Raw genomic sequence first — 57,368 nt, forward strand, 5'->3', positions numbered from 1 at the left:
CATCGGTTACACTGAACGGACCATCCAAGGTCACATTTCCAGTGTTGGTGATCACATATCGGTATTCAACAACGTCACCTACCGCTGCATATGGATCTCCAGATACAACCTGCTTGTCCAAACTCAACGTTCTGGTCTGGGTCGCATCCACCGTCTCGGTGTCTGTATTCGAGGTCACTCCGTTGCCACTTGCGCTTGCAACGTTGGTAACAAAGCCTGCATCCAAGTCAGCCTGGCTAATAACATAGCTGCCTGTCGCCGTCACACTCGCCTGTGGAGCCAATGGACCGTTCACGTCGGCAATGCTCGCAATCTTATCATCGGTTACACTGAACGGACCATCCAAGGTCACATTTCCAGTGTTGGTGATCACATATCGGTATTCAACAACGTCACCTACCGCTGCATATGGATCTCCAGATACAACCTGCTTGTCCAAACTCAACTCATAATTCTGACAAATAGGAACAACTGTAGGGTCATCATTATCACTAGCTGTTCCTGAATCATCGCTTACCTGGAATCCATTAAACTGACCAGAAGCTGATGCTTGATTTACAACTTGACCATTTTCAATATCAGTGGCCGTTATAGTATAAGTAGCTGTATAAATCCAAGTTTCTCCAACACCCAAAACATCATCATCACCGGCATCTCCACTTTGATAGGTAATTGTAGAAAGTCCAACAAGAGGATCTGAAATTTGAATAGTTGTCAGATCATAAGCTCCATTATTAGTAACAGTAAAGCTGTAATTAATGGTAGGGTTTAAGGTAGGATCCAAACAATCTTCGGCATCTGGACCGTTTGTAGCTTCTTTTACTAATGTAAGGCTACAAGCTGCAACATTAATTGTAACAGTTACTTGGTCACTCTCACATTCCCCATCTTTAATTTGACTGACTTTATAAGTATAAATACCCGGAGTGTCAGTATTAAATGTAGGGGTTGAACCAAGTGTGGTAATACCATCAGCAGCATACCAAATTAAAGTATAACCATTGTCTGGGGAAACTGGAATTGCTTGTTCTCCTGATAAGGATCCAACACAATAATCAAATTCCTGCTCAGTCAATATTGGAGCCTGTGGTGGTATAACAATGTCTAAATAAGCGAATTTTTCACACTGATTTCCTCCAACGGAGAAATATTGATATCCAATTTTATAGGTATCTCCAGGACCTGCTAAAGATAAATCAATCTCTCCAGTATTATTATTTATTGAAATAGTTCCTGTATTTGATGGCCCTGTCTCATCAATAAAAAATTCGCCACCTTGAATACCTGTAACGCTAACGTCGATACTAGGACTACACAAATCTTCTCCCTCGATTGACAATTCAGCATTTCCTAAAATAATACGAACTGGAACAGGAGAAATAAAATCGTCCAATGTTGAAGTGCTACTAGATCCAGAAGCTCTGGATTTGATAAAAATATTACCAATTGAAACACCATCACAAGTGTTACCAAGAATATCTAATAAAGCTGTAAAATTAACTGCAGCTTCAACAAATTGATCAGCTCCATATAGTCCAGTCCCGTATGTATTGAGAACATCAATATTAGTCCCAACACTACTTTCTGCTAAAGCATTTGGACCGGGAGTTGCTAAAACCCATGTAAACCCACCATTGCCATCAGATTCCCATTGGTAAAATTGAACATTGGTTGTACTTTCAAAATCAACAGAAATTAAGAAATCACCAACAGTTCTTCCACCATCAGGTCCAGTTGCATTAAAAGTTCCGTTACCCCCACCAACTGGAGCAACAGGAATAATGTTATTTTGTAAAAATTCAAAATCAATATTTGAATTTCCAGAATTACTTAATCTATCAGCTCCAACAAAAATCCACTGATCGCCATCTTCCTGTGGATCATTACTTTCAACTTCTGCTATATGGACAAATACATTCCCTATATCATTTTTTTGGGATGCATCTCCTGTGCCCCATTCCCAATCTGAAGGATTGTCAAAAAATTTATTTGAGCCCGCAAAAGCATTGTTAGGCAACGCATCACCTTTTAATTCATCCCTGAAATAAAAAGACGTGCTTAAATTTACAGCTTTTGGAACTCCTCCGACAATCGTAAATACATGCCCCCCGCTTCCAGAAAGCCCTGGAAACCAGTCACCGACACCAGAAGGAGCAGGGAAATTTGATCTTAAATCACCATCAATTCCAAATCCTCCTGATGGATTGACAACATTTATTGTTGTCTGTGCAATTGCAAGATTCGAGACTAGAAAAAATAAAATCATTAAAAACTTGAAAGTCTTTAAGGAATCTATTTCCTTTTTTACCCTTTCGAAAAATCCACTTGATTGTGGTCGGGGGTTGAATTGACAATTGGATAAAGTGTCCATATCGTTATTATTTAAAATTTTTCGAGTTCGTAAAGCTTTTTTCAATAATTTACTTTTACCTATTTCTTGTTGAATTATTCTAATTTTTAAAAGTCAAAACCATAAATAATTCAACATTTTACACCAAAAGGATTTCATTTTCTCTTCTTATTTCTCACCTGAAATACGAATGTCAATCCTAATTTGCGTTAAAAATACATTTTTTTGCTTTTCATATCCAAACAAATCGAGAAAAATTTTTTTATGTAATGCAATTTTTTTGGTATGAAATTAATTTTCGAGTATTCGAAACTCGTTTTTTTGACTAAAGATTGACAAAAAATAGCCTTTAAGGCTTTTAAACACTTACTCCCAAATCGTTAAAGAATTTGAGGCAGGATTTTTTTTATTTTAACCTTTGATAAAAAAAAATTCGTCAAATAGGGATCTATTCTAAATCTGCAGCTTTTCAATCATAAATTGTCCATTTACCCAAAAGCTCTAAAAAACACCAAACCCAATATGAATCAAGAATTTGCCAATTCTTTCAAAGCGCAAAAAAACACCTCTATCAAATGGAGAAGCTCTACTGTTGATGAAAGAATTTCTAGAATAAAACTTATCGAAAAATGGATCAAAACAAATCAGCAAAAAATCAGAGAGGCAGTTTATCTAGATTTTAAAAAACCATTTGCTGAAACAGATCTTAGTGAAATATACCCAGTTACCTCAGAAATTAACCACGCAGTTAAGAATCTAAAAAATTGGATGAAACCGACCAAAGTGTCTTCGACACTATCAATGGCTGGTACTAAAGGGAGGATTATTTATGAGCCAAAAGGTACTTCACTAATTATCAGCCCTTGGAATTACCCATTCAATTTGGCTGTTGGCCCCTTGATTTCAGCTCTTGCTGCCGGCTGTACTGCTATTATAAAACCTTCTGAATTGACTCCGCATACTTCCCTTTTACTTCAGGAAATGGTTCAGCAACTTTTTAAAGACTCAGAAGTTGCAGTCTTTACTGGAGATGCAGAAGTCTCTCAGGAACTATTAAAGCTACCTTTTGACCATATCTTTTTTACTGGAAGTCCGAGAGTTGGAAAACTGATCATGAAAGCTGCTTCGGAGCATCTAAGCTCGGTAACTTTAGAATTGGGAGGAAAATCACCAGCTATAGTCCATCAATCAGCAGACCTAAAAGACACAGCAGAAAAGATCATTTCTGGTAAATTCTTAAACTGTGGCCAGACTTGCATCGCACCGGATTACCTTGTAGTTCATGAATCTGCAAAAGATCATCTTCTGATGGAACTCAAAATTGCGATTCAAAAAATGTATGATTCTGACTACAAGGGTATCGAAAATTCAAAAGATTTAGCAAGAATCATTAATGTCAAGAATTTTGAAAGATTGAATCACTTGATCCAAGATGCACTCGATAAAGGTGCTAAAATCGAATTTGGAGCTTCGGTCAATCCTGACTCCTTATATATAGAACCAACCATACTATCCAATCTTAATGAACAAATGCATATAATGGAGGAAGAAATATTTGGTCCGATCCTTCCTGTACTCACATTTAAAGACATTTCTGAAGTGATTGAACAAGTCAATTCCAAACCTAAACCCTTGGCTCTCTATTATTTTGGACAAAAGGATGAAGATCAAGAAAAGGTATTGAATGAAACCAGTTCTGGAAATGCAGTCATCAACGACTGTGTGCTTCATTACCTCCACCCCAACCTACCTTTTGGAGGCGTAAATAATAGTGGTCTGGGAAAAGCCCATGGTTATTTTGGCTATCTTTCTTTTTCCAATGAAAAGGGGATTTTAAAACAAAGAGTGGGGTTTAACAATTCTACTATGGTAAAGCCTCCTTATGATGGGAAAACAAAAAAAATTATTTCAACTCTGATCAAATGGTTATGAACAAACTGATTTTTAAACTTCGCTTTTTAATAGTGCTATCTTTTTCGATTGTTCTATTCTCTTGTAATAATGATTCTGAAAACCCAGCTGCTGAACTTGAAGCGATAGACATTCTTAATGAATCCTATGGCTCAACTGCTGAAAATTCTATGGATGTCTATTTACCAGCAGGAAGATCCACTTCAGAAACACCTTTATTTATATACATTCATGGAGGGGCTTGGGTGAGTGGGGACAAAAGTGAAATCCAGACTTTCCGATCTCTAGTAGAAACCTCTTTCCCGGACTATGCGATTATTTCTTTGAATTACACCTTATTAAATCTTGGGACAGGGGCCGGCCAATTCCCTGATCAGGAAAATGATATCATAGACGCCATCAATTATATCCTTTCAAAAACAAATGAATGGAATATTTCCAAAAATATAATCTTAGCTGGAGCAAGTGCCGGAGGACATTTGGCTTTGCTTCATGCCTATAAGCATCAAGAAATCGGAAATATCCAAGCTGTATTGGCTTTATTCCCACCGACTGATTTAGTGTCATTATATGACTTTAATTCTTTGACTCAGCAGGGTTTACAAATCTTGGTAAATGGAACTCCAGATAGTAATCCAACTGGATATGCTCAATCAAGTCCCATTACCTTTGTCAATTCGAACAGTATTCCTACGGTTTTCTTCCATGGTACAGCGGATATAGTTGTTCCAGTAACGCAAAGCGAAATTCTAGCAGAGAAATTAGAGGAAAACAATGTTCCTTATTATTTCGAAGCCTATCCAGGAGAAGGGCATGGGTTTGATTTCGGCCCGTATGCAGAGGTGATCCAAAAAGCAGCTGACTTTATAGAAGGGGAATTATAGAAATAAAAAAACCCCGACTTAGCGGGGTTACCAATTTTTCAGACTCTTTGAAGTCCCGTAGACTGCGCTCTAGATTTTATAGCGTTTACTACTTTTTCCGAAGGATGAAGCTGGATTTGATCTAATTGCTCTAACGTGCTCAGCATTTCTACATATTCTTGCATCAACGACTCGTCATTGTGCAAGGCTTGCACTAAAAGCTCTTGCTCTTCCTCCGTCATTTCCTGATAGATATATCGTACCAGGTCATTTGGGGTAAATAGTTTTATCATAGGCAACATTAAGGTGTTTCATTTTCTTTCTTAAATGGATTAGAGCATATCGCATTCTTCCCAAAGCAGTATTAATACTCACTCCGGTCTGGTCTGCAATCTCCTGAAAACTCAGGTCTAAATAATGCCTCATAATCAGCACTTCTTTCTGGGCTTCAGGTAGCTCATCTATTAGCTTCTTCACAAGTTCGATTGTCTCATCTCGCATTTGCCTATCTTCGATCGTTTCTTCAGCAAATCTCAGAGAGTTAAAGATATTTGAACCATCTTCCATTTGGATCATGGGATATCTTTTCGCTTTCCTAAAATGATCAATCGCCAAGTTATGCGCGATTCGCATAACCCATGGTTGAAATTTTCCCTCCTCATTGTATTTATCTGAGTGCAGTGTCTGCACCACTTTGACAAATACCTCCTGCAGCAGGTCTTCAGCAATAGCCTGATCCTTCACGATCAGGAAAATTGTGGTATACAATTTACTTTGGTATCGATCTACCAAGAGATCAAAAGCAGCGTCGTTTCCATTTCTATACTGAGCTATCAACTCGCTGTCTTGAGGACCTTTTCTCTTACTCATCTTCAGTTGGTTTATGAACAACGTAGAAGTCTATACCATAGTATTATTTAAGTGTGAAACAAAATGAAACAGTTTTAAAAATATGATTTCAAATACTTCTCTGCAAAGAATTATCAAGATTTAAATTTATTAGTCGAATAAATTTTTGGCATCAAAATTTCCTTTCGCCAAACCTCAAATTGACACACTTTTATAGAGATCTCCCTGAAAATCGGAATTACGATGACCCAATGACCATGCCAAAAAATGTTAAAATTCACTGTGAGGCAAAAGGAATTTAAGTAATACTTGGCGGGAGTTTTACAGTCCTTTCATTACCTTCGTGCTTATAGAATTTAAATTAAAGAAGATGGAATTAAGCGGAAAAATTATCCAGATTTTACCTGAAGTAAGTGGTAATTCCAGAAGTGGAAACGCATGGAGAAAGCAAGAATATATTTTAGAAACCGGCGGAAATTATCCTAAGAAAGTTTGTCTTTCTATTTGGAGTGATAAAATTGACCAGTTTGCAATGCAAGTAGGCGAGCAGGTCACCTTGGGGGTAGATTTGGAAAGCCGCGAATACAATGGCAGATGGTATACCGAGGTAAAGGCTTATAAGGTTGATAGAACTGGAGCCGCAAATCATTCTTCCCCTTCTTCCAACAGCATGCCTGAAGTAAGCAGTTTCCATTCAGACAGCGAAGAAGATACCCTTCCATTTTAATTAAAGCTTTTAAACATGTGGGATGATTTTGATGAAAATTCGGAATGGGATGATGAAGACAAAGAAAACTTCGAAAACCAGCAAAATCGGATTTACAAACATCCTTTGATGAAAAAAGCGAAGGAAATCGTCGGGCTTACCCATGCTTTGGTGGGAAGCCTTGACGAGGCACGAAAGGAATTATATGGTGGTCTGATGATGGAGGACGCCACTGTCATGAGCGCTAAATTTGCCGGAGCAGAAGCAATTGATGATTTTGTCGCAAAAATGGAAAATGCAGTCATTATGAAAGTTCATGCAAAAAATCTCAGAGCAATGACTTTTCAGCTGGCTGTGGAATCCACCCATGCCGAGGAGCATTTACAATTACTTCGTGATGCAATCGAGGAATACAGAATCTTATTTAAAGAATGGATCAATGGATTTGATTCTTCTGAAAAATACGATGATGGCTGGGGAATATTTACAGACTAAATACTTCCTCCACCAAAACTAAAGCCCATCCAGGCCCCAAAAGCCATTAATCCGAGCGTAATGCCAATCATTAATAGGAGAACATTCAATGGGATTTCCCACTTTTCTCCTCCCACAGTAAACCGAATAGGCTTTTTCCAATCCATAGGATAAAATTAATGCGGCATAAGCCGCATTTTTTATTTATTTAAGATCTTTCTCCAACCCTTTTCTTCAATCTGAAGGGCTGAGTCCTCAACTTTTTCTCTTAGCGTGGTTTTAAATTGATCCATTTTACTCCCAACTTCCGAATTAAATGCTCCGACAATAGATGCTGCCAAAATCCCTGCATTTTTACCTCCATTTAATGCAACAGTGGCAACGGGAATACCGGAAGGCATCTGCAAGATCGACAAGATACTATCCCATCCATCTATTGAATTTGAGCTTTTTATAGGAACTCCAATCACAGGTAAACTAGTCAGGGAAGCAACCATTCCAGGCAAATGCGCTGCACCTCCAGCTCCGGCAACAATTACTTTTATTCCTCTTTCCCTAGCTGATTCTGCATAGTCGATCATCCTTCTGGGTGTTCTATGGGCAGAAACTACCGTCAGTTCATAGCCTACTCCTAGTTCTTCTAAAAATTGTGCAGCTTCTGCCATGATTGGCAAATCAGACTGGCTTCCCATGATAATTCCTACTGATGGCTTCATTAGACAGATTTGATTTTAATAATTCCTTTAATTTTCATTGCTTTTGTTTTCAGTTTGGAAACATCCTCATCCAAAACTGTTACATGGCCCATTTTACGGAAGGGTTTTGTCAATTTCTTTCCATACATGTGAATATACACGCCTTTCTCAGCTATGGCCTCATCTTGGCCTTCCACTATTGCTGGTCCCGTAAAACCTTCCTCTCCTAATAAATTGATCATGGCGGCTGGACATCTCAAATCCGGATTTCCTAAAGGCCAGTTCATAACAGATCTCAAATGCTGCTCAAACTGAGAAGTGAAATTTGCTTCAATAGTATGATGCCCGCTGTTATGCGGTCTCGGGGCTATTTCATTCACAAGTACTTCTCCTTCTTTGGTCACAAACATTTCCACCGCCAAGATTCCAACCATACCCAATTTCAAAATCACCTCTTTGGCAATTTCCTTAGCCTTTTGCTCAACTTCTGCGGAAATATCAGCCGGGGCAAATAAAAACTCAACCAAATTAGCTGTAGGGTGAAAGGCACATTCCACTGCTGGATAAACAATCAGATCACCTGATTCATTTCTGGCAACTGTCACTGCAATTTCTTTATCGAAATCTATCAGCTTCTCCAATAATCCTGGCGCATCAAAAGCATTTTTGAGATCGGCTTCAGTTCTCAATAGCTGTACACCTCTTCCATCATAGCCTTCTTTTCCCAACTTATTCACAGCAGGAAGAAAACCTTTATTGTGGATAACTTCTGCTTTATTCTCGGTTAAAATAAATTCAGCAGTAGGAATTCCCTGCTCTTTATAAAATTGCTTTTGCTCCCTTTTGTCTTGAATCAGTTTTAAAATCTGAGGCTGTGGATAAACTTTCTTTCCTTCTTTCTCCAATTGGATAAGTGCCTCAGCATTTACGCTTTCTATCTCTACAGTAATGACATCACATTCCTTTCCAAAAGCATAAACCGTATCAAAATCCTTTAAAGAACCCACTGCGAATTTCTGACAAAGATCCTTGCAAGGAGCATTTGGATCAGGATCTAAAATGTGGATATCTTGATTGTAGTTGATAGCAGACTGAATAAGCATTCGGCCTAGCTGCCCTCCACCGAGGACTCCTAAAATGGGTGATTGAGTTTGTTGAGCCATAGCAAAATTTGAAGCACAAAAATACGACAATCTGAGGGAAGGAAAAACCTTTTATTGATCCTGAAAGCGAATCCCCATCAACTCCATCAATTTATGTGCATTGAAACTGGGACATGCACCAGCTTTTAGCTTGTAATCAAAGTTGATCGTATTATCCAGTATTTCGGAGTGAAAACTCCGGTTTTCTACGGTGTCAATTTTCTCCTCCAAAGCAGAAAGTTCAATGTCATGTGTACTGACAATCCCTAGTGCTTTGGTTTTTGCCACTTGTCTTACCAAGGCTTCACTTCCGGCAATTCGGTCTTCGGTATTTGTTCCTTTCAGAATTTCATCGAGTAAAAAGAAAATCGCTTCGCCCTTTTCCAGCCTTTCAATCAATTGATGAATCCTACTAAGCTCGGCATAAAATGAACTTACGCTTTCTCCCAGATTATCAGTGTTTCTCATACTTGTGTACAGCTGAAATTGTCCAAGCAGCAGATTTTTGGCAAAAGGCTTTAATCCCATATTCGCCATCACACAATTGATTCCTAAGGTTCGCATAAAGGTGGTTTTCCCACTCATATTAGCTCCTGTCAATAGAATAAAACGCTTTTGATCCCCAAGTGAAAAGTCATTAGCAATGGCAGTGTCTGGCTTGAGAAGTGGATGAGCAATTGCTTCGGCAGTAAGAATAGAATCTTCTGTCCAAGTGATGTTTCCTGATGATCCTAATTCATATTCGAAGGATCCTAGAGAAACCAATATCTCCCAATCTTCTAACACTTCAGGAATTCTAGACAATTCATGCCCATGGTGATTCATCCATAGTTGAAGCTTGCGATATAAAAACAAATCAGTCCATAAAAGCAGATTGAATGGGATGTATAAAATATTCAGTCGGTTATCGATCCAAAGTCCTAAACGGTCCAATTGATGAAATAAATGAGAGGCGCTTTCACTTTCTGTTAAGATCAAAGACTGTTTTTCCTTCAAAAAATCGGAAGAAAAATTCATCTTTTCCAGCACTACAAGCCAAGTTGTAAAAGCCTTCAATTGTTGTCGAGATGGGAGTTTTTCTGAGGCTTTTTTCAAAGGTTGAAATACCAATCCTAAAGGGATCAAACCCAACAAAATCCATAATCCCAAAAAAGCCGCTGGGATAATTCCCAAAGCAACAAATACAATAATAGACAGCCCACCCAAAGGTCCTAAAAATGCAAAAATGGTATTGAAAGTTGAAACTGGCTTTTTTTCGTCCAGCCATTGCTGCCAATTCTTATTTGACTTTTCATCGGAGTAAAAAGCCTTTCCTATACTTTCCATCGCCCTTAGAAAAGTAGGATGATCCCCCAATTCTGCACTTGCCTCCTGAAAAAGTATTGCTTTTTGGGAATCAAATGGAGCTTTCATATTCTCAGCCAACTTAACTTTTGCTCCTTTTGAAACCGTATGATTTACTAACTGGAAGAGGGAATGATCTCCAAACAAATCCAAGTCATTTGCAAAAGGATGATTTTTATCCTGGAACTCTGCGCCAGGATCAATACCCTGAAGTGTCCTTGAATTTCTCTTTTCTGCATTATTCAAGATGCTTGTCAACGCCAAATAGATTGCTTCTTGATCTTTCAGGAAATTATATCTCTGGACAGAAATGACAAATAATGCGGAGGCGGCAATCAATGGGAAAAACCAAAGCAATGATTGGGAAAATGTCAAAACAAAAGAAATCCCCATTCCAATAAAAATAGCCAACCTGATAAAAGCCAAACTTCCTACTTTGGACTTTACATCACTTATTTTCCCGGCTAAATCGCTGGTTTCAAAATCAAATGCCTTCATGCCCAAAGATAGTATTTGCCAGCATGTACGGAAAAAATATAATCACTACCGGAATCCATCCATCTTTCTGGCAAGGTTTTCCGTACTAGTTTTGAATGAGTTATATTCATAAAACTTTAGAAAAATTTAAAATTGAAACGTAAAAACCCAACTAAAGACAAAGAATTCAAGGAAGAAGATATTTCTGAGGATTTGGATTTGACTCAAGGAATGGGAATCATTCCAGATGATATTCCTTTTACTCAGAACATCGGCTGTGTGGGAGGCAAAACCAAATCTGCAAAAACCAGCTCCAAAACGAAAGATGAAAAATCCTGAAATGATTTCTTTTAGAGACTGAATCCCTGTATTTTTAGATTCAAACCATTTTAAACCTGCTAATATTTTTAGCGTCTAACCATTGTTTTTTAATTTTCCACTCCAAACTCACACTATGAAAAATTTTATGAAATTCCACCCAATCCTATTGATAGCATTGATTTCCTTTTTAGGGTTCTCATGTGGATCAGATGACGACGAACCAGCTGTTGCGGATACATCCATTGTAGTAGATGTATCTGAAGTAAATCAAAAATTTGAAGATCTAGATAATCTGACACTTGCAGTTTTGGAAGAGTCGGGACTAGGAGCAAGAAAAACCGAAACCTCAAGCCCGGATTTTTGCGCATCGACTGAATTCACCAAAGATGATGCTACCAAAACGATTACAATTGATTTTGGAGACGGATGCGTTAGTCCGAATGGCGTTTCCAGAAAAGGAAAAGTGATCATTAAATATTCAGGAAACTTATTGATTCCAGGAGCAAATATTGTGACGACCTTCGATGGTTATGAAGTAAATGGATATAAAGTAGAAGGTACCAGAACATTAACTAATACTGGTATCAATATCATTACAAGTACCATCACGATTGCTGTTAAGATCGAAAATGGAAAAATAACCTGGCCTGACGGTGGCTTTGTGACCATCAGCTCTGATGAGGTAAGACAAATCACTTTAGGTAATTCAGGCTATGAAGCTTCCATCACTGGTACAGCATCTGGAAATAGCCGAGATGGTAAACCATTTGCAGCTGCTATTACGGATGCATTGTCCCTAACTCAGAGTTGCATAGAATCAGGTGTCTATACTCCATCAAGTGGATTGATTGAATTCACTTACCTAGGTGTGAAAATGACTTTGGACTACGGAACAGGAAGTTGTGATAAAACAGCTACTCTTACTTATCCAGGAGGAGTAAAAGAATTGACTTTTGATTAAGCAATCTCAGTTTAAATGAAAAACGGCTATCTTTCGAGGTAGCCGTTTTTTTTATGATGGATAAAAAGAAAATTGAGGGATTTGAACATATCCGCTATCAAAGACCCCAAATCAGCCCCGAGCAATTGCTTAAAAATTCAGAAGAATTTTACCAGATGATGGATCAGCGAAGAACTGTCAGAGAATTTGATACCCGCCCTGTTCCTTTTGAAGTAATGGAAAACATCATCAAAACCGCCAGTACTGCTCCCTCCGGAGCACACAAGCAGCCTTGGACATTTTGTTTGATTTCTGATCCAAATCTTAAAAAGAAGATACGGGAAGCAGCCGAGGAGGAAGAAAGGATAAGTTATGGTGGTAGGATGTCAGACACTTGGAAAGCAGACCTGAAGCCATTGGGCACTAATTGGGAAAAACCATTTTTGGAAGAGGCTCCCTATCTTATCGTCGTTTTCAAACAATCCTATGGCATGGAAAACGGTGAGAAAGTCCAGCATTACTATGTCAGCGAATCTGTCGGAATTGCTTGTGGATTTTTGATTGCTGCAATCCATCAAGCTGGATTAGTGGCTGTCACACATACACCCAGTCCCATGAACTTTCTTTCTCAAATTCTGGAAAGGCCTTCCCATGAAAAGCCATATCTGCTCGTTCCTGTTGGCTATCCAAAATCTGAAACTTTTGTCCCAGATATAAATCGAAAAGAACTGAAAGATGTGTTGATAAAGTATTAAAAAAGGCGACCTGTTTGGATCGCCTTTTTCATCAGTCTGTAAGAGCCCGAACCTCTCTTTGTGGGAACGGGATCGAAATATCGTTTTTCTCAAATGCCTCTTTGATAGCTTCCATTCCATCAAAATAGACTGGCCAGAGCGTTTCAGCATCTGTCCAGACACGAATTATTAAGTCAAGCGAACTGTCACCAAAACCGTTTAAAAAAACGACCGGAGCAGGATCTTGATGCACTCGTTCATCATTTTTAAATACTTCCAAAACTATTTCTCTTACCTTTTTAAGGTCAGAAGAATAAGCTACCCCCACTGAAAAATCCGCTCTTCTGACGGGCTGAGTACTCATATTGACTACATCCGAATTTGCCAAAGCACCATTGGGAATGATGATTTCTTTTTTGTCAAATGTGGTCATATGAGTATATAAAATATCAATTCTCACCACAGAGCCTGTATGTCCTTGAGCCGTAATGACATCTCCTACTTTAAATGGCTTAAATAACAGGATCAAAACCCCACCTGCGAAATTGGATAAGGAACCCTGAAGGGCCAAACCAATTGCCAAACCAGCGGCACCCAAAATTGCTACGAAGGATGTCACTGGTACTCCTAAAATATTGGCAATACCAACTCCTAGGGATACATATAACAAGGCTTTCACCAAGCCAATCAGGAATTCATTTAATGAGGGATTGTCATCTCTCTTTTCCAAAAGTCTCCTGAATCCCCTGATCAGTTTATTGATTAAAAATTTACCTACTATATAAAATAAGAGGGCGTAAATAAGCGAAGGAACAACTTTTCCAGCCAGTTCGATAGCCTGTTCCCAAATGGCGCTGATTGTTTCTTGTGATAATTCCATACTAAAATTTGATTGATGATTTACTAAAATAAAATAATGACTTGCCAACGGAAAGCCCAATTCCAACTTATCCTATACTTTGTGATTCCTGCCATTTGCAAGATTCTTTCCCAGTCTTTTCTTGAAAAACTCCTTAAAACAGATAAAGAAGCATCATTTCTGACCATTGCTGATTTGCTGAACAAGGCAGTGAGAAATTTGATACTGTAAAAAGCAAACCAATGTCTATGGAGATCATTGACCACAATGCCTAATCTGGATTTACTTTTTAGCGACTTTAAAAGGTCTGAAAGCTCGCTATCTGTAAAATGATGTGTAAAGAGCGTGCAAGTAGCTATATCTACTTTTTCATCTGCAAAATCTTCATGGAAGACGTTCTGAACTTTCCAGGAAATGTTGGATATGTCAGCTAACCTAACTCGTGCCAAGTCAATAATGTTCCTATTTGCGTCGATTCCTGTGAAATTAAGCTGTTTTTTATGTTTTTTCGCCCAATTATCCATCACTCGGATCATATCTCCTCCCCCGCAACCAATATCAGCGACCGAATAAGATTCCTGAGGATAAGTTTCAAAAACCTTCGAAAGTCCAGTTGTGGTAACATAATTACCTCCAAGCCATTTATTGATGGTTTTCAGTTCCCTCAAGGTTTGGGCAAGCTCCTCACCTGAACAATCCAAGTCATCCATCAGCTCCTTTTCGGTACTTCTTTGAGAGAATTTTCCCATTATTTCTCCAGATGCAAAGTTTCTAAAGTAAGGCCAGGGCCAAATCCCAAAGAAAGAATATCTCCCTCCACAGCTGAATCATGAAGCATTCTTTCCAAAACAAATAAAATTGTCGCTGAAGACATGTTTCCAAACCTTCTCAAAACTTCCAAAGCATGTTTGTTCACATCTGGGTTTAGCCCAAAAGCTTCCTGAACTTTGCTGAGAATCTGTCTACCTCCCGGATGAATAGCAAAATGCTTGATTTGGGAAAGGCTGAATTTCTTTTCAAAAAGTGAGATCAATTTGGTGATTCCTTCATCCAAAAGTGAGGGAATATACTTGCTGAGCTTCATCTCAAAGCCGAAATCGCCGATTCCCCAAGCCATATCTTTTTCTCCTTCCCGAATGACCTGACTCAGATAGGATTTAATTTTCAAACCACTATTAGAAGCTGTCAAAAGTGCTGCTGCTGCTCCATCAGCAAATAGGGAATTTGCTAAAATATTATCCTCCACATATTCCTTCTGAAAATGAAGGGTGCAAAGTTCAACCGAAACCAATAATACATTGGCCTCAGGCTCAGCTTTTAAGATCTTATCTGCCAGCTTGATACCAGTGAATGCTGCATAGCAACCCATAAAATGAATGCAATAGCGCTCGACCGTTTCAGGAAGATTCAACAAACTCATCAGTTCAAGTTCCACTCCTGGAGCCACCATTCCTGTACAGGAGACCAAAATCAAATGAGTGATTTCATCCGAAGCTAAACCCACTTTGTCCAAGCAATTTTTGGATGCTTCAAATGCCAATTGGGGTGCGGTCTTGGTGAAAACCTCCATTCTGGATTTAGTTCCTGGAAATGGGCTTAACTCTTTGTTTGTAGGGAAAAAAGTGAATTCACTCGGATGCTCCTTTTCAAAATCCATCAAGACGCTGTGACGCATCTCAATTCCGGATTTTCGATATAAAAAACTCAGTTTTCTTGATTCCACTTCATCCAGTTGATGAGCAAACTTCATAAAACTTGCGATCGAAGCTTGCGGGATAGGCAAACCTGGATTCGCAAGACCAATGCTGACGATGCTGGAATTCATAGGATCAAGTTAAAGGATATTTTCTAAATTGAATGCTAGCAATACAACCTTCCTCATTTGATAAAGTTATAGGAGCATCCAGAATTACGATATGATCACAGTTTCCAGTTTAAAACATCTGAGAATTCCATTTTCTCTCTTTCTGATGCCCGTTTTCTTTTTTGCGCTTGCTTTGACTCCCAACCACAATGAGCTCAGGATTTTATGGGTATTTGTTACGCTGCATTTATTTCTTTACCCCTCAAGTAATGGGTACAATAGCTTTTTTGATAAAGATGAAGAAAGCATCGGGGGATTAAAAGTTCCTCCAAAAGTAACCCCGGATTTATATTGGTTATCAATGGTATTTTTTGGAATTGCTATTGGTTTAGGCTTTCTGATCAATTGGGAATATGCAAGTATGGTCCTAGTCTATGGATTGGTCAGTATGGCTTACAGTCATCCAGCCATTCGGATCAAAAAATATCCATATGGAAGTTGGTTTATCGCTGGGTTTTTTCAGGGATATTTCACATTTGCTATGGCATATGTTGGTTTGAGTGGACTAGACTGGAGTACCATTCTAAAACCACATGTGTTGATCCCAGGTATGTTGACAAGTCTGATGCTTTGGGGTTCTTATCCATTGACACAAGTCTATCAACATCGAGAGGATTCTAAAAGAGGAGATCAGACACTTAGTCTAAATTTGGGGATAAAAGGCACTTTCTATTTTGCTAATTTTTTCTTTTTATTAACTGGAATTGCCTTCGTCTGGTACTTTATCGACAGAGGTCAACAGGATGTGATCTGGATATACTTGGGAGCCATGCTTCCTATCCTACTTTACTTCTTTATTTGGTTTAGTTTCATTCGTACCAACCCTGAGAAATACGCTTCGTATTCTTGGACAATGGGAATGAATGCCGTTTCAGCGCTGATGCTAAACGCCTTCTTTATTTATTACTTTTTTGAAAACACCCAGATTCTCCAGGTTTTTGGATATTAAAAAGGCTTGCCGTGAGTACTTTTTACAATTTGATTGGCAAGTAAAGGGAAACTCTTGATCAGCTTTCCGGCAAAAACAGAAGAATTATGTGTACCAAATAGTAGCTGCACTTTTCTACCTACCCAGAGCCTTTTCTGAAAATTCCTTTTCCAACTTGATGCGTATTGATGCTCAATTGCCTTTCGACTTGCTCCTTGTATCAATGCCTCTGCTGCCATTTTAGCGGAGTGAATCGCAATAGCCATCCCATTTCCGCAAAGTGGCGTAATCAATCCTGCAGCATCCCCCGCCATTAAAACATGGTTTTCCACAGGCGCTTTCGGTTCAAAATTGATTTCATTGATGACTTCAGGCTTTTCAAAAAGAAATTCCGCCTCGGTAAATACTTTCTTCAGCTGAGGGTTTTTCCATAAAAATTCCTTTTCCATAGCCTCGATGGAGCCTAATTCCCGAAGTTGTTCCCTGCTACCCAGATAGCAAATATTGAATTTATCGTGTTCTATTGCGTTGATTCCGCAATAACCACCTTCGAAATTATGCAATGCTACCGTGTCCTGTGGATAATCCATCTTCACGTGGTATTTGACACCGATGTAAGGGCTCCGTTGAGATATGAAAGGTCGATTCATATCCTTGTCCAGTCTAGATCTTTTCCCAAAAGCTCCAATCACATTTCTGGCTTTTAGATGGGAATTGTCTGATAATTCAAGTTCGAAAAGGTCTTCCCTCTCCTCAAAATTCAAGTGATAAACTTGAGTACCCAGTAAGAATTGAACCCCTACATTTATTGCTTTTTGATAGAGGAAATAATCTAATTCATACCTACTCACCCCAAAACCACCCAAATCCAAAGGAATTGTCACTGAATCTCCTGAAGTATCAGAAAAAAGAAACTTCATGACTTCGGGAAGATCTAAATGAGTAGGGTATAACCCTTCCCTGTTTAAAAAACCCAAAGCCTCTTTGGAGACATATTCTCCGCAAACCCGATGGAACGGATAGTTCTTCTTTTCGATCAAAAGAACTTCTTGACCGTTTTTGGCCAGTAGGTATGCCGAAACCAGCCCTGCTAATCCTCCTCCGATGATTACGTTTTGATAATTTTCCTTCAATGGATTGCCTTTGAGTTTAGGATTAAACCGCTTATCAAATAATAAGTTTGACAGATAACTTTAACTGCAAAATCAAACTTATTTTGAATGCTAACAAAAGCTTAAACATATGAAAAAAATGCTACCCAAATCACTTTGGAGAATTTCGATGGTGCTAGGCATCATGGGAATGTTCCTACATGCGGAGGAAAGCTTTGCTCAGAAAAAGAAAAAAAAGGATTCTAAAAATGCTCCTGCCGCAAGTACTACTCCGGCAAGACCATCAGGAGGTTCTAATTCTGGTCCAAAACCTTACTCTGAAGTCATCACCAAGAAAGCCAAATCAAAAGACGGTCTTTTCAAGGTCCATCAGATAGATGACAAATATTTCTATGAAATTCCTGAAGAGATGTTTGGCAAAGACATGCTCATGGTGACTACCATCGCCAAAACTGCAGACGGAATTGGCTATGGCGGTGAGCGTACCAATACTTTGATGCTGAGATGGGAAAAAAACAATGATGATGTCCTATTGAAAGTCGTTTCTGTAAACAATTTCGCTGCTGACTCATTGCCAATCTCTATGGCGGTAAAGAACTCCAATTTGGAGCCGATCCTTCAGAAATTTGATGTGAAGTCAAGAGCTACAGATAGCACTGGAGTTGTTATTGAGGCAACGGATCTTTTCAGCAAAGATGTTCAGGCGCTTGGCCTTCCTAGAAACAGAAGAACTGGCTTCAAAGTATCCAGATTGGATTCTGAAAGATCTTACATCGATCATATCAATACCTATCCTATCAATATCGAGGCTCGTTATATTTTGACATATGCAGCTGCAGAGCCACCATCAAACAGCTCAACTGGTTTGATCACTTTGGAAATGAACTCTTCCATGATTTTACTTCCTGAAGAGCCAATGAAACAAAGATTGGGAGACCGTCGAGTAGGTTGGTTTAGCAGATCCATTGTGGATTATGGTGCTGATGCACAAAAAGCTTCTAACAGAACTTTCCTTGATAGATGGAGACTTGAAGTTAAAGATGAAGACATTGAGAAATTCAAAAGAGGTGAATTAGTTGAACCTAAAAAGCAGATTGTTTATTACATCGATCCTGCAACTCCAGAAAAATGGGTTCCTTACCTTATTGCTGGTGTAGAAGATTGGCAAGCTGCCTTTGAAGAGGCTGGTTTCAAAAATGCAATCATAGCAAAAAGAGCTCCTAGCAAAGAGGAAGATCCAGACTGGAGTCCTGAAGATGCAAGATATTCTGTAATCAGATATTTCGCTTCCGACATCCAGAATGCTTATGGTCCTCACGTATCTGATCCACGTACTGGTGAAATCATTGAATCTGATATCGGTTGGTATCACAACGTAATGAACCTATTGAGAAACTGGTTCTTCATTCAGACAGCTGCGATCAACCCAGATGCGAGAAGTGTACAATTCAAAGATGAAGTAATGGGTCGATTGATTCGTTTTGTTTCTTCTCACGAAGTTGGACACACTTTAGGTTTACCTCACAATTTCGCTTCTTCTCATGCTTATCCAGTTGAAAAATTGAGAGATGCTGAGTTTACAAAAGCAATGGGTACAGCTCCTTCTATTATGGATTATGCTCGATTTAATTACATCGCGCAGCCAGGTGATGAGGGAGTTAGCTTGATGCCAAACGTAGGTCCTTATGACAAATATGCTATCGCATGGGGTTATAGACCAATTTTAGATGCTGAGACTCCAGAAGATGAGCAAAAGACATTGGATATGTGGATAACTTCCAAAAATGGAGATCCAATCTATCGTTATGGTCGTCAAGGAAACAGCTATGATCCTTCTGCACAGTCTGAAGATCTTGGTGATAACTCCATGAAAGCTTCTGAATATGGCATTGCCAACTTGAAAAGAATCGTTCCTAATCTGGAAGAGTGGACTGCTGAAAAAGACAAGCCATTTAAAGATTATGAAGATCTAGAAGAAATGTATGGTCAAGTCGTGACCCAGTTCAATAGATACATGGGACATGTAAGAACAAATGTCGGTGGTGTTTTGGAGGTTTATAAAGCTACTGGACAGGATGAGGCAGTTTACACCCACGTATCTAAAGACATCCAAAAATCAGCTGTTGATTTCTTGAATAAAGAGCTTTTCGCAACTCCAACTTGGTTGATGAATGACGAAATCTTTGCAAGAACCTCAGATTTTGGAGCTTTGGAAAGAATCAGAGGAGTTCAGGTTGGTACCCTAAACGGAGTATTAGAATGGGGAAGACTTGGTAGAGTGATTGAAAATGAAGCTTTAAACGGAGCAGAAGCTTATACTATGACTCAGTTGTTCAATGATTTGAGAAAAGGTATCTGGACTGAACTTCCAAGTGGCAAGACTATCGATGTTCACAGAAGAGCTTTACAGAGAGCGCATATTGAGCGATTGGAATACCTATTGAATAATGATGAGCCTAACGTTCCTGCAAATTTCAGACGTTTCGTAGGACCACAGATCAACGCTTCTCAGTCGGATATCCGTCCGGTTGTAAGAGGTGAGCTAAAAACTCTTCAAAGAGACATCAGATCAGCCATTGGCAGAACTTCTGATTCCATGTCAAAACTACACTTAGAAGATCTTTTGGCTAGAGTTGACGCCATTCTCGATCCTAAGTAATTTCAAACAAAGAGGCTTCCAAATGGAAGCCTCTTTCATTTTAGCCCTAAAATTTTTTCTTGTAATTTAGCGTTGTAACAGAAAAACATGAGCTCACCGCTTTCCATATTACAAACTCACAAACTCAGAATTACTGATTGCCGGCAAGAAATCATCCGTGAATTTCTAGACAAGCAAGTTGCCTTATCACATGCAGATCTAGAAGAAAGTCTGGACAATCAATTTGACAGAGTCACTATCTATAGAACCTTAAAAACTTTTGTGGATAAAGATGTTATCCACAAGGTGTTGGATGATAGTGGAGGGGCAAAATATGCGCTTTGTTCTCATGAGGAGCATCAGGAGCATAATCATGAGCATGTACACTTCAAGTGCGAAGTCTGTGGTGAAACCACTTGTTTGGAAGCAATAACGCTCCCTGCCATAAAATTACCGAATGGATTTCAGAAAAAAGAAATGAGTCTATTGGTGCAGGGGGTTTGTGACAAATGCCATTAAAGTTCAACTGGCTCAGGCCTCGTAGTCCTTGGAGCATCAGAAGGCCAAATTACCCCTGGGGGTAAATCAATCTTAGGTGGAGTTAGATTCTCCACTCCTCCATCTCCATCATCTCCGTTACTGTCTCGCTTTTTCAGAGAGTTGCGAGTCAGGGTGGCTACGAAATAAATCAAAATCACATAAGCCAACCCGCAGAGCACCAGATCTATCACTAAACTACTCATGGCCAAAAATTTTATAAAAGATAGTTGAATACATAGTTTAAATCAATGCCTAGAGCAATTTGTTTATAAGAAATCCTGCTTTTATGATTTTATTCGGCTTGTTTAATCCCTCAGATACTAGGATATTTGCGCACTGAAAATAAAAGTGATGATAGTAAAGACTAAAAAATACCAGCTAGAGACAGGAACCTACATAAAAATGGGATTAACTAGCATTCTCAAAGAGCAATGGTGGGTGATTCTGATTGCCTTGGCAATTATGTGCGGTTATTTCTGGATTCCTTCTATTTGGTGGATCATTGGCGCTTTAATCGCCTATATATTATACGTTTTGTTCTGGGCCATCCAGTTTACAGGAGTGACTCAAATGGAGCAAAATAAAACCATCTTTGAAAAACTAGCCTACGAAATAGACAGCAGACAGATTTTGATGAAATTAAATACCCGTCAGGGAATGCCTGTTCAATGGAATATGATTAAGAAGGCTGAAGTGAAGAAAGATGCCTACGTTCTTTATCTATCCAAAGCTCAGTTTATCCACCTTCCCTTCCGAATTTTCAATTCAGATAATGAGCGAAAGTTTATGGAGACAATTTTGAAACGCAAGGAATTGATCAAATAAGAGCTAACCTTCTAAAGCATTACAAGGCCTCTCGGTTTTTCGGGAGGCTTTTTCATTTACTTTATTCCAATTTTTCCCTTTTTCTTTAAAACAACTTTTTGATTTATCTGAAGCCAAAATACATCGGAACTTATAAAATTATCTTTGATTGGTGTATTGGCAAATTGCTTATTCCAAGTGAGTGAAATCGCTAGATTTTCTTCCAGATTTAAAGTTGGGCTGACGATAAATCTGTTTTGATCAAATCTATTATAAATAATGTTTTTGCCCGAATTGAAAAACACCTCATCCCCTATTTTTAAGGAAACGAATTGTTTAGAATTGGATAGGTAAAATAAAACCCCACTAAACATCACAGAATACCGGTATCGGAAATTAAAAGTGTTGGGGTTTTCCAAAAAGCTAGGCTGAACCAAGTGAAAAAAGCGCTCCTCCAATCTAAAGCGTTGGGTTAATTCAATCCTCCCAATTTTATTTTTAAGCTGAATTTCCTGAAAAGGCCTGTTTTCAATTTTTGCCACTTTTTCTGCAGCATAAAACCCCAAATATGCCATACCACCAGCAACTCGTAAAGAAGGCCTCAAAGAATAACCAACTCCCATTCTGACAATAAATAATGAGCTTTCGTCAAAATTTTCCCTCCATCGAAATCCTCCATCACTGAGCAACGTCCAGCGATCATTAAATTGGATCTGATTGTAATACTGCAGCCATTGCTGATTCCCTTTGGTAATGATCTTGTTTTGACCACAGACAAATTGACCGCTTAAGAAAAAAAAGAAAAGGGTGATACGGAGGTAGGGTTTTAATTTAATAGTCTAAGGATTTAAGTGCTTTTTGATTTTGAACCAAAAAATCTTTTGAGCTCTAGTCACCCACACCATGGGTTTTTGAGCAATTCTAATCCTTATCTATTATCCATTTTTAACAGAGAAATTTGCAGTAAAATCAGCTGAAAGTTAATTGAATTATTCACTTCTTGATTGAAAAGGAGACAATTTAAGTTTCACTTTCATATCCTTAAATAATTCATGAGAATTCTTAGGATTCTGGCTCTTTCACATATTTTCTCCAATTGTGCTGCTCTTTAAATCCAAGGACTTCTTTGATTTTCCGGTTTGAAAAAAGCGCTTCATGCTCATCCAGTTCTCGTGATAAAGGAACACCTGGAAAGAAGCGTTTACACAATTCTTTGCTTGGAATTACTGCTCCATTATGATCGTTGCCCGCATTAAATACTTGGAAACCCAATCCATCTTTTTGGATGCATAAATCGACTATTTGGCCGAGATCTCTGGCATCAATATAACAGAAAGCATTTCGCCGACGCACTTCAGGATTTTTGAAATAATGAGGGAACAACTCTTGGTATTCGTGAGGCTCGATGACATTTCCGATTCGAAGGGCATATATATCATATCCTGACCTCCTTTGAAAAGTTCTTGCCGTTTTTTCATTGACTACTTTAGATAGGCCATAACTGTCCATAGGATCTACGTCATAGTCTTCTTCTAGGGGCAATACTTTTGGATCGGTTTGCCCATCCGAGAAGCAAATTCCATAAGTAGTTTCCGAAGAGGCTATGATGATTTTCTTAATTCCCATCTTCACGGCTGCTTCTATCACATTGTAAGTCCCGACGGTATTTACACTGAAAGTTTCATTGTCTGGATTGATCAAAATCCTAGGTACAGCTGCGAAATGAACCACAGCATCAAATTTCGGAGTACCATTTCCATATTCCAACTCATCCAATCCGGCATAAGAATTCATCGCATTAAACATCTGTCCAGAATCGGTGATGTCTGCAATTAGATTATCTACCCCGGGGTGTTTCAAAGGAACCAAATCCACATTAAGTACACGGTATCCCTGATCCAATAAATAGGGAATCGCATGCTTCCCGGCTTTTCCTGATCCCCCTGTAAAAAGGATTCTTTTTTTAGTCATTATGGTCTATTATTCATTTTACTAAATAGGTTGTTATCAAACCTTTTATTTCTTCAATTGCTCCAAAATCACCTCAATTGCTTTATCCAATTGTTTCTGATTCCCTTCCATCCTATCAACAAAATTTTCATCCACACGAATATCCGGGCTTACTCCTTCTTTCTCCAAGTTTCTACCATCCAATGTATAACAACCCCATGAAGGAAGTCTATAGAATGATCCATCCACTAAGCCTTGACCTGAAGTGAAAATAATCCAGCGATAGGTTTCAGTTCCTATGATTGTCCCCAAGCCCAATTCTTTAAATCCTTGAGCAGTCATTTCGGCATCAGAAAGTGATTGCTCATTTATCAATAGAACGATTGGCTTGTCTGCAGGAGAAAAATTAGGCTGATTAGTCAAGGCCCCGTCTCTGTATTTCCATTGTAAATAAGACCTCTGGCTCAAAAACTGAAGCACTGGGTCATGCACATTTCCTCCTGTATTGTAGCGAAGATCTAAAATCAAACCATCCCGGTTTCCTTTGTTTGAAACCATGTATTCCAGAAAATGCTGCAGCTCTCCTCCACTCATATTTTTCATGTGGACATAGGAAATTTTATCTCCAGTCTTCTCATCTACATAGGCCTCATTGGTATCCATCCATTCATCATACAACCAAGTTTTCATGGCATTGTATGAGGTCGGGTGAACCTTTACATTGACTTTCTCTCCGCCTCTTAAGAATGTCATTTCCAATTCATCATCCATGGAGGCCGCTACAAAATAAGAATTCCTATTTTTTGACTTATCCACATTAATTCCATTCACTGCAATCAGCTCATCACCGGTTTTTACTGGAATCTGATCCAGATCAAGCGGGCTGTCTTTGATTACTTTATCCACAATGTATGGGGCATCATTTTTAAATGAAATTCCAGTCTCCATACTTCTACTTCCCAAGTAGATTTTATCTTCATCGCCATTGGAATTAAACCCAAAATGAGAAGTATTCAACTCTCCCAGCATTTGGTTGAAAATCACAGTTAAATTGTCTCTGCTGCGCAAATAAGGCAAAAATTTAGCATACCGATCTCTCAGTTCTTGCCAATTTTCACCGTGAAAATCTCCATCATAGAAATTTTGCTCCATGCCAGCCCAAGCCTCATAATACATTTGTTCAAACTCATCTCGTAGGTTTTTCGAGAAGGGTTCAGACAATTTGATCTCTTCGGTTTTATTACTATTTGGGTCAAAAGTATGGACTTTTCCACCGGCAAGAAGGTACATTTTATCCTTCGATTGAACGATATCAAAGCCTCCCATTCGTTGGTCACTGACCTTTTCTGTCTTTGGTCTTTCGAAGTCTTCTAAGGTAGTTTTCCACATTTTAGAAGTCCCTTCATCATGATTTGAAGTATAGAAAACCATTGTTTTTCCACCCTTCTGATACACATATGGGTTTGATTGCTGTCCGAAAGTTGGACCTATCAATTCCAGCCTATCCATGAAATCCGATCCAGAAATCTTGACAGTAAAAGCATCCTCTTTTTTATCCTTATCGTCTTTTTCCTTTGTCGCAAAAAGTTCATCAATCTCATCAGACTTAAATAGCTCGCCAAACTTTTCTAGCTTCATCCGATAGATATGTGCTTCCTCCGTTCCATAAGGATAGCTGGCATGTGTTCGATCTGTAGAGAAATAGACATATTTCCCATCGGGAGACCAAACTGGATTAGTTTCTGTCACCAAGGTTTCTGTCAAATTCATGGATTTTTGGCTCGGCCGATGATAAACCATTACCTCTCTTTCAAAATTCCTGATCGGAGAATAGACGATGTATTGATTGTCCGGTGAAAAATAGGCATTGGGTGTGTAGAGCCCCCATAATTCATCCTCAACCAAGGTTTTACTTTCCATTGATTTCAAATCAATTTCCCTGATCTCATTCCTGCCGCTGACATACACACCGAGTGTTCTATCCTCATTCAATTCCAGATTTCTATTTTTATCCACATCGTTTGTCATCTGCTTTTCTTCACCTGGGCTTTGAGCGGAGATTGTAAACAGATTATGGTAACCTTTCACAGTTCTGGTGTATAACAGGGTTTTATTATCAGCCAGCCATTTTACTTCCTCTACAGCCTCCTTTGGATTGGTTGGGATTTTCTTGATGAACTTTCCTTTGATATCAGAGATAAACAAAACTCCTCGAGAGACGAAAGCAAGCTTTTCACCATCAGGTGAAACATCAAAGTTGCTTACATTTCCACTAACTTCTCGGGAGATTTCCTTGCCCAGGGTTTGATTTTGAAACAGGGTAAAAGCAGGCTTGCTTGTTTCTCCTGATGCGACATCATAAACGTGAATCTGGTAATCTTTTTGAAATACTACTTTTTTTCCGTTTGCACTGACTTTTGGCCACATGACTGAACTTGTAAAATCAGTCAATTGAGTTTTTGTAGCTGACTTGAATGTGTACAGGTTGTATTCACCATTTGCCTCATCAGACATAAAATAGACTGTACCTTTCTCATCAATACTTACCCCAAAATCCTTTCCCTCGTAATCAGTGTATTGCTTGTATGCTTTGGTTTGAGGGTTATAAGACTTGATATCAGGATTGTATTCTCCTTTGTATCGTTTGCGATGTGCAAAATTTTTGCTTTCCCAGCTTTCATTAAAAAAGATCTCTCCAGTAGTTGGGCTTTCAGCGGTATTATGAATTGTATTGAAATAATTAGGGAATAAGCGCTTTGGTGTGGATCCATCAAGATCTATCTGAAAAGCAGTATATCGGTTGTATCGATCTGAGGTGAAATAAATGCTTTTGCTATCCCAACTCCAGGATTCCACTTCATCTGTAGCTTCATGATAAGTCAATTGCTGAATTTCCCCTCCTGCCAAAGGCATCACAAATACATCCCGGTTGCCAAATTGCTCCCCAGAAAATGCCAACCATTTTCCATCTGGAGAAACCGAAGGATCGGTTTCCTCCCCTTCCATGGCTGTCAATCGGACAGCTTGTCCTCCCTCGGTAGGTACTTTCCATAAATCTCCTTCATAACTGAAAATAATAGTTTCTCCATCAGGTGTGAGAGTCGGATCAAAAGTGAAGTAAGAAGATTCTGAACTTTGGGCAGATGCTTCGTAAAATCCAAATACTAAAAACAGAGCAAAGAAGAGCTTTTTCATTTCTTGGTGGTTTTTAAATCAGTCTATTAAAGTTAAAAAACAGCAAACAATAAAAAAGCCTATCCGGCATGGATAGGCTTCTTGCAATAATTTAAAGAGATCTATTACATGGAAGGCATGATCACAGTATCAATCACATGCACTACACCGTTGTCAGCTTCAATATCAGCTGCGGTTACATTTGCATTGTTGATCATCACTTTTCCATCCATGATAGTTACTTTTACAGAACTTCCTTCTACAGTTTTAGCCATTTGACCATTTTTTAGGTCAGAAGACATCACTTTGCCAGGTACTACGTGATAAGTAAGAATTTTCACCAATTGTGCCTTATTTTCTGGCTTCAATAGGTTTTCCACTGTTCCAGCTGGAAGTTTCGCAAATGCATCGTTGGTTGGAGCAAATACAGTAAAAGGTCCATCACCTTTCAAAACATCTACTAAATCACCAGCTTTGACAGCTGCAACAAGCGTAGTCAAAAAATCTTGCGAAATAGCTAGATCAACAATATCCGCATCGATTTTTGTCTCATGGACAGAATTAGACTTTGGAGTAAAAGAAGACGCAACAATCAGAAGCGTCAACATCAATAATGTTCCTAATTTTTTCATAATAGTTAATTGTGATAGTTATAATGGTTTAATAGTCTATCAACAAACTGTGTAAGTAATTGTTTTTCAATTTTGTAAATGAGTTTTAAATGCAGGGTCTTGGGACTCTCTTGAATCAAGAGAAATCATTGTGTGAATCTCTTCCAAAGAAAATTCTGATATTTAAGTATGCAAATCAAATTGATCGCCATAGGCAAAACTGACAATCAGGCCATTCAAAGCCTCATTGATGAATACAGCAAGCGGCTGAATTTTTACATCAAGTTTGAATTTGAAATCATCCCCGATCTGAAGAAAACCAAATCGCTTTCTGAAATTTTGCAAAAAGAAAAAGAAGGAGAATTAATCCTGAAGAAGCTAAGTCCATCGGATGATTTGATTTTGCTGGATGAGCGCGGGAAAAGTTATAGCTCCATGGATTTTTCTGAATTCATCCAAAAAAAGATGAATTCCGGTTTGAAACAATTGATTTTTGTCATTGGAGGTCCATACGGATTTTCGGAGGCAGTTTATTCCAGAGCTAATGGAAAACTGTCTATTTCCAAGATGACTTTTTCGCATCAGATGATCCGCCCATTTTTTATAGAACAGCTTTATCGAGGCTTCACAATACTCCGAAACGAGCCTTACCACCACGAATAAGTCAAATTTTATTACTCTAATGTTAAGTTTTGGATGATTTTGTTTGCTAATGTTACCAAATTGTTAACTTTACGTAATAAGATTAACATAGGCTTCATGCGAGATGAAACATATGATCCTCACATATTTAACTTTACTCGGGCTAAGCAGCTTTGTTTTTGCCCAGGAAAAGGTATATCAAGAGGAAAATCTATTTTTTGAAACAGATACTGAAAAGCAAATCTGGGACAGTGATCAAAAAGATCCATTAAAACTTTTTACAGCTGTAAAAGCAGATGAGGTCCGTCCGGAAAAATGGGAAGCCTTGGTTCAGGAATTGGACGAAAAAAGGCTTAAAACCAAAAAAGACTTAAACTTCCTCCGCGTTTTATTCCAAAAGTCACATCAAAATCTTTTGAAGAGTTATGTGCAGCATTCCACTTTCAATGAAATGCTGAAAGAAGGCAAGTTTGATTGCGTAAGTGGTTCCGCCACATTGGGGATGTTGTTGGATCGCTACAAATTTGATTATGACATAGTGGAAACCGATTATCATGTTTTCATCCTTGTCAGATTAGATGGGAAAAACATCATATTGGAGAGCACATTGCCAATCGGTGGAATGATTACAAGTCCATCTGAGGTTCAAGCGTATTTGGACAGCTATGCGCCCGTTGAGTTCGCCCAGCTTGGTTCTTTGACACAACGACTTGGTAACTCTACCATTGACTTCTCAGACCACGCAATATTCAGAAAAGTATCCCTTGTCGAGCTGGCTGGGTTACAATATTACAACGACGCAATTACCCATTTCAATTCTCAAAAATTCGGACTTGCCTCAAAGCAGCTTTCAAAAGCATTGCTACTATATGATTCTGAAAGGATCAAAAACTTGCGCGAACTTGCAATTGAGCAAGCTTATAAAGTATATGGCTACGACGTAAAATAAAAATGGCTTCCCTTTGCGAGAAGCCCTTACTCCTTTTTATCAATCACCCCAATCAATTTAAGGAGTCAAAAAAATACCCCAAATCAAAGTAGAAATACCAGTATAAAGGCTAGTAGCGCAACAATTCGAATGATGTCGATAAATGTCTTCATTCAACTTTTAATAGTATCTCCTTTCCAAATGTAAAATGCTTTCTATCCAAGGCCTATACGACAAATGCCCTATTTCTAGGGCATTTGGTATTTTTTAAAGTTTGATTAATGGTGATGATGTCCATCTGGCCCATGAACATGGCCATGGTCAATTTCCTCTGGCTCAGCATCTCGGATAGAAATAATCTTACCATCAAATTGTAAATCATGTGCTGCCAATGGAGGATTGAAATCCATGTGAACTCCCATATAATCGATTTTGATGATTTCCCCTTTAATCTGGTTGCCTTTGTCATCCTGCATTGGAATAACCGCACCCACTTTAAGCATATCTTTTTGCTTCTTTCCTTCCTGCTTGAAATTTGATTTAGGGATTATGGTTTTTCTTTCTTCGTAATAATCTCCGTAGGCATTTTCGAAGTCTATAAAAACAGAAAATTCATCTCCTACAGATTTTCCTGCCAATGCTTCTTCAAATTTTGGAAAGACTGCGCCGGTTCCAAAAAGAAAAAGAAATGGCTGGTTTTCCGGAACCTGCTCAAAATCTACCATTCCTGATTCGCCATCATCTACTTTTAGATTGTAAGCGACTCCTACTACTTTGTTTTTTTCTACGATCATTTAATGAAAGATTTTATCTGAATAAGTATGCAACACCAAGTTGACCCACAAAATTCTTTCTATCATACCCAGGCACAAAATATTGGTCAGGTTGATTTTCTAAGAACCATTTGTAGTTAAGTGTATTGACATATTGCATTTTGGCGCTCAAAAGGAAGTCTCCCAACTTCCAGTCCCCCACAAGTGAAGGAACCAAGTCTACATACTTGTTTCTCCAATCTTTGGAAGCTTCATATCTGAAATAATAGAAGTCATTGTTATAAACGATTCGCTCCATTTGGAATCCGATTCGGTTCATTTTATTAACCCATGCAAACTCCACAAAAATCACATTGCTACCAGGTCCATTTCCAGCTCCCAAAACCTGTCCATTGTGCGTATAGCCATCTTTGACATGGTCATGAATATACCAGGTCTTTAAATCCCGGATATCTTCTCTGATTGTTTGGCCAGTTTGGGTCATTTCCGAACTGATCTGGAAATAATGCCCAGGCTTCTTCAAAGCCATCAAATGAGAAAATCCAAAAGTAAAAGCTCTACCTGATTCTGGCTCAATCATAAAATCTCCCAAACGACGGTTATTATCACGAGTGCCATATTCGCCATAGAACTCAAAATGACCTTCTGGACTTAACCATCTAAAAAACCCTGAGCTAAACTGCTGTCTTTTATCCCGAATAGGGTCAATCACATTTTCAAGACCTTTTCTACCGTTAAAAATCGGAATGATGTCGCCCAGAGCAGATACATCTTTTCTATACACATGATTTACAGAACCATATCCTAGAAACAAGCCAGGAACCCATTTTGGCTGGTAAGTAAAAACCAATCCAGATAGGAATCTTTTACTGTCTTCTGGTTTCGGGACATAAACTGGATTTTCCTGAATGGAATAATCTGATAATGGAGGTAAAAATCCGCTAGAGTTTAGGAATCCACCTATAAACTGACCCTCAAAAGATCCTATTTTAGTTTGGATTGGCTTTCTTGTATTCGCTGTAAAATGAAGAAAACCAGGGGCATTATTTCCTAACAAAAGAGAGGTTCTTCTTCCTGGTCCCCACCATAAATTTTCAGTTGATATACCTAAAGAAACATCCTCAAAGTTGTACCGAAGACTAGATTGCCCACCATAAATTTTATTATAACCCGAATCTCCAAACCGTTCCGGCATATCGATTCGGTTCATGTATTCATAATAGAATAAGATCGTTGCCTGATGTTCAATTGGGAATCCTATGTAATCCTTGTTTTGAGCCAATAACAGTTCTGGCTGAAGCTGAAGACTCAATTTTCCAAAAGAAGCATAGATTCCAGTACTTACTATTGCCTGCATTCCGCGATTCGGGATGAAAGCTCCATCATTAACTCCGAAAGCATAGGTTGAATTATATTGGGTTTTTAGAACAGCAGGAAGCATCAAAAACTTTCCTTTGCCTTCCTTCCCAAAATATCTATGAACTGGCGAGGTGTCCATATCCACCACGGAACTATCCACGTCAAACCCATGCTGTATTCCAAAAGCTTCCGCTGGATAAAGCGGACGAATCATAAAAGAGGAACTGGAATCAACCAATCCTAAAAGTTGCGCTCTTCGGAGATAATTATCCAGAAGAGGCATTCCAACTGGAACTGTCTGTCCCAATACTTGCTCAGCACCTAATACAAGAATAAAAAGGAAAAATAAGCGGCTAAATTTTCTCACAAGTTTCTTCATTGGATTATTTCAGTGTGAGTGCTTTAATTTCAATTTTCGAAATAGACCAAGATTCATCACAAACAGGGTCCGGCGTATTATTAGCCACTAAATCTGAATTCATGTAGATCCTAGCATTTGGATTACTATGGTCTATGATTTTAGAAATGCTGTACCTGGTAGAATAATTATTGAATGCCCCAAAAAGACAAAGACCAGGCAAATTTGTTTGAGTTGCCCCGGATTTTGGAACATTTTGGCGATAGATATTATCAGGATATGATTGGTACAAACAATAAGTAGATTCACAAGGTGAGTTAGAAAAAGTAGTCCGGAAAACTTCCAGATTATCTACCCCAAAAAACCACTGATCAGGACCACCTATTCCATCATCAGGATTTCCATCCCAAGAATCATGAACGATTATATCAATCGTTATTTTCAACAAATTATGCGAAGGCAAATCACTAACATTAACTGCCACCTCTTCATTATGGTAAAATCCGGCTAGAGTATCATTTCCAAATATGAATAGTTTCCCATTTTCAAATCCTGCCAGATTTAAATCTGAAAAATCATTTGAATAAACTATCGTTTCAGACTCTAGCGTATCGGTGCAGGAAGAAAGAACACTCAAGAAAATCAGAACTGGAATTACAAGCCAAGTCCTAGACCAATTGCGAAATATCATGAAATTGAATTTGCAGATAAAAACTTCAGCCACAAAGAAACAAAAAAGCAGCCAAACGAGGATTATCTAAACTTTCCTAATTTTCTAAGGGAGAGTAATAAGTAATCTATATTTTTGAAAAAAATTAGATTTTGAGTTATGGGCAATTTTACCATTGTTGCTGGGGCAAGACCAAATTTTATGAAAATTGCTCCAATCATTCACGCACTTCAAAAACAGCAAAAAGAAGGGGTTAATGTAAAATTTCGCCTAGTCCATACTGGCCAGCATTACGATAAAAAAATGTCTGGTGATTTTTTTGAGCAGCTGAATATCCCAGAACCAAATGCGAATCTAGGTGGCGGAGGCGGCACTCAAGCAGAACAAACTGCTGCAATCATGGTCGCATTTGAAAAGGAACTGATGGAAAACAGACCGGATTTGGTCTTGGTAGTTGGGGATGTTACCAGCACTTTGGCCTGTTCTATCACAGCCAAAAAACTCCAAATAGATGTGGCTCATGTGGAAGGTGGAATCAGATCTGGAGACCTTACCATGCCAGAGGAAATTAACAGAATGGTGACAGACAGTATCACTGACCACTTTTTTACAACTTCAGAAATCGCCAATTCTAATTTGAGAAAGGGTGGGTTTTCAGAAGACAAAATTCATTTTGTGGGCAACACTATGATTGATACACTAATGGCTCAAATGCCGAGATTTCAAAAGCCTGAAGGAGAAGTTTTCGAAAATTTAGAGCCCGGAAACTATTTTGTAATGACCATGCACCGGCCAGCCAATGTAGATCAAGAGCATTCTTTGAAAGCAATGATCGATGCAATTTTGGAAGGTACTGGTGGCCTGCCTATTATTTTCCCGGTACACCCAAGAACCGCCAAAAACCTACAGACAATCGGCATCGACGCCAGTAATTTGATCATGGTAGAACCTTTGGGTTACTTGGAATTTAATTACTTGGTCAAAAATGCAAAAGGAGTCATTACCGACTCGGGAGGAATCACAGAAGAAGCCTCAGTTATGAACGTTCCCTGTATCACTTTAAGAGATAATACAGAAAGAGCGGAAACTATCCATCTTGGCACTAACGAACTCGTAGGAACAGATCCAGCTAAACTAAAACCTTATTTGGAAAAAGTAATGAAAGGTGATTGGAAAAAGTATCAGGGAATTCCTCTTTGGGATGGTAAAACCGCAGAGCGAATCGTCAAAATCCTGGTCGATAAATATCCAAACTAGCATGAAATCCAAGGAAAGAGTAAAGCAGCTGGTAGAAGAATTACAACTACTTCCACATCCGGAAGGAGGCTTTTATAAAGAAACTTATCGTTCCTTGGATTTAGTTAAAACACCTAGTGGCGAACGGAATCTCCGCACTGTAATTTACTTTTTGTTGACTTCCGAAAATGTCTCCAAATTCCATCGAATCAAAAGTGATGAACATTGGTTTTGGCACGAGGGAAGTGCACTAACTATTCATATTTTAGAGCAAGGTCAGCATCAAAAACTTTCTTTAGGTCCGGTTACTCTTTCTCAATCTTTCCCACAACATCTTGTGCCTGCAGAAAAGATTTTTGGCAGTACTGTAGATGAGGAGGACAGCTATGCTTTGGTTTCTTGTGTGGTTTCTCCAGGATTTGATTTCAAGGATTTTGAGCTATTTAACAAAGAAGATTTACTCAAAGAATTTCCAAATCAGGAGGCAATTATTTCCAGATTGACATAAAAAAAAGGCTCCAAATTGGAGCCTTTTTAATCATTATGGTAGTTGGATATTTTAGAATGAGAAAGCTAATCTCATTGTAATTTTTGTTCCTGGAGACAATCTTGTAAAGATCTGATCTTGTGCTTCATACGATCTGAAGACCATTTCCTTTTTGTCATTCAACAAGTTTTGGATTCCAAATCCAGCTTGGATACGCTCGTCAGCACCAAATGACTTGTTTACATTCAAATTTAAGCTGTGGAATGGTACAGAATAAGTATCAGTTCTGTTACCGAAACCTACATAATTCAATGTAGATCCTTGTACGTTGTAGAATACACCTGCCTCAAGTCCATTTACAAAAGACTGGTAACTCAAACCAGTGTTGATGATGTAAGGAGCCTGACCTGCCATATCTCTGGTGTCTTTGATCTCCTGACCTTCTCTTGCAGTTAATGTTCTGGATCTGAATTCCGATTCAGACATTTTGATCTGAGATTTAGTCACAGTCACGTTTGTATTCCAGTTGAAGTTTTCAAGCTTAGGAGCGATGAACTTCAATGATTTTCTGAATTCAAATTCCAAACCGGCAACTGTTCCATTTCCTACGTTTCTAGGCTGGAAAGCTCCTGGATCAGAAAGGAACTGAACCATTTCAATAGGCTTCTCAAAAGTTTTGTAGAACGCACTTACAGAGAACATTTGACCTCTATCCTGGAATGCTTCCCATCTTACGTCAAAGTTGTTGATTCTTGTAGAAACCAAGTTCCCATCCCAAAGAACCTCAGAACCACCATTTGTAGTTTCTGGGTAAAGGCCACCGATAAATGTTCTACCTGTGATTGGATCCAAGATCTCAGCATAAGACAATTCTTTGAAAGAAGGTCTTGCAATAGTTCTTGAAGCAGAGAATCTCAAATTCTGCTTTTCTCTCAAGTTATAAATCAAGTTGACAGTTGGGAAGAAATCCAAATCGTCCAACATGGTCACTAAATCATAATTGATTGTTCCAGTCTGGTTAGTACCAGTGTAGAATTGGTTGAATTTTTCTACTCTAAGACCAACGATCGCTTTCAGGTTAGCAGCTGGATTAGCCTCCACAGATGCATAACCCGCTACATTGGTAGCAATTGATTCGTATTTGTTAGGGTTGATTGGAATAAAATCCGCATTGTATCTAACACCGTTTCTGTTATCCGCTGCGAAAAGGTTTTCATCTATCAAGATCTCGTTTGGATTACCAGTGAATTCTGTATTACCGGTTGCAAACTGGAAGCTTTGAATGTCAAAATCTCTGTATTTGAACACGTAGTTTGTACCGAATTTCACTTTAGCATCTCTTTGGAATAAAGAGATTCCTCTTGCTACGTCCAATTTACCTACTACACTGTATTCTTCCAGATTTCTCCAGATTCTAGCAGGAAGACCAACTTCAGTAGAAATTGTGTTTTCAGGTACTCTGAATCTTGTAAATCTGATATCTGGATCCTGGATTGTTGATCTCGTAGGAGCCAATTTCCAGTTAACTTCCCAAGCTTTTCCGCTGAAATAATGCGTACCACCTAAAAGCACACTTGTTAGAGCTCTTTGGCTGTATTCTAGGTTGTATTGCTTTGCAGTGAAGTTTGCACCAAGGTTTGTGTTTTCAAAGTCAAATTCACCAGCTTTTGACTCACCATTCTGAAGGTGCATCAAGTTCAGTTTGAACTTAGAATTGTCAGTTTTCAAAGCAATTCCTGCCAATCCACCAAGCAATACATTATTTACACCGTAATCACCTTTTTGCTTTTCCAAAGCCTCAAGCTCTGTAGCGCTAGCTTCTCTTGGCTTTGCATATAAGTTGAATTCTGCATCTTGGTAGAATTCAGTCTCATTTTTATAAGTCAAAGCGAAATTATAACCCCAAGTAGCTCTTGATCTAGCGATTTGATTTCCCAAAGAGAAACTCACCCCTGCATCCATCAAACTATTTGATCTGTATCCGCCCAATGTTTTATTGAAGTCACCCAAGATTTGCTGGTATTCCATTCCCTTAGGACCATTTGGATTACCTACTGCATCACCATATTGAGGAATGTCAGTTCTGCCGTCTGTTGGGATCGCTCTTGTACCATCGTCAAAACCTAACCAATCTGTGCTTCCACCATCATATTTCAGATAGTTGGAATTAAAGTGCATCGACGGGTTAATTCCACCGCTCAAACTCAACTTCATGGATTTTTCCTCAGGAAAATCCTTTGTCTCAATATCTACAACACCACCTGTGAAATCAGCAGGAAGTTCTGCCGTGAATGATTTTGACACGATGATATTGTCAATCACGTTCGTTGGGAAGATGTCCATCTGGATAGAGTTTCTATCCGGATCAAGTCCTGGGATATCCACACCGTTCAAGACAGTTTTTGTATATCTGTCACCAAGACCACGTACATAAATGTATTTACCTCCTTCGATAGATACACCTGTTACTCTTTTTACAGCAGATGCTGCATCGCCATCACCAATCTGACGGAAAGTACTTGCAGAGATTCCATCCAATAGGTTGGCTGCATTTCTTTTCACAGACATCAAAGCAGATTCTGTGGTTCTGATAGCAGTAGCTGCGATCGTCACTGTTTCCAGTTCAGATGCTTCTTCAGCCATACTGATATCGTTGATTACATTCACTCCACCAGCTTTTACCTCTACACCAGTCAATTCGATGGTAGCATAAGAGATGTAAGAGATCTGAAGGGAGTAAGTTCCTGGTTCCACTTGAATCTCGAATTTTCCATCGAAATCAGTTACTGCACCAGTTGAAGTTTCTTTAACAAGAACAGAAACACCGAATAGCGGCTCTCCTGTGCCTTCTTCGAAGATAGTTCCTCGAATGGTTCCTTTTTGGGCAAAAGCAAATCCTGCAATTACCTGGGATAAGACCAGAATGATCAGGACAACTAGTGTTCTTCTCATGAACGGGTTTGTAGATTTATTTTTCATACAGCAAATTGATATTGACTTGTCATAGAAGTGGGAAGAAAGGCACCTTGCAAGGCCGTTCTTCCCTTTCTATTTTTTGTTTCTTATTTGAAGTCTGCCAATTGACCTGCGGCAGATGCCCAAGTCCAGTTAGCAAATGCAGCTTTATTAGCACCTACCGTGTTTGCACCAGCTGCAACAGTAGTAGCAAAATCAGCAGTACCAGCTTTGAATACAGTAGTCAAAGACACCCCATCAGCAAGAGTTGCCTGAAGATTCATGAATTTCAACTGGCCACCAGCGAAAGTCGCCAATGTTTTGTCACCGCTTAGGGAAAGATCACCTCTTCCATCTGTAGTCGCCGGATCAGCAAATCCGAAGAAGTAGATGTTTTCGAAAGTACCTCTTGCTCCATCTCTGAAGTCACCTAACTCAGCCACATTATTTCCTTTGATAGAACCGTTTTTCACTGTGTGACCTGCTACTGCAGAACCTTCTGGCCCATCGATTTCCAATGTATGGTCTGTTTCGCTACCTGCGATAACGATGAAGTTATCCAATGTTCCAGCCCAAGCTTGATCGGTATCCATACCATCATCACCAGCATTCCAAACCAAAGCATTCTTTACATTTACAGCACCGCCGAACCATTCGATTCCGTCATCCTGATTTGCGATTACTTCTACGTTTTCGATTACGGTTCCTGATCCAACTGCACCAAGAGTCAAACCGTTGATTTCGTTTCCTTCACCGATGTTAGCACCACCGTGACGAATTGAAATATATTTTAAAACACCAGAGTTATCAGCGTCGTTAGTTCCGCCATAAAGTCCATTTGTATCTGATGGTGGAATACCTTCAATTTGAATTTCTGTTACATCACCTGCAAAAGAACCTTTTGCATTTCCAAGGATGATCAATCCACCCCAAAGACCAGAAAGGTTTGGCTCTAGGTTTGGAGAAATAATTTCTCCTGGCTTGATTTCGTCAGCAACAGTTGTAAAAATGATTGGAGAAGTTGCTGTTCCTTGCGCATCGATTTTAGCACCTCTAGCGATGATCAATGCAGTTGCGTTAGAACCAGATCCTACCTCACCTTTTACAACAACACCTGGCTGAATCGTAAGGGTGTTACCAGAAGTAACCGAAATTCTACCACCTAAGACATAGGTCTTTCCAGTTTCCCAAGTAGTGTTAGATGTGATATTGGAAGAAACCAAAATACTATTAGAAGTATCTGGGTCCGTACCAGTTGATGGTTTGTCATTACCTTCAATACAGCTTGTAAATCCTATCACAATCGCTGAGAACATGAAGAATAAAGAGTTTAACTTTTTCATTGAGTTATTAATTGAATTGTGGTTTCGTCGTCTATTGATGATGCAAAACTGCTTCAATTAATCAGCACAAGAGAATTATTTGAATTATCCTTTTTTTAAAAAATTTGACAGAATTTAATATTGAATTAATAGATCAAACATAAAAAAAGGCTTCCCTTGCAGGAAGCCGTTTAAATCAGGTTCTAATGTTATTATAATGTTACCGACTTATTAATCGGCACTTTTTCCATCAATATTTTTACCAGATCTCTTGTATTAATTCCATCTGCCTCAGCCTCATAATTCAAGATAATCCTGTGATTTAATACATCTTCTGCGATTTCCTTAATATCCTCAGGTAACACGAAATCTCTTCCGTCCATAAAGGCAACTGCCTTTGCTGCAAGGTTTAGATTGATACTTGCTCTCGGCGAAACCCCAAACATGATATACTTGGCTTCATTTGACAAACCGTATTGTTTTGGGAATCGAGTAGCAAATACAAGCTCAATTATATAATGCTCTAAAGGCTCAGCAATCTTTACTGCATTGATTTCATTTCTGATGTCAAATACATCCTGCTTTGAAAGGATAGCATTAACCTCATTGGTAAATGACATATTTGCCATTCGACGCATTACTTCCATTTCATCGGACTTGCTTGGATAATCGATATGCACTTTCATCATGAATCTATCGACCTGAGCTTCAGGAAGTGGATAGGTTCCTTCTTGATCAACTGGGTTTTGAGTAGCAAGAACCAAAAATGGTCTATCGAGTTGGAAAGTTGTTTCTCCAATCGTCACTTGCTTCTCCTGCATAGCTTCCAAAAGTGCAGATTGAACTTTGGCAGGAGAACGGTTTACCTCATCGGCCAAGATCAAATTCGAGAAAATCGGACCTTTCTTCACTTCAAAATCACCCGTTTGCTGATTGTAGATCATGGTACCGATCAAATCCGCTGGAAGCAAATCCGGGGTAAACTGAATTCTATTGAAATCTAGGTGTAATACTTTGGCAAGTGTATTTACGGTCAAGGTTTTGGCTAGTCCCGGTACACCTTCTAATAATATATGTCCATTTGTAAATAGGCCGATTAAAAGTCTATTGACCATTCGGTCTTGACCTACTACCACCTTTTTTACTTCCTCTATTACTTGTTGAATTTTTTCCTGATGCATGGATAAGTATTTTAATACTATGCTGAGGGACTAAAATAAGTTAAAAAGTCCCAAAGGACAATCTTAAATCTTAGAAGCGGTAAAGCCTCGTGTGGAAAGGGAATTTAGGATTTTTTAAGACCTTTTAGGTCTATTTTGCTTCTGTTTCGCAGCATCCTTAAAACCTGTTAGTCCAAGTTTATGGTAAACGCTGTCTTGATCCATTTCTTGAACTTCGCCCACAGCAAAGTCCATGATGTTAATTTTCTCCATTGATTTACGTACCAGCCGCAAAGTCGGAAAGCCTACAGCCGCTGTCATTTTACGGACCTGTCGGTTTTTTCCTTCGATCAAAGTTAACTCTATCCAGGAATCGGGTACATTTTTTCGATAACGAATAGGAGGATCCCGGTCTGGAAGTTCTGGGCTTTCTGGAAGGAGTTTGGCAATTGCGTGTTTGGTGAGGTAATCTTTTCCATCCACATTTATCTTTACTCCATTGCTGAGAGTTTTGATGGCTTCCTCAGTAGGAATTCCCTCCACTTGGGCCAAGTAAGTTCGCTGATGTCCAAATCGAGGGTTAAGCAAGTGATGATTTAGCCATTTATCATCGGTAATCAAAAGCAAACCTTCGGAGTCCTTATCCAATCTTCCCACAGGATATACCTCCTTTGGAAAATCAAAAAGAGAGGCTAATGTCTGCCCCTCTCCTGAAAATTGGCTTAAAACCCCAAAGGGTTTGTAAATAATAAAGTATCGTGACAATGTCTTCGGATTTAACTTCCGCAACCGATGCAATCAATGCTGGAATCCATAGGCTTTACACCTTTCAGCTTCATTTCCAGATTGTGAATTTTGTCTCTTACCTCCATGTCAGCAAACATATCACCAGTCAATTGGCTTTTAAGCGCTGCAATCTGGGCTTCTAAATCTTGTAGTTGTACTTCGCTCATAAAAATTCTCTTTTAAGGGTTAAAGTGATGTTCTAAAATAGCGAAGGAATAGGTAAAAGTTCCTCGCTTCTTGGAGAATTTTTTGGCAAAAATGGTTCCAAAAGAAAATCAGGACTTTACCTTGGTGGAAATTTTCAATAAAAATGCATTTAAACCAACTCATACAATTACGTCAGGAATTACATCAATCCCCAGAAACAGCAGGAGAAGAAGGAAAAACAGCTTCTAAAATCCTCCAGTTTTTTTCTAAGATTGAACCAGATGAGGTGATAGAAAATCTGGGTGGACATGGTCTGGCTTTTATTTTTAAAGGAAAATCTGCTGGCCCCCGCACACTTTTTAGAGCAGAATTAGATGCATTACCTATTCAGGAAATCGGAAATCCAAGCTATAAGAGCAAAGTAGATGGCAAAGCTCATCTGTGTGGGCACGATGGGCACATGACAATTCTTTGTGGTTTGGGAGAAAAAATAGCTGCTCAAAAACCAGAAAAAGGTGAAGTGGTTTTGCTGTTTCAGCCAGCCGAAGAGACAGGTGAGGGTGCCAGAAGGATTTTGGATGATCCAAAATTTCAAAGAATTAAACCTGATTTTGCTTTTGCTTTACACAATCTCCCAGGATTTCCATTGCATCAGTTGGTGATAAGGAAGGGAACTTTCGCAGCTGGTAGTACGGGTTTGACCATTTCGCTGACTGGTAAAACAGCTCATGCGGCTCATCCCGATGCAGGGATAAATCCAGCGAAAGCAATAATGCATTTGATCCAAACTCTTCCGAATCTTCCTTCCTATTTTAAAAACTTTTCCTTGGTCACAATTATACACGCAGAACTTGGCAGCTTGGCATTTGGAACCAGTGCTGGAAAAGGAAGCTTGAGTGTGACAATTCGTGCTTTCAACCAACAAGACCTGGATAGTTTAATTGAAAGAGCAATGGCTGAAGCAAAGGGAATAGCGAAAGTGGAAAAGCTTGGTATAGAATTCAGTTTGGTTGAGTCTTTTGCAGTTTCTAAAAACGATCCAAATGCAGCTGAAATTGCAGAACAAGTGATGCTCGAACTGGGCTTTGATATCTATGAAAAACCAGAGCCTTTCCGCTGGTCAGAGGATTTCGGCTTATTTAGTCAGACCTGTCCTTCTTATTTATTTGGATTGGGCTCTGGAGAAAACTGCCCACAGCTACATGAACCTACCTATGATTTTCCAGATGAGTTGATTGAAACTGGTGTGAAGCTTTTTGAGGGGATTGCAAAGAAATTAAATGGGTAACTTCAGTCCTGCTTCTGGAAAAGCAGGACAAAGCAAACCAAAGAAATATTCTTTGCGTCGTAGCGACTTTGCGTGAGAATATTACGCATAAAAAAAGCCGACTCTCGCCGGCTTTTCAATTATAAATCTGAATATTCTGTCGGATACAACAATCTGGTATCGTTTCGGGAAACTGTGTTTTTGTATTCATCAATATCCCGCATTTCTATCCACTTTGGATCTACACCAAATTGTTTCCAATGCTCATTTCTTACCTCCATGTTTTCATGAGTGGTCATATACATCAAATTCGGCATATTCGCTCCCGCAATGGTTTCTGCATAGAAAATCGGGCTGCAACCTAATCTGTCAAAAATTTCCATCTCGCCTGAATTGAACATCTTCACTTTTTGACGATATAGTCTTTCCGTCGGGCCTTCGTAACTTCTCAACTCATAGACCCTATCCTTCTTGTCGTTAGTAAGTTTGGAAGGAGCAAACTTAGGATGTTCAGACATGCCTCGTAAAATCGCAGTTTCGATTCTTTTGTAAGGAGGCTTGTCAAATGCTGCATTGATATATGCATCTCCGTCTTTTAAAAAAGTCTGATCTTTTAATAGCTTTCCTTCAAATGCTTCAAACTCATCCAAAGATTTAAACGGAATGAATACATACACTTTCTGACCCGCATCAGGCTGGGAAGCAATTGGTTTAAATACTCCTACTTTTGCCACTCCATTACGATGGGCCGCCGGAATAAAAGCTTTCTCCAAGTAGCTATCCAACATTTGCTCCTGCTCAGGACTGGTAATGTGGTAGGTTTTCAGCTCGTAAATATCTCTTTTTTGCGCCATCAAGTTTGAGCTTAATAGAAGGCACAAAACGAATAGTCCTAAAGACAAAGTTTTTAATTGTTTCATTTTCTAGGTTTTAGGTTATGAATGGGTAATGAATATCCAATCTAAGGTAAACTTCGAAAGGAAGTATCCTGTTTGTAAAAATCTAAGCGAATTTTAAGATTAAACTGTTCAGGTTTGATTGCTATCATGGATGCATGCCTAAGCTTAAATCACAGTATCCTATTTTAAAGAAAAATCATACACCAATCCTAGACTTGCAAAATGGATATATGCAAAATTATACACCTGGTCGACATCGGCGCCTCCTTCGATTAGGCGATAGCCAGCTTTGAGTTTCAAGCCTGGCTTCCATATCGGATATTGTATTCCTGCAAAAATATCCTCTGCCCTACCTTGAGGGCCTACCAAAGCATCACCTTTTAGAACTAGCGAGAGTTTATCTTTAGGGGTATAATTCAGATTGAAGCTGAGTAATGGGACAAACCCTAAGTCTGTATCCTCAGCCTGCAACTCACCCTGTGTCAGCGCAATTCGGGCATCTCTCGCCAAAATTGTGGCGCCCAAATCAAAGATCCATCGATCATTGTCCAATAAGCGATATCGATAGCTGGCCCGATAGGTATTAAACTTATAAGATCCGTCGATTCCTTCTCCTGAAAATAGCGTTCCGGCGAAATTTATTTCCTCAAGTTGTGAATCCCGATACCCAATCTGCAAAGGGGCAGCCGTCAATTCCACTGTATGTTTCCCATTGATCAGGTAGCTCATTTCCAACCTGAAAAAGGCAGTAGTCTGAGGGTTGAAATCATCCTGAAGTGAAAAAAGCGTCCCCGAATTTGAATCTCCATTTGGAACCCGGACGTCATTATATTGCGAAAAAGCAGCTCCAGACTCCAAACTGAGCCTAAATTGGGATTTTACCAAATGTGGTAATGTGAGAAAAAAGAGCAAAAACAAAAGTCTAAGTTGAGGCTTATCCATTTCCTTTTTTTAATGGTTTTAAAATTTGGGAATCAAATAGTCTTACTTATAAATGCAAAGTGCTCTCCAAAAACCTAGGGCTTCAAGAAGTTCAGCTGTTCAGGTTCCAATGATTACCCAGCTGTTCAGGATTTATAATCCTGAACCTATTTCATAGGATTTTAAATCCGATTTTATGGGATTATTAACTTTCAGGTCAGTGATTTTAAATCTCTTTTGAAGATTTAAAATCTTCAAATAAAGCTTCGGGATTACATTCCGATAATTATCGGAACCCGAAGGGCAGATTATAAATCCCGAATAGCTAAACTCGAAAAACTATTTAAACTCTTTGCGTTTTCTTTGTGGCCTTCGCGGTTAAATCCTATAACAAAAAAAGCCGACTCTCGCCGGCTTTTCATATATCTCTACTTATTCTTAATTGTTTTTTGCTCTTTTCATTGGGTTGCTACCAGTAGAAGCTCCTCTAGCAGCTCCTGAACCTTTGAACAACTCGAAACGTGTTGGCTGATATTGTCTTGGCCAGTAATTATTGGACTCGTCAATATCCGCTGTCTCTCTCAAAGGATCCAAAACGATTTGCTTCACTTCCTTTTTCTTGGCAAAAACCTTCGTCACTTCTGTTTCATTCAACCTCCAGATCTCCGCAGGGATTCTTTCGATTTCAGAAGTTCCATCAGTATACTGCCATTCCAAAATGATCGGCATCACCAATCCACCCACATTTTTGAAGTTGAGTTCATAGAAATTCATATTTGAATTCAACAATTCCTTCTCTTTTGGAGAAAGGCTCGCCATGAAACTCTTATAGGCTTCCTCATCAGCAGGAGTTACTGTAAATGGATTATAAGTTGTATAGAAGTCTCTAGTCTCAGGATTTGCTTCGATCACTGTCTGAGGAACATCCTTCATGTTGGCAGTTCTAGACACGTTTGTCTCATCATACTCAGCTTCTGCTTTAGCATCGGCAGCTTTCTCCGCAGGAGTTCTCTGATCCAGTTTAAACCAAGCCACATTTTCAAGCGAAATATCCACAGGCTCAGTTCCGTAGAACCAACCTCTCCAGAACCAATCCAAGTCTACTGCAGAAGCATCTTCTAAGGTTCTGAATAAATCATCCGGAGTTGGGTGCTTAAACATCCATCTTCTCGCGTATTCTTTGAAAGCATAATCAAACAACTCACGCCCCATCACCGTCTCTCTCAAGATATTTAAAGCAGTAGCTGGTTTTGCGTAAGCATTTGGACCGAACTGAATGATATTTTCAGAGTTGGTCATGATTGGCTCCAATGTATTTTTCTCGCTTCTCATGTAAGGAACGATCTTATGAGCTGGACCTCTTCTGGAAGGGAAATTTCTATCCCATTCCTGCTCCGCCATATATTGCATGAATGTATTCAAACCTTCGTCCATCCAAGTCCATTGACGCTCATCAGAGTTGACAATCATCGGGAAGAAGTTGTGTCCAACTTCGTGAATAATGACCCCGATCATTCCGTTTTTCACAGCTTCAGAATAAGTACCATCAGAATCTGGACGACCATAGTTGAAACAGATCATTGGATATTCCATACCATTGGCAGCCTCCACGGAAATCGCTGTTGGATAGGGATAATCAAAAGTATGGCTGGAGTAAGACTTGATTGTATGAGCAACAACTCGGGTAGAATACTGACCCCAAAGTGGATTTGCTTCTTTTCCATAGTAAGACATTGCCATCACATCTTTGCCGCCTTGCTTCACAGCCATCGCATCCCAAATAAACTTTCTGGAAGATGTCCAAGCAAAGTCTCTTACGTTTTCAGCCTTGAATTTCCAGGTTTTTTTGGCAGTAGCTTTTCCTTTCTCCAATTCTGTGGCTTCCTCTTGCGTTCTGATCACGACAGGAGCATCATAGGTTTGCTTTGCTCTGTTCCAACGCTCCAATTCGGTAGAAGAAAGCACCTGACTTGGGTTTTGTAAGACTCCTGTTGCGCCAACCATATGATCAGCAGGCACGGTGATATTGACTTCGTAATTACCGAATACTAAGGCAAACTCTCCTCTTCCTAGGAATTGCTTGTTTTGCCATCCTTCAAAATCAGAGTAAACCGCCATTCTTGGGAACCACTCAGCCATAGTATAGAGATAGTTTCCATCTCCTTCGAAATATTCATATCCTGGACGACCAGCGATATAACCAACTCGGTTGGTGATATTGAAAGACCACTCCACTCCGAAAGTAAATGAATCACCTGCTTTCAAAGGAGTAGGTAGATCAATTCTCATCATGGTTTGATTCACTGTCACTGGAAGCGGATTGCCTTTGGCATCTTTTACTTCTAAAACTTTGTAACCAAAATCCTCATTCGCCCAGATGATTCCTTCAAGTGTACGAAGGGTCATTCTGTTGCTGATAGAGCTCTCTGCTACTTTAGGAGAATTGGAATCAGCACCACGTTGGTTTTCTTCCAATTGAACCCATAGGTAGGTCAGCTGATCCGGAGAATTATTGATATAGGTGACTTTCTCAGAACCTTTGATTGACTGGTTTTCATCGTCTAATTCGACGTTGATCACATAGTTTGCCTGCTGTTGCCAGTACATATGGCCCGGAGCTCCAGAAGCTGTTCTGTACACATTCGGTGTGCGAAGCATTGGACCTAGCTGTTCAAAGCGTTCCGCATGATTTTGCTCGGATCTATTTTGAGCAAAAACACTCGTCATACTCAACAGAGCCATGGAAGCGATTAATCCTATTTTCTTCATATTACTAAAGGTGATTTATTACCAAAATTTCATTTCTAACATCAACATGAGCGCGATTCCAAATACAAATGAGGAAACGATCAACGTCCATTCTTTTCTACTCACTCCTGCCAGTCCAACCAAAATCGAAGTCATCAGTAGGTAAATTCCTACAATCACGATTTGGCCGAGTTCCAGACCTAGATTAAATGCCAGAAGTGGTTGCCAAATTGAATTTTCCTGACCCAACAAGCTTCTTAGATAATTCGAAAATCCCAATCCATGAATGAGACCGAAGAACAAAGCAAAGATGTAATTGATCGTAACACCTTTACCAGAAGCAGGCTTTGGGCGTAAAATGGAAATAAAAGCTGTGATAGCGATAGTCACGGGAATCAAAAACTCTATCAATTCCGTATTGACTTGGATGACTCTAAATGTGGCTAAAGCCAAGGTCAATGAGTGGCCAATCGTGAAAGCAGTCACCAAAATGATGATTTTCCTCCAATCTCTTGGAATAAAAACAGCACAGAGGGCCAAAACAAATAAAATATGATCGTATCCTTGAATGTCCAAAATATGTTGGACGCCCAAGCGAAAGTATAATTGAAAGGAACTCATATAGGGTAGAACTACTTCGAAAGAAGTAAATTGCGGCAATAATACAGGATAATTCCCATAAAAGACAAAAGACTATTACCAAATGCAACATCTTTATATATGCCTTATTTCTTTGGGATGGCTGGTTAGTACTCACCCGTTTTTCATCAGTCTTACCGAGATCAGGTACAATGAAACCAGTCAAAAACTGGAAATTGCTGAGAAAATTTTCTGGGATGATCTTGAGGTCTCTTTAGAGAAATTTCATGGTACCTCCATTGATGTACTTAATCCCTCTGACAAGAAATTATTTGATGAGCAAGTCAAAGCCTATTTATTGGAACAAAATAAAATCTGGGTAGATGGTAAGGCTGTAAGCCTGAATCTGATTGGATATGAAGTAGAAGAAGAGGCTATCTGGTTTTATATAGAGTCGACTCAAACGACTTTTGATAAATCAATCAAAGTGCAAAATTCCGTTCTGTTAGCTGAACATGATTCCCAGCAAAATATTGTCCATGTCTATGTGAATGGAAACAGCCCCAAGAGCTTACTTCTGAGAAAAGACCATGAATCAGAGCAATTGGATTTATAAAGACCTTTTTAGGAATAATAATTTTAAAATTTCTTCGTCATTGAATCAATCGACCAATGACAATTCCCCTTGATTAGAGTATCCTTTACCGCTTTATTTCTTTGCATTCCTTCTTTCCTCTTTGCCCAAAATTGGTCGGAGAAAGATTACCAAAAATATTCCCTCGAAGCATTTTTTAAGCTTGAGGCGATATACAAGCCTATAGATTTCAAAAATATAGATAGGCCACTTTTAAACGCAGCAATCTTTTATGTCACTAATGAAATGCGGGCGAAAAGGAGATTGCCACTTTTAAAGCATTTGCCGGCAGCAGAAAAAGTCGCCAAGGATCATGCTGACGATATGGTCAATTATAATTTTTATTCCCATTACAGTAAAGTCCCGGGAAAGAAGCTGCTCACTGACCGCCTAAAAATAGAGGGGCTGGATCCCTATTGTTACGCTGAAAACATCAGTTCAAGCAATGGCCTCCAATACGAATACGGAAGAAAGGTCAATCCTCCGGGACCTAGTGGCGTTTTCACATATGTAAGCCGATCAAAGAGAGAAGAGATTGTTCCACATACCTATATTTCCTTTGCCAGGTCTGTTTTGATTTTATGGATGAATTCCAGAGGGCATAAGAATAACATTATCAGTACTTGCTATCAATATATGGGCTGTGCGGCTGCATATTATGGTGACGATACTTTTTACGATATGCCAAATTTCATAAGCGTACAGTGTTTCAGTAGCGAACATAAGTGATTATACTTCCCAATTTACGCTAATCCATGATTTAAACCGATGAGAATTCGGATTCACCTAAAATCATAAAGATTCCAAATATTATAACCTTCCTCCCCTATTTCAGTATTTAAAAATGCAATGACTCAGTTTTGTCTTGCAGCTCATACGGAGAGTAAGGCTTTTCTCAGTTTAGTTGATACCTTTCGTCATTGTATATAGAGGCTCCAGTGAAAAGGAGCCTCTTTTTTTATACATTCACCTCCCTCTTCTTTTGGAATTTGGCCCAAGTGAAGTTTTAGGAACTAGGTTAAAGATACTGTCATCTAAAACATAACTGAAGGAGCCAAGCTGCTCACTTTCCTTTCATCATATTCTTTAGGAAGGCCTGTTCAATCTCAAGTCTGTAAAAGAGCTCTTTCAACTTCGCCAATTCACCTTTCAACTGCCGGGTATCATCAATCAACAGTTTGAGGAAATAGGCAATCACCGAAAGCAATAACATGGTCACTGCTCCCGCCAAGGTTAAGAGTAGCTCTGCTCCAGACATGATTCCAGTTGATAAGGGATTCCTAAAGAAACGATCTGCAACTCTACGACTTCTCCCCTTTCCCATACCCTCTCCAGCCTTTCCATCAGTTTGAGATGTGCTAGTTTGGTGAATAGCGGGGTACCGTCGGCCCTGTATGAAGTGACTGGATAGATGGAATAGGATTCAAGCTTTCCATCTCTTTCCTTAATCTCACCTTTCGGTCTGTGGGGACCTGCCTTCCCGGCTGGCAGGCAAAGACCAAGGCTTCGGATTTTTCCCTTTTCCCCAATTCCGATCTCCCAGCCTTTTTCCTCTGAGTGAATCGGTTCCAGTTCATAGACACCTTCATTCAGACAGGTGAATTTGGTACCAAAGCAAGCCTTGGGAGGTTCCCGGGTAAAGCAGAGTTGCTGCTTTCCCAGAAACAATCTCCCAAGGGTAATCCCTGCCCAGTACTTTCTACATAGTACCAGTCTCATCTTAGACTTGTTCTACTCCGATAATCTTGGCAGCATTGTGGGCTCCATTGTTAATGGAATACTCACTACCATTTACCATTTGAACGAATTCCACGCTTAGTGCAAAGGCTCTGTGAGTTCCGGAAAGCGGTGCCTTCGCAACAGAAAGACTGATCGGAAGAATGGGATCAATCACCGGTAAAAGATCTGAACTCATAGTTTGGACTGTTCGTCCGGTAGTTTCAAAGTCCAGTCCTATCCCTGTGGCGATAATCCGGAGATGTGTGGCTCCCTTTGGAACTGCCACAAAATCCTGTGGAATAAAGGCTGGAATACTTGCATCCCAGGATGTCGGCGAATCTGCATAGGTGATTTCAAGAAAGAGTGTGCTCCCTAAAGAACTGGCGGCATTCAGCTCCAGGTCTTTCAACAAATTCCAATCTCCAGCTCTCACCATTCGCTCCCCACGGTTATTTACTAAATCAGACTTCAGGACTTTCATCATTACCTGGGTAATCCTAAGAGCCAATCTACTATCACCGATTTTGGCAATGACCGGTCTAAGTGCATCCCTGAATAACTTTGCCGAGCTGGCGTTGTCAGCAAATTCTTTCAGATTTTCCCGAGTACGTGCAAATCGCGCATCGTTCATGATCCTGCTTTTGCTTACCCCTCCTTTTTCCCGGGCCAAATACCCGTCTTTCGTTTTGTAGAATGAAAGCCTTCCTACTTTTCCGTTGAGTGTAATTACTCCTGCTTGTTTTGCCATTTTTAAATGGGTTTTAGGTTAAACATGCAGGAAAATTCATTTTTATAGAACTGGTTATCAATTGACTATGCGGATCTTGCGGATGTAGCGGATGCCACTATAATGTGGAAGAAAATCTTGAACTGGAAATATGAAATAAGGTAAAAGTCAGAAAGCTGGAAAGACGGGAGAAAGTGATCAGTCGCAGGGAGCAGGTAAGTCAGAAGGCAAAATATGAAAGCTAAAAACAAAGCGTCTAATCAATTTAGAAATCAAATGATCCAAGGTACGCTAGGGGAACTGACCCCGGAGGGGTCAAATATCAATAGCCCCGCCACGGCGGGCAGGCCAGGGTTTCGCCACTATAGCTATCGGGCCCTGAGTTTGAAGTAATAGTATTTCACCAGCGCTGGCTCGGAATTGTCAATAGGAGACGGATCGATTTGCCAGCAAGATGAAAACTTTAATATAAGATTTATGATTTAGGGGCTAGAAAGAGCAATTGTATTGTAACTACGGCACTTTAGATTTCGAGATTGACTCGAAGGTTACCAAGCTGGCGTGCCTATGGCACTCAAAGAGATTTGAGATATAGGATATATGATTTAAAATTTGAATTCTGGACAAAATGAATCCTCTAAGATACGCGAGTGAGGACACTCGCTTGAGCAATGGCTAATGGTCCAATTGACGCTTGGTGGTCCGACCCCGGAGGGGGCAAATATTAAAAGCCCCGCCACGGCGGGCAAGCCTGGGTATAAAGGGTCGGTATTTTGATCAGTGCTGGATCGAGAATATTAATAAGAGACTGAAAGATTTTACCAGCAGGATGGAAACAAAAAGATATAATATTGGAGATATATAAATTAGAGTTAGGATTTTGGAAAGGTCAGAAATCTAAAGTGAGAGCTGACATCGCAATGACCGAAGAGAGAAGCTTGAAGTGGATCCAATTCTCCCTAGAAGATAATTTTTGGATAGGACTAACCTTTCCTTAGATTCTCCCCAAGCAAACCGAATCCGAAAAATCCCGGACATAACCGTTTTGGGAGTAAAAAGAAACATAGATATAAACTTCCCCCAGCTCAGGCTCTGCCCAGGGTAGTTCCACCAGCTGATTTCCTGATTTTCTATAATTCCCTTCGTATATAGTATGTACTTTTTTAGCTTCTACAGCATAGCAGATTAGAAACAGTCTATCTTCTTCCCTACCTGAACCTTGCCAAGCATCGGGGGTCCACTTTACTTCTATTTGAAAAGGGGAAATTCTTTCTGCTAAAGCACCATCCGGACTAGCCAGCCATCCTTTGGTCACTTTGACTTTTTCAGGATGAAGAACTGGCATTTTATTCTCATTGATAATGGCATTTTTGATTACCCAACTTAAAGTCCTGTTTGCACCGGATTCAAAACCGTTCTTTCTTTTCTTCAATGTAAAATTCAAAGCCTCTCTCAGAGGAGTCACGAACTTCTGTCCTATTTTAAAAGCCTCTTGCTGATAAAGCTGCCGCTCACTTGCAGGTTTCTTTCTTGGCCCTGGCTTTTGCCTGACAACAGTTTTCCCGTTCAGCTGGTAAAAGACCAAATTCCCCATGGATCCTCTGATTGCTCCAAACAAGTTGTTTTGAATAATTCCCATAACATAAAATTTTAATACCTGTGATTTAATAAATAGATGATTGTAAAAAACCAGAGATTACATCTCCCTCTCTGACTTTACTTTTGGATCACTTTTCTTCTGGGTTTATCTGCTTCTGATAAGAGAAATGCAGAATCAAAGTGGGAGAAGACTGGGAGGAACCCTATTCAAATACTAGCTCAGTATTACCTACCCTATTTTTTTGATCTTAGTATTTTAACCTATCCAGAATCGGGTTCCGTATTCCACTACTTTAATACATGTACTTTTGGATCTGCTCCTCCGTGATTCCGGAAAATTCAGCAAACTCCCGGACAGTGATAAACTGATGGATTTCTTTGCCGTGAAACTCACGAATCTTGTGTATCATGGCTTGTGCATAACGCTCACTTCTCCCAGTGATCATCATTATGTCTTTTGGGTAAATAATACATCTCTTGGTTAGCATAGCAGTGTATTTTTAAAAAGCTGGAAATAGTCATAATTAAAAAAATGACGTTGTTTTTTCTCTAGCTCCGAGGTTAAAAACTAATTGGAATTCCAAACTGAGTTAAAAAAATTGACTTTGAAAAAATACAGTGGAATCTATGGATTCTTCATGAAAAAAAATGGAAAAATGGAAATTATGGAAGCTATTGACTGTGATGAAAATACCTTTTTTTGAGATTGAAAAAGTCCTTCCAGAAATCCAACAATGACTTTGAAGATGAGATTAAATCAAAAATGTAATTATTAACTTTTTTACGAAAGCTGAATATGCCAGAATCAGGTTAATTGTGACCAAAAATTGAGATTGGGTTGTCAAAACTTTAGGATTGTGGAAAAAAAGCATGGATTTTTTATATCGCATCCCTCTCTTTCAATTTGATATTTCAAATCAAGAAGAAATCGCCAAAAACTGGGAAGAAATCTTGGAAGCCATAAAATTCAGTTCAAAGGATTTCTATAATTCTATCAAATCAACCCAATTTGAAAAATTGGATCAACGTTCAAAAATCAAACTTTATAAATACCTGATCAGGGGAAGATTCCGACCTACCCCTTTTGGAAAGCTTGCAGGTGTAGGTCTGGGGAAATGGAGTAATGCCCACTTACCTATTCAGTTCAAGGATATAATAGAGAGTACAAAATTTAGGTTTACTAATCTTTACCAAGAGAGCCAGCCAAAACAAGATAGTTTTAGACTTGTACTGGGTATATCCAAAAGACTCGGGTACATTCAGGCATATATTTATAATAAAACTTCATCCCGGTGGAAGCTATGCAAAATACTCCCAAATAGGGTTTTCGATTTGATTTTAGAAAAATTTGCGCATTCAGAAATTGATTACAAGCGTTTTTCTATTGCGATGGAAGGTGAATTCGGAGAGGAAGGAACTAAACTTGCATCTGAATTCTGGAACATGATTTTGGAAACAGGCTTCTTGTATCCTACCCATCCCAAAAGAAAACTAGATTTCAATTCCGGCAATACCTTTCTAGGCAATCTGTTGAAAGTATCAAATTCAGTAGAAAAAAGACTAGATGAATTTGTTAAGGGATCAGGTAATTTGTTTGTAAAGGAAAAAAGCCCTTATCTCACCAATTTTAAAAAATGGTTTGCAGATTGTTATGATGACCGCTATATCACTTTAGCCAACCTGTTGGAGAATCCCCATTTTAAGACAGGATTATTTTTTTCAGTAGACAATGCATCAGATTTTACATCCGAAAAAATCGATATACAGCATCGGAACCTTTCAGAAATAGATAGAATTGACCTGGAAAAGACAGTTTCCAAAAAAGAATTGGCCACTGAAATTTTTGACGTACAAGTTTTATTTAGGTTAGATGGATTTGGCAATCCTATCATAGAAAATATAGTGTGCAACAGGCCTTTCGTCTATATAGGCAGGTTTAACCAATGCAAAGAAATAAAAGCATTTTCGGGAAGAATAAAAGAAAGAATCTACCAGGATCAAGAGTCCATATATGCAAATATTGGACTGATGGAAACCCCTGCCATTAATACCATCTGTGATGTAGAAAACATTTTTGAATGGGAAATCAGTCCTTTACCTAACAATAATCCCAAAAACATCGGATATGAGGATATTTGGATAGGTTTAATAGAAGGAAGGATGTTTTTATATCATGAAAAGACCGGTAAAGTAATTGTACCTGTTGTCTTACATCCGTTAAACGGAAAGGAAATCAGTCATCCCATCCAGCGGCTATTATGGGAGATTGCACACCAGGACAGATTTAGATTTTTGCCCTATACAATGAATGATCGCGATTACAGCCCAGGCTACTATTGGGAGGGCTTATGTATCCAGCCAAAAAGATGGCAAATAAACCTTCAGACTATCCCATCACAAAATGACCTGCGCTTTTATCTGGATCAAATTGGCATTTCGGACATATTCCATGCTGGAAATCAGGATCAGGAGCTTTTAATTAATCGGAAAGTTGAATTGGAAATGGAAGTTTTGTGGGATGAACTGAAAAAAAAGAAGAAACTGACTTTGTGCGAAGTCCATTGGTACCAATCGAACTCTGAGAGTATAAATCCCAGCCCTAGACTTTACCCTCAATTTGTCTATCAATTCTCCAAACAAATCGAACCAGTAAAAAGAATTGAATCATTTAACCCCCAATCCAATTACGACAAAAATTGGCTATGTCTGGTATTGGAAAGCAACAGTTCGGAACTAGAGGATACCTTGGAAAAAATTGGTGTATATCTATCAAGTTTGTCCAAGAGAGAAGAAAAAAGCCAATGGTTTTATGTGGTCTATCCCAAAGAAAATTTTATTGAAATCAGGCTCAGGTTTCTGATTTCAGAAATTACAAAAAAACATCATTTCTCTACTAAGCTCAGTTTTTTCTTTGATAAGGAGAATATTAATTGGAAAACCGCCAGATATTACCCGGAATTTAACAAATATGGAAAAGAAGGACTTCAGACTTCCGAACATCTATTTTGTCTTGAGTCAGACTTTATCCTATTAGGGTCTTCAGCAATTAACCAAAAACTTTTTTTGGAGGAGACATTGAAAAAAGATATCGTGGTAGCATTGTGGAAAATGGTCTTCCAGGCCAAAGATCTCTCCGGAGAAATGTTTATCGTTTTCAAACTGATGGTGAAAAGATTCTCCCCTGATTTAACTGCAAGGTTTAAACGAGAATTCAAACCTATCATGGAAGTCGATTTTCATCAGTTCCCTATTGAAGATTACCTGTTAAGGATTAGCAGACATGAATTTTATAACAAGACGCAAAAAGAGAAAGAAAATCTTCTTCTAAACCATTTGCATATGATGATCAACCGGTTTTTCCCGATGAATTCCTTCCTAGTTGAAAAGGAGCTTTGGTATCGGCTTTACAGGGAACTGGGAAGGGAAATTTTCAAAAAGACCGATCGAAAAAAGTCCATACAAAATGCCGAAAATCACCGGATAACCTAAATTGATTTCCTCCTGATGACCCCAACAAAATATCAGGTCAACAATCTATCATTCATGATATCCAATAACTCACCTTTAAAAATTCTGCTAATTGGAAGTATTTTCCCTGAGGCCAAAACACATTCTTTGGGCATTATTTCTTTCAACTGCAAAACATTGACTGCAAAAGATTGGTGAATTCTTATAAGTGTGGGCAAATTGATCTTATTAAGAGTAGTCTGGAAATTATTAGTTACAGAATACTTCTTCAAGTCAGTAGTGAAAATGTATGAATTTTTCCCTTGCTGTTCTACATACTCTATTTTCTCCAGCATAATCATTTGTCTTTTATGGGAACCTTTCTCTCCAAAAATCACATACTTCTTTTTTAAAAATTCTTTGATATTGGGATTTCGCTGCAAAAAGAAGCTGGCCTTTTTTAGTCCTTTAGAAAGCATTGGAAATTTTATTGGCTTTTCCACAAAATGAACAGCGTCCACCATAAATCCTTCCAAGGCATATTTGGTAAAACCGGAGCAAATAATGACTGGAATTTTTAATTCAGATAATTGATTGATCAATTCCAAACCTCCAAGATGAGGCATAACAATATCTGTCACCAAAATATCAGCTTTGCCAGCTAACATAAAATCCAGACCCAGCATAGGATCTGTAGTTGCAAACTCTACATGAAAACCCGGTATCATCGCAATTAAATCCCTGAGTTTTTCAAGTGTTTGCTCCTCATCGTCTATTAGGCATAATTTGATTTTCTGTGTCATAAAAAATAGTTATTAAAATAGAATACTCTTGTCCATCGCTTGAGATGAAATAATTAAAATCATCACCAAAGTAATGCTGCAGGATCCTTAAGACCGTTCCAGAGCCAAAACCTGAGCCTATTTCAGAGGGTCCTTTCAATATTGGATTACAGATCAATGCTGTAAAAATGAAAGTATTGGGTTTATCAGAAGGTCTTATAAAAAATCTGATCAAAATAGGAAGATTGGGGTTCCTGAAATCGCCATGTAAAAATGCATTTTCGACCAGTGTCAGTATGGTAAGTTTTGGTAGGAAAAGATATTCTGACAATGAATAAAAATCCTCTATTTCAAAAATGACCGACAGGGTACCAAATCGAGCTTCTAGACATATCAGATAGGATTGAAATGCTTCGATTTCTTCATTTATAAAATTGGGTGCTTCCAGACTTTTAAAGCTATATCGGATCAAAGAACTTAAGTTCTCAAACTCTTCCACGCTTTCTTTGGAGCACTCGGCTATTTTTATAGAAACAAAGGAAAGCGTATTGAAAACGAAATGTGGGCTTATCTGAATAGATCGATGCTCTATCCACAGTCTGTCCTTTTCTATCTGAATTTTTTCCTTATCTAAAAGGATCTCCTTCTTTTGAATCTCATCTCTGAGCTTCTGTTGCTGTAAAAGAAAGTTTTTTCGTGAAATCCAAAACGCAGCGGTAAAGACCAAAAACTGAAAAATCCTCAACGATTCGAGAAGCAAAAATTCAAAACTGTCAGGCTTAATTTTATGAAATCCTTTGAGGTAGGTAAATTTTAAAGAAAAGAACACAAATAATACTACTACCAACAAAAAAACGGCCTTGAATTTATTTCGGCTTTCATCCATGCCAGGAAGTGTATCGATTAAAAAAAATCCAATGACTAAAAATCCAGCTATAAAATTATATAAAGGAATTACCGGGTCGTTTACCGGCCTTTTAAGGAGAATTATTACGCAGAAATCAAGTAAAAAATAAAGTGCCCAGAGTAGAAAAAGCAAAAGAATTGGCTTTTCCAAAACTTTCCCCATAATGCGTTTTATACCTGAACTGATGTTACTTATACCCTTCTTTTCGGTAGGTGGATGAAATGCGATAGTTTCCATGGTATCAAATAAAAATTCACATATGACAAAGAATCAAGAATTGGAGCAATGCAGAAAAGCGCTCAAATCATTTAGGATCATTGGAAATGATTCAGGAAAAACAGGGAAAAGCAACCGTACCACCGCAAGCTTTTTCAGGGAATGCCTGACTACCATTACCACAATTTAAAAAAGGACTAAGCGTCCAAAAGAGATTATTAAGGGTAAGACCTAAAAGATTACCCACTACTTAAACTAGGAAAGACCGGATCGCCATTCCGGTGGAGAAGACCTCCAATCCAAAGGATCGATTGAATTCGGTCCTTTTATTTTTGATCGGGTTTCCCAAAAAGTGAATTTTCAAGTTCACTTACAGGTATACCATGAAAATCAGCAAACTCCTTCACAGTCAGAATTTGTATTTTGCTCTTGCCCAAACTAGCTTTTGCCTGATTGAGCATATTATAAGCGCAAGACTTACTCCTTCCTGTAAAATTCATGATATCCTGAGCATAGATGACTCTTCTATGATTCAGTTCCAATAATATTTAAGTAATAGTTTAAGAATGGCAGGAATTAAGACCTAGCCATTCCACCAGTATACCGCTTTTTCGAAAAAGTAATTTATAATTAGTCTATTCTAATAACTTTTAGTTTGAAAAACAAATACTACTTAAAATTTTAATACTAAGCTTTTATTATCGGTTGGATTATTATTCGAAATGTAAAAAATGAGTGTTAACCTGGTTGCCTGATATACCCTAATTAAGTGTCATCTATACCAATATCAAGTCATTTGTACCCATTTTTTGCA

General features: G+C 38.9%; 56 protein-coding genes. 20 read left to right on the forward strand and 36 right to left on the reverse strand.

Translation table 11 applies throughout. The annotated features are described in order from the left end of the window. Positions 1 to 2,416 (reverse strand): COG1470 family protein (locus J0A69_RS01830; RefSeq protein ID WP_449500903.1); only part of this gene is annotated, 2,416 nt, incomplete at its 3' end. Positions 2,417 to 2,872: 456 nt separating this feature from the next. Between J0A69_RS01830 and J0A69_RS01835 the strand changes: the two genes are divergently transcribed. Beyond that, positions 2,873 to 4,282: an aldehyde dehydrogenase family protein gene (locus J0A69_RS01835; RefSeq protein ID WP_206584806.1), complete on the forward strand. Its 1,410-nt coding sequence runs from the start codon at positions 2,873 to 2,875 to the stop codon at positions 4,280 to 4,282. Then, positions 4,279 to 5,145: an alpha/beta hydrolase gene (locus tag J0A69_RS01840; RefSeq protein ID WP_206584807.1), complete on the forward strand. Its 867-nt coding sequence runs from the start codon at positions 4,279 to 4,281 to the stop codon at positions 5,143 to 5,145. Before J0A69_RS01835 ends, J0A69_RS01840 begins: the two co-directional genes overlap by 4 nt. A gap of 38 nt (positions 5,146 to 5,183) precedes the next feature. On the opposite strand, the gene J0A69_RS01845 is transcribed toward J0A69_RS01840, so the two are convergent. Next, positions 5,184 to 5,417 carry a hypothetical protein gene (locus J0A69_RS01845; RefSeq protein WP_206584808.1) on the reverse strand — a complete coding sequence of 78 codons (234 nt, stop codon included), beginning with the start codon at positions 5,415 to 5,417 and terminating at the stop codon, positions 5,184 to 5,186. Further along, entirely contained in the window at positions 5,392 to 5,994 is a 603-nt protein-coding gene (locus J0A69_RS01850; protein ID WP_206584809.1) for an RNA polymerase sigma factor, read from the reverse strand. Before J0A69_RS01850 ends, J0A69_RS01845 begins: the two co-directional genes overlap by 26 nt. Positions 5,995 to 6,343: 349 nt before the next feature. Here J0A69_RS01850 and J0A69_RS01855 point away from each other — a divergent pair, with 349 nt between their 5' ends. Both J0A69_RS01855 and J0A69_RS01860 read left to right on the forward strand, forming a co-directional pair. Beyond that, positions 6,344 to 6,700, forward strand: a complete 357-nt coding sequence (locus J0A69_RS01855) for a DUF3127 domain-containing protein (RefSeq protein WP_206584810.1) — start codon at positions 6,344 to 6,346, stop codon at positions 6,698 to 6,700. A gap of 15 nt (positions 6,701 to 6,715) precedes the next feature. Beyond that, positions 6,716 to 7,174, forward strand: a complete 459-nt coding sequence (locus J0A69_RS01860) for a hypothetical protein (RefSeq protein ID WP_206584811.1) — start codon at positions 6,716 to 6,718, stop codon at positions 7,172 to 7,174. Here the strand turns inward: J0A69_RS01860 and J0A69_RS01865 are convergent. From J0A69_RS01865 to J0A69_RS01880, 4 genes are read right to left on the reverse strand one after another with little or no spacing between them, the layout of a single operon-like run. Next, positions 7,171 to 7,320 carry a hypothetical protein gene (locus tag J0A69_RS01865; protein ID WP_206584812.1) on the reverse strand — a complete coding sequence of 50 codons (150 nt, stop codon included), beginning with the start codon at positions 7,318 to 7,320 and terminating at the stop codon, positions 7,171 to 7,173. The genes J0A69_RS01860 and J0A69_RS01865 overlap by 4 nt on opposite strands. A gap of 33 nt (positions 7,321 to 7,353) precedes the next feature. Continuing rightward, on the reverse strand, positions 7,354 to 7,869 hold the full coding sequence (gene purE, locus J0A69_RS01870) for a 5-(carboxyamino)imidazole ribonucleotide mutase (protein ID WP_206584813.1): 516 nt from the start codon (positions 7,867 to 7,869) through the stop codon (positions 7,354 to 7,356). After that, on the reverse strand, positions 7,869 to 9,011 hold the full coding sequence (locus J0A69_RS01875; RefSeq protein WP_206584814.1) for a 5-(carboxyamino)imidazole ribonucleotide synthase: 1,143 nt from the start codon (positions 9,009 to 9,011) through the stop codon (positions 7,869 to 7,871). The genes purE and J0A69_RS01875 overlap by 1 nt, the downstream gene beginning before the upstream one ends. A 51-nt stretch (positions 9,012 to 9,062) precedes the next feature. Then, on the reverse strand, positions 9,063 to 10,832 hold the full coding sequence (locus J0A69_RS01880) for a MutS-related protein (RefSeq protein WP_206584815.1): 1,770 nt from the start codon (positions 10,830 to 10,832) through the stop codon (positions 9,063 to 9,065). 132 nt (positions 10,833 to 10,964) lie between these two features. On the opposite strand from J0A69_RS01880, the gene J0A69_RS01885 reads away from it, so the two are divergent. The 3 genes from J0A69_RS01885 to J0A69_RS01895 all read left to right on the forward strand — a co-directional run bounded on the left by J0A69_RS01885 (position 10,965) and on the right by J0A69_RS01895 (position 12,827). Continuing rightward, positions 10,965 to 11,150 (forward strand): hypothetical protein, encoded by a 186-nt coding sequence (locus tag J0A69_RS01885; RefSeq protein WP_206584816.1) that lies wholly within the window; start codon positions 10,965 to 10,967, stop codon positions 11,148 to 11,150. Positions 11,151 to 11,265: 115 nt separating this feature from the next. After that, on the forward strand, positions 11,266 to 12,093 hold the full coding sequence (locus J0A69_RS01890; RefSeq protein ID WP_206584817.1) for a hypothetical protein: 828 nt from the start codon (positions 11,266 to 11,268) through the stop codon (positions 12,091 to 12,093). Between the two features lie 53 nt (positions 12,094 to 12,146). Next, complete coding sequence (locus J0A69_RS01895; protein ID WP_317194827.1) at positions 12,147 to 12,827, forward strand: nitroreductase family protein; 681 nt, start codon at positions 12,147 to 12,149, stop codon at positions 12,825 to 12,827. A 31-nt stretch (positions 12,828 to 12,858) separates the two neighbouring features. On the opposite strand, the gene J0A69_RS01900 is transcribed toward J0A69_RS01895, so the two are convergent. The 3 genes from J0A69_RS01900 to J0A69_RS01910 are packed head-to-tail and all read right to left on the reverse strand — an operon-like array spanning position 12,859 to position 15,490. Beyond that, complete coding sequence (locus J0A69_RS01900; RefSeq protein ID WP_206584818.1) at positions 12,859 to 13,686, reverse strand: mechanosensitive ion channel family protein; 828 nt, start codon at positions 13,684 to 13,686, stop codon at positions 12,859 to 12,861. A 23-nt stretch (positions 13,687 to 13,709) separates the two neighbouring features. After that, positions 13,710 to 14,414, reverse strand: a complete 705-nt coding sequence (locus J0A69_RS01905) for a methyltransferase domain-containing protein (RefSeq protein ID WP_206584819.1) — start codon at positions 14,412 to 14,414, stop codon at positions 13,710 to 13,712. Beyond that, entirely contained in the window at positions 14,414 to 15,490 is a 1,077-nt protein-coding gene (locus J0A69_RS01910; protein WP_206584820.1) for a type III polyketide synthase, read from the reverse strand. The genes J0A69_RS01905 and J0A69_RS01910 overlap by 1 nt, the downstream gene beginning before the upstream one ends. Before the next feature lie 91 nt (positions 15,491 to 15,581). On the opposite strand from J0A69_RS01910, the gene J0A69_RS01915 reads away from it, so the two are divergent. After that, complete coding sequence (locus J0A69_RS01915) at positions 15,582 to 16,478, forward strand: UbiA family prenyltransferase (protein WP_206584821.1); 897 nt, start codon at positions 15,582 to 15,584, stop codon at positions 16,476 to 16,478. Here J0A69_RS01915 and J0A69_RS01920 read toward each other — a convergent pair. Continuing rightward, positions 16,475 to 17,590 (reverse strand): NAD(P)/FAD-dependent oxidoreductase, encoded by a 1,116-nt coding sequence (locus J0A69_RS01920; RefSeq protein WP_206584822.1) that lies wholly within the window; start codon positions 17,588 to 17,590, stop codon positions 16,475 to 16,477. The two genes, J0A69_RS01915 and J0A69_RS01920, sit on opposite strands and share 4 nt — an antisense overlap. Before the next feature lie 109 nt (positions 17,591 to 17,699). Here J0A69_RS01920 and J0A69_RS01925 point away from each other — a divergent pair, with 109 nt between their 5' ends. Both J0A69_RS01925 and J0A69_RS01930 read left to right on the forward strand, forming a co-directional pair. Continuing rightward, the gene (locus J0A69_RS01925) at positions 17,700 to 20,228 is read left to right on the forward strand and encodes a zinc-dependent metalloprotease (RefSeq protein WP_236032586.1); all 2,529 of its coding nucleotides are present in this window, start codon (positions 17,700 to 17,702) and stop codon (positions 20,226 to 20,228) included. 87 nt (positions 20,229 to 20,315) lie between these two features. After that, on the forward strand, positions 20,316 to 20,726 hold the full coding sequence (locus J0A69_RS01930) for a Fur family transcriptional regulator (RefSeq protein WP_206584823.1): 411 nt from the start codon (positions 20,316 to 20,318) through the stop codon (positions 20,724 to 20,726). Here the strand turns inward: J0A69_RS01930 and J0A69_RS01935 are convergent. Further along, the gene (locus J0A69_RS01935; protein ID WP_206584824.1) at positions 20,723 to 20,950 is read right to left on the reverse strand and encodes a hypothetical protein; all 228 of its coding nucleotides are present in this window, start codon (positions 20,948 to 20,950) and stop codon (positions 20,723 to 20,725) included. The genes J0A69_RS01930 and J0A69_RS01935 overlap by 4 nt on opposite strands. 148 nt (positions 20,951 to 21,098) lie before the next feature. Between J0A69_RS01935 and J0A69_RS01940 the strand changes: the two genes are divergently transcribed. Further along, positions 21,099 to 21,572, forward strand: coding sequence for a YcxB family protein (locus J0A69_RS01940; protein WP_206584825.1), 474 nt, complete (start codon positions 21,099 to 21,101; stop codon positions 21,570 to 21,572). 56 nt (positions 21,573 to 21,628) lie between these two features. On the opposite strand, the gene J0A69_RS01945 is transcribed toward J0A69_RS01940, so the two are convergent. From J0A69_RS01945 to J0A69_RS01960, 4 genes are all read right to left on the reverse strand, one after another. After that, the gene (locus J0A69_RS01945) at positions 21,629 to 22,387 is read right to left on the reverse strand and encodes a DUF2490 domain-containing protein (protein ID WP_206585776.1); all 759 of its coding nucleotides are present in this window, start codon (positions 22,385 to 22,387) and stop codon (positions 21,629 to 21,631) included. A 226-nt stretch (positions 22,388 to 22,613) separates the two neighbouring features. Further along, positions 22,614 to 23,522 (reverse strand): NAD-dependent epimerase/dehydratase family protein, encoded by a 909-nt coding sequence (locus tag J0A69_RS01950; protein ID WP_206584826.1) that lies wholly within the window; start codon positions 23,520 to 23,522, stop codon positions 22,614 to 22,616. A 45-nt stretch (positions 23,523 to 23,567) separates the two neighbouring features. Continuing rightward, positions 23,568 to 26,696: a S41 family peptidase gene (locus J0A69_RS01955; protein ID WP_206584827.1), complete on the reverse strand. Its 3,129-nt coding sequence runs from the start codon at positions 26,694 to 26,696 to the stop codon at positions 23,568 to 23,570. Between the two features lie 104 nt (positions 26,697 to 26,800). After that, the gene (locus tag J0A69_RS01960) at positions 26,801 to 27,307 is read right to left on the reverse strand and encodes a fasciclin domain-containing protein (protein WP_206584828.1); all 507 of its coding nucleotides are present in this window, start codon (positions 27,305 to 27,307) and stop codon (positions 26,801 to 26,803) included. A gap of 168 nt (positions 27,308 to 27,475) precedes the next feature. On the opposite strand from J0A69_RS01960, the gene rlmH reads away from it, so the two are divergent. Further along, positions 27,476 to 27,949, forward strand: coding sequence for a 23S rRNA (pseudouridine(1915)-N(3))-methyltransferase RlmH (rlmH, locus tag J0A69_RS01965; protein ID WP_206584829.1), 474 nt, complete (start codon positions 27,476 to 27,478; stop codon positions 27,947 to 27,949). Between the two features lie 112 nt (positions 27,950 to 28,061). Then, positions 28,062 to 28,877: a type 2 periplasmic-binding domain-containing protein gene (locus J0A69_RS01970; protein ID WP_206584830.1), complete on the forward strand. Its 816-nt coding sequence runs from the start codon at positions 28,062 to 28,064 to the stop codon at positions 28,875 to 28,877. A 257-nt stretch (positions 28,878 to 29,134) separates the two neighbouring features. Here J0A69_RS01970 and J0A69_RS01975 read toward each other — a convergent pair whose 3' ends face one another. The 3 genes from J0A69_RS01975 to J0A69_RS01985 are packed head-to-tail and all read right to left on the reverse strand — an operon-like array spanning position 29,135 to position 32,037. Continuing rightward, on the reverse strand, positions 29,135 to 29,650 hold the full coding sequence (locus J0A69_RS01975; RefSeq protein ID WP_206584831.1) for an FKBP-type peptidyl-prolyl cis-trans isomerase: 516 nt from the start codon (positions 29,648 to 29,650) through the stop codon (positions 29,135 to 29,137). 13 nt (positions 29,651 to 29,663) lie between these two features. Continuing rightward, the gene (locus J0A69_RS01980) at positions 29,664 to 31,367 is read right to left on the reverse strand and encodes a capsule assembly Wzi family protein (RefSeq protein WP_236032589.1); all 1,704 of its coding nucleotides are present in this window, start codon (positions 31,365 to 31,367) and stop codon (positions 29,664 to 29,666) included. A 4-nt stretch (positions 31,368 to 31,371) separates the two neighbouring features. Further along, positions 31,372 to 32,037: a hypothetical protein gene (locus J0A69_RS01985; RefSeq protein WP_206584832.1), complete on the reverse strand. Its 666-nt coding sequence runs from the start codon at positions 32,035 to 32,037 to the stop codon at positions 31,372 to 31,374. A gap of 138 nt (positions 32,038 to 32,175) precedes the next feature. On the opposite strand from J0A69_RS01985, the gene wecB reads away from it, so the two are divergent. After that, the gene (gene wecB / locus J0A69_RS01990) at positions 32,176 to 33,273 is read left to right on the forward strand and encodes a non-hydrolyzing UDP-N-acetylglucosamine 2-epimerase (RefSeq protein WP_206584833.1); all 1,098 of its coding nucleotides are present in this window, start codon (positions 32,176 to 32,178) and stop codon (positions 33,271 to 33,273) included. Between the two features lies 1 nt (position 33,274). Beyond that, complete coding sequence (locus tag J0A69_RS01995) at positions 33,275 to 33,760, forward strand: cupin domain-containing protein (protein WP_206584834.1); 486 nt, start codon at positions 33,275 to 33,277, stop codon at positions 33,758 to 33,760. Positions 33,761 to 33,811: 51 nt separating this feature from the next. On the opposite strand, the gene J0A69_RS02000 is transcribed toward J0A69_RS01995, so the two are convergent. The 5 genes from J0A69_RS02000 to J0A69_RS02020 all read right to left on the reverse strand — a co-directional run bounded on the left by J0A69_RS02000 (position 33,812) and on the right by J0A69_RS02020 (position 40,129). Beyond that, positions 33,812 to 36,691: a TonB-dependent receptor gene (locus tag J0A69_RS02000; protein ID WP_206584835.1), complete on the reverse strand. Its 2,880-nt coding sequence runs from the start codon at positions 36,689 to 36,691 to the stop codon at positions 33,812 to 33,814. A 110-nt stretch (positions 36,692 to 36,801) separates the two neighbouring features. Continuing rightward, complete coding sequence (locus J0A69_RS02005; RefSeq protein WP_236032591.1) at positions 36,802 to 38,037, reverse strand: hypothetical protein; 1,236 nt, start codon at positions 38,035 to 38,037, stop codon at positions 36,802 to 36,804. Between the two features lie 191 nt (positions 38,038 to 38,228). Continuing rightward, positions 38,229 to 39,197 (reverse strand): AAA family ATPase, encoded by a 969-nt coding sequence (locus tag J0A69_RS02010; RefSeq protein ID WP_206584837.1) that lies wholly within the window; start codon positions 39,195 to 39,197, stop codon positions 38,229 to 38,231. A 114-nt stretch (positions 39,198 to 39,311) separates the two neighbouring features. Continuing rightward, the gene (locus J0A69_RS02015; protein WP_206584838.1) at positions 39,312 to 39,941 is read right to left on the reverse strand and encodes a pseudouridine synthase; all 630 of its coding nucleotides are present in this window, start codon (positions 39,939 to 39,941) and stop codon (positions 39,312 to 39,314) included. Positions 39,942 to 39,952: 11 nt separating this feature from the next. Beyond that, the gene (locus J0A69_RS02020) at positions 39,953 to 40,129 is read right to left on the reverse strand and encodes a hypothetical protein (protein ID WP_206584839.1); all 177 of its coding nucleotides are present in this window, start codon (positions 40,127 to 40,129) and stop codon (positions 39,953 to 39,955) included. 143 nt (positions 40,130 to 40,272) lie between these two features. Here J0A69_RS02020 and J0A69_RS02025 point away from each other — a divergent pair, with 143 nt between their 5' ends. Next, positions 40,273 to 41,397, forward strand: a complete 1,125-nt coding sequence (locus J0A69_RS02025) for an amidohydrolase (RefSeq protein WP_206584840.1) — start codon at positions 40,273 to 40,275, stop codon at positions 41,395 to 41,397. A gap of 119 nt (positions 41,398 to 41,516) precedes the next feature. On the opposite strand, the gene J0A69_RS02030 is transcribed toward J0A69_RS02025, so the two are convergent. From J0A69_RS02030 to J0A69_RS02045, 4 genes are all read right to left on the reverse strand, one after another. Next, positions 41,517 to 42,296, reverse strand: a complete 780-nt coding sequence (locus J0A69_RS02030) for an NIPSNAP family protein (RefSeq protein WP_206584841.1) — start codon at positions 42,294 to 42,296, stop codon at positions 41,517 to 41,519. 159 nt (positions 42,297 to 42,455) lie between these two features. Next, positions 42,456 to 43,217 carry a porin family protein gene (locus tag J0A69_RS02035; protein ID WP_206584842.1) on the reverse strand — a complete coding sequence of 254 codons (762 nt, stop codon included), beginning with the start codon at positions 43,215 to 43,217 and terminating at the stop codon, positions 42,456 to 42,458. A gap of 417 nt (positions 43,218 to 43,634) precedes the next feature. Further along, a complete protein-coding gene (locus J0A69_RS02040; RefSeq protein ID WP_394369872.1) occupies positions 43,635 to 45,938 on the reverse strand; it encodes a M1 family metallopeptidase in 2,304 nt (767 codons plus the stop codon). Positions 45,939 to 45,983: 45 nt separating this feature from the next. After that, positions 45,984 to 46,565, reverse strand: a complete 582-nt coding sequence (locus J0A69_RS02045) for a HupE/UreJ family protein (protein WP_206584844.1) — start codon at positions 46,563 to 46,565, stop codon at positions 45,984 to 45,986. An 82-nt stretch (positions 46,566 to 46,647) separates the two neighbouring features. Between J0A69_RS02045 and J0A69_RS02050 the strand changes: the two genes are divergently transcribed. Together J0A69_RS02050 and J0A69_RS02055 are read left to right on the forward strand one after the other, a co-directional pair. Further along, positions 46,648 to 47,139 carry a DUF6702 family protein gene (locus tag J0A69_RS02050; protein ID WP_206584845.1) on the forward strand — a complete coding sequence of 164 codons (492 nt, stop codon included), beginning with the start codon at positions 46,648 to 46,650 and terminating at the stop codon, positions 47,137 to 47,139. A gap of 69 nt (positions 47,140 to 47,208) precedes the next feature. Beyond that, positions 47,209 to 47,886, forward strand: coding sequence for a CAP domain-containing protein (locus J0A69_RS02055; protein ID WP_206584846.1), 678 nt, complete (start codon positions 47,209 to 47,211; stop codon positions 47,884 to 47,886). A 334-nt stretch (positions 47,887 to 48,220) separates the two neighbouring features. Here J0A69_RS02055 and J0A69_RS02060 read toward each other — a convergent pair whose 3' ends face one another. The 5 genes from J0A69_RS02060 to J0A69_RS02080 all read right to left on the reverse strand — a co-directional run bounded on the left by J0A69_RS02060 (position 48,221) and on the right by J0A69_RS02080 (position 51,690). Next, positions 48,221 to 48,415, reverse strand: a complete 195-nt coding sequence (locus J0A69_RS02060) for a hypothetical protein (protein ID WP_206584847.1) — start codon at positions 48,413 to 48,415, stop codon at positions 48,221 to 48,223. Then, complete coding sequence (locus J0A69_RS02065; RefSeq protein ID WP_206584848.1) at positions 48,391 to 48,876, reverse strand: DUF5675 family protein; 486 nt, start codon at positions 48,874 to 48,876, stop codon at positions 48,391 to 48,393. Before J0A69_RS02065 ends, J0A69_RS02060 begins: the two co-directional genes overlap by 25 nt. Position 48,877: 1 nt before the next feature. Beyond that, positions 48,878 to 49,624, reverse strand: a complete 747-nt coding sequence (locus J0A69_RS02070; RefSeq protein WP_206584849.1) for a hypothetical protein — start codon at positions 49,622 to 49,624, stop codon at positions 48,878 to 48,880. 973 nt (positions 49,625 to 50,597) lie between these two features. After that, positions 50,598 to 51,242 (reverse strand): DUF6266 family protein, encoded by a 645-nt coding sequence (locus tag J0A69_RS02075; RefSeq protein ID WP_206584850.1) that lies wholly within the window; start codon positions 51,240 to 51,242, stop codon positions 50,598 to 50,600. Positions 51,243 to 51,495: 253 nt separating this feature from the next. After that, the gene (locus J0A69_RS02080; RefSeq protein WP_206584851.1) at positions 51,496 to 51,690 is read right to left on the reverse strand and encodes a hypothetical protein; all 195 of its coding nucleotides are present in this window, start codon (positions 51,688 to 51,690) and stop codon (positions 51,496 to 51,498) included. A gap of 382 nt (positions 51,691 to 52,072) precedes the next feature. On the opposite strand from J0A69_RS02080, the gene J0A69_RS02085 reads away from it, so the two are divergent. Continuing rightward, the gene (locus J0A69_RS02085; RefSeq protein WP_206584852.1) at positions 52,073 to 54,691 is read left to right on the forward strand and encodes a lantibiotic dehydratase; all 2,619 of its coding nucleotides are present in this window, start codon (positions 52,073 to 52,075) and stop codon (positions 54,689 to 54,691) included. A gap of 32 nt (positions 54,692 to 54,723) precedes the next feature. Here J0A69_RS02085 and J0A69_RS02090 read toward each other — a convergent pair whose 3' ends face one another. Beyond that, positions 54,724 to 55,452, reverse strand: coding sequence for a LytR/AlgR family response regulator transcription factor (locus tag J0A69_RS02090; protein WP_206584853.1), 729 nt, complete (start codon positions 55,450 to 55,452; stop codon positions 54,724 to 54,726). Further along, positions 55,415 to 56,575 (reverse strand): sensor histidine kinase, encoded by a 1,161-nt coding sequence (locus J0A69_RS02095; RefSeq protein ID WP_206584854.1) that lies wholly within the window; start codon positions 56,573 to 56,575, stop codon positions 55,415 to 55,417. Before J0A69_RS02095 ends, J0A69_RS02090 begins: the two co-directional genes overlap by 38 nt. Positions 56,576 to 56,597: 22 nt before the next feature. Between J0A69_RS02095 and J0A69_RS02100 the strand changes: the two genes are divergently transcribed. Next, positions 56,598 to 56,744, forward strand: coding sequence for a hypothetical protein (locus J0A69_RS02100; protein WP_206584855.1), 147 nt, complete (start codon positions 56,598 to 56,600; stop codon positions 56,742 to 56,744). A gap of 136 nt (positions 56,745 to 56,880) precedes the next feature. Here J0A69_RS02100 and J0A69_RS02105 read toward each other — a convergent pair whose 3' ends face one another. Then, on the reverse strand, positions 56,881 to 57,096 hold the full coding sequence (locus tag J0A69_RS02105) for a hypothetical protein (RefSeq protein WP_206585822.1): 216 nt from the start codon (positions 57,094 to 57,096) through the stop codon (positions 56,881 to 56,883). Between the last annotated feature and the right edge of the window lie 272 nt (positions 57,097 to 57,368).

Source organism: Algoriphagus pacificus (assembly GCF_017254845.1).
In the GTDB taxonomy this organism is placed as follows: domain Bacteria; phylum Bacteroidota; class Bacteroidia; order Cytophagales; family Cyclobacteriaceae; genus Algoriphagus; species Algoriphagus pacificus.

Bases quoted from the DNA above. Each gene is read 5' to 3' on its own strand.
- J0A69_RS01835 (WP_206584806.1), top strand. From the start codon at position 2,873: ATGAATCAAGAATTTGCCAATTCTTTCAAAGCGCAAAAAAACACCTCT.
- J0A69_RS01840 (WP_206584807.1), top strand. From the start codon at position 4,279: ATGAACAAACTGATTTTTAAACTTCGCTTTTTAATAGTGCTATCTTTT.
- J0A69_RS01845 (WP_206584808.1), bottom strand. From the start codon at position 5,417: ATGATAAAACTATTTACCCCAAATGACCTGGTACGATATATCTATCAG.
- J0A69_RS01850 (WP_206584809.1), bottom strand. From the start codon at position 5,994: ATGAGTAAGAGAAAAGGTCCTCAAGACAGCGAGTTGATAGCTCAGTAT.
- J0A69_RS01855 (WP_206584810.1), top strand. From the start codon at position 6,344: ATGGAATTAAGCGGAAAAATTATCCAGATTTTACCTGAAGTAAGTGGT.
- J0A69_RS01860 (WP_206584811.1), top strand. From the start codon at position 6,716: ATGTGGGATGATTTTGATGAAAATTCGGAATGGGATGATGAAGACAAA.
- J0A69_RS01865 (WP_206584812.1), bottom strand. From the start codon at position 7,320: ATGGATTGGAAAAAGCCTATTCGGTTTACTGTGGGAGGAGAAAAGTGG.
- purE (WP_206584813.1), bottom strand. From the start codon at position 7,869: ATGAAGCCATCAGTAGGAATTATCATGGGAAGCCAGTCTGATTTGCCA.
- J0A69_RS01875 (WP_206584814.1), bottom strand. From the start codon at position 9,011: ATGGCTCAACAAACTCAATCACCCATTTTAGGAGTCCTCGGTGGAGGG.
- J0A69_RS01880 (WP_206584815.1), bottom strand. From the start codon at position 10,832: ATGAAGGCATTTGATTTTGAAACCAGCGATTTAGCCGGGAAAATAAGT.
- J0A69_RS01890 (WP_206584817.1), top strand. From the start codon at position 11,266: ATGAAAAATTTTATGAAATTCCACCCAATCCTATTGATAGCATTGATT.
- J0A69_RS01895 (WP_317194827.1), top strand. From the start codon at position 12,147: ATGATGGATAAAAAGAAAATTGAGGGATTTGAACATATCCGCTATCAA.
- J0A69_RS01900 (WP_206584818.1), bottom strand. From the start codon at position 13,686: ATGGAATTATCACAAGAAACAATCAGCGCCATTTGGGAACAGGCTATC.
- J0A69_RS01905 (WP_206584819.1), bottom strand. From the start codon at position 14,414: ATGGGAAAATTCTCTCAAAGAAGTACCGAAAAGGAGCTGATGGATGAC.
- J0A69_RS01910 (WP_206584820.1), bottom strand. From the start codon at position 15,490: ATGAATTCCAGCATCGTCAGCATTGGTCTTGCGAATCCAGGTTTGCCT.
- J0A69_RS01915 (WP_206584821.1), top strand. From the start codon at position 15,582: ATGATCACAGTTTCCAGTTTAAAACATCTGAGAATTCCATTTTCTCTC.
- J0A69_RS01925 (WP_236032586.1), top strand. From the start codon at position 17,700: ATGAAAAAAATGCTACCCAAATCACTTTGGAGAATTTCGATGGTGCTA.
- J0A69_RS01930 (WP_206584823.1), top strand. From the start codon at position 20,316: ATGAGCTCACCGCTTTCCATATTACAAACTCACAAACTCAGAATTACT.
- J0A69_RS01935 (WP_206584824.1), bottom strand. From the start codon at position 20,950: ATGAGTAGTTTAGTGATAGATCTGGTGCTCTGCGGGTTGGCTTATGTG.
- J0A69_RS01940 (WP_206584825.1), top strand. From the start codon at position 21,099: ATGATAGTAAAGACTAAAAAATACCAGCTAGAGACAGGAACCTACATA.
- J0A69_RS01950 (WP_206584826.1), bottom strand. From the start codon at position 23,522: ATGACTAAAAAAAGAATCCTTTTTACAGGGGGATCAGGAAAAGCCGGG.
- J0A69_RS01955 (WP_206584827.1), bottom strand. From the start codon at position 26,696: ATGAAAAAGCTCTTCTTTGCTCTGTTTTTAGTATTTGGATTTTACGAA.
- J0A69_RS01960 (WP_206584828.1), bottom strand. From the start codon at position 27,307: ATGAAAAAATTAGGAACATTATTGATGTTGACGCTTCTGATTGTTGCG.
- rlmH (WP_206584829.1), top strand. From the start codon at position 27,476: ATGCAAATCAAATTGATCGCCATAGGCAAAACTGACAATCAGGCCATT.
- J0A69_RS01970 (WP_206584830.1), top strand. From the start codon at position 28,062: ATGATCCTCACATATTTAACTTTACTCGGGCTAAGCAGCTTTGTTTTT.
- J0A69_RS01975 (WP_206584831.1), bottom strand. From the start codon at position 29,650: ATGATCGTAGAAAAAAACAAAGTAGTAGGAGTCGCTTACAATCTAAAA.
- J0A69_RS01980 (WP_236032589.1), bottom strand. From the start codon at position 31,367: ATGAAGAAACTTGTGAGAAAATTTAGCCGCTTATTTTTCCTTTTTATT.
- J0A69_RS01985 (WP_206584832.1), bottom strand. From the start codon at position 32,037: ATGATATTTCGCAATTGGTCTAGGACTTGGCTTGTAATTCCAGTTCTG.
- wecB (WP_206584833.1), top strand. From the start codon at position 32,176: ATGGGCAATTTTACCATTGTTGCTGGGGCAAGACCAAATTTTATGAAA.
- J0A69_RS01995 (WP_206584834.1), top strand. From the start codon at position 33,275: ATGAAATCCAAGGAAAGAGTAAAGCAGCTGGTAGAAGAATTACAACTA.
- J0A69_RS02000 (WP_206584835.1), bottom strand. From the start codon at position 36,691: ATGAGAAGAACACTAGTTGTCCTGATCATTCTGGTCTTATCCCAGGTA.
- J0A69_RS02005 (WP_236032591.1), bottom strand. From the start codon at position 38,037: ATGAAAAAGTTAAACTCTTTATTCTTCATGTTCTCAGCGATTGTGATA.
- J0A69_RS02010 (WP_206584837.1), bottom strand. From the start codon at position 39,197: ATGCATCAGGAAAAAATTCAACAAGTAATAGAGGAAGTAAAAAAGGTG.
- J0A69_RS02020 (WP_206584839.1), bottom strand. From the start codon at position 40,129: ATGAGCGAAGTACAACTACAAGATTTAGAAGCCCAGATTGCAGCGCTT.
- J0A69_RS02025 (WP_206584840.1), top strand. From the start codon at position 40,273: ATGCATTTAAACCAACTCATACAATTACGTCAGGAATTACATCAATCC.
- J0A69_RS02030 (WP_206584841.1), bottom strand. From the start codon at position 42,296: ATGAAACAATTAAAAACTTTGTCTTTAGGACTATTCGTTTTGTGCCTT.
- J0A69_RS02035 (WP_206584842.1), bottom strand. From the start codon at position 43,217: ATGGATAAGCCTCAACTTAGACTTTTGTTTTTGCTCTTTTTTCTCACA.
- J0A69_RS02040 (WP_394369872.1), bottom strand. From the start codon at position 45,938: ATGGCTCTGTTGAGTATGACGAGTGTTTTTGCTCAAAATAGATCCGAG.
- J0A69_RS02045 (WP_206584844.1), bottom strand. From the start codon at position 46,565: ATGAGTTCCTTTCAATTATACTTTCGCTTGGGCGTCCAACATATTTTG.
- J0A69_RS02050 (WP_206584845.1), top strand. From the start codon at position 46,648: ATGCAACATCTTTATATATGCCTTATTTCTTTGGGATGGCTGGTTAGT.
- J0A69_RS02060 (WP_206584847.1), bottom strand. From the start codon at position 48,415: ATGTCTGGAGCAGAGCTACTCTTAACCTTGGCGGGAGCAGTGACCATG.
- J0A69_RS02065 (WP_206584848.1), bottom strand. From the start codon at position 48,876: ATGAGACTGGTACTATGTAGAAAGTACTGGGCAGGGATTACCCTTGGG.
- J0A69_RS02070 (WP_206584849.1), bottom strand. From the start codon at position 49,624: ATGGCAAAACAAGCAGGAGTAATTACACTCAACGGAAAAGTAGGAAGG.
- J0A69_RS02075 (WP_206584850.1), bottom strand. From the start codon at position 51,242: ATGGGAATTATTCAAAACAACTTGTTTGGAGCAATCAGAGGATCCATG.
- J0A69_RS02080 (WP_206584851.1), bottom strand. From the start codon at position 51,690: ATGCTAACCAAGAGATGTATTATTTACCCAAAAGACATAATGATGATC.
- J0A69_RS02085 (WP_206584852.1), top strand. From the start codon at position 52,073: ATGGATTTTTTATATCGCATCCCTCTCTTTCAATTTGATATTTCAAAT.
- J0A69_RS02090 (WP_206584853.1), bottom strand. From the start codon at position 55,452: ATGACACAGAAAATCAAATTATGCCTAATAGACGATGAGGAGCAAACA.
- J0A69_RS02095 (WP_206584854.1), bottom strand. From the start codon at position 56,575: ATGGAAACTATCGCATTTCATCCACCTACCGAAAAGAAGGGTATAAGT.
- J0A69_RS02100 (WP_206584855.1), top strand. From the start codon at position 56,598: ATGACAAAGAATCAAGAATTGGAGCAATGCAGAAAAGCGCTCAAATCA.